General features: G+C 63.7%; 56 protein-coding genes and 1 pseudogene (2 of these 57 running past the window's edge). 30 read left to right on the top strand and 27 right to left on the bottom strand.

Features of this window, described 5'->3' with window-relative positions:
• Positions 1–1,102, bottom strand: the 5' portion of a protein-coding gene (gene tgt / locus IVB46_RS11470) for a tRNA guanosine(34) transglycosylase Tgt (RefSeq protein ID WP_038932997.1). It extends 47 nt beyond the left edge of the window; the window shows 1,102 of its 1,149 coding nt (coding positions 1–1,102); its start codon is at positions 1,100–1,102; the stop codon falls past the left edge of the window.
• Positions 1,103–1,345: 243 nt separating this feature from the next.
• On the opposite strand from tgt, the gene IVB46_RS11465 reads away from it, so the two are divergent.
• The 4 genes from IVB46_RS11465 to IVB46_RS11450 all read left to right on the top strand — a co-directional run bounded on the left by IVB46_RS11465 (position 1,346) and on the right by IVB46_RS11450 (position 5,492).
• Positions 1,346–2,500: a patatin-like phospholipase family protein gene (locus tag IVB46_RS11465; protein ID WP_247305496.1), complete on the top strand. Its 1,155-nt coding sequence runs from the start codon at positions 1,346–1,348 to the stop codon at positions 2,498–2,500.
• A gap of 135 nt (positions 2,501–2,635) precedes the next feature.
• Positions 2,636–3,382 carry a TetR/AcrR family transcriptional regulator gene (locus IVB46_RS11460; protein ID WP_247305493.1) on the top strand — a complete coding sequence of 249 codons (747 nt, stop codon included), beginning with the start codon at positions 2,636–2,638 and terminating at the stop codon, positions 3,380–3,382.
• Positions 3,383–3,633: 251 nt separating this feature from the next.
• On the top strand, positions 3,634–4,236 hold the full coding sequence (locus IVB46_RS11455; protein WP_247305475.1) for a PepSY domain-containing protein: 603 nt from the start codon (positions 3,634–3,636) through the stop codon (positions 4,234–4,236).
• 218 nt (positions 4,237–4,454) lie between these two features.
• Positions 4,455–5,492, top strand: coding sequence for an aspartate-semialdehyde dehydrogenase (locus IVB46_RS11450; RefSeq protein ID WP_247305473.1), 1,038 nt, complete (start codon positions 4,455–4,457; stop codon positions 5,490–5,492).
• A gap of 96 nt (positions 5,493–5,588) precedes the next feature.
• Here the strand turns inward: IVB46_RS11450 and queA are convergent, their stop codons facing one another.
• The 5 genes from queA to coaD all read right to left on the bottom strand — a co-directional run bounded on the left by queA (position 5,589) and on the right by coaD (position 8,779).
• Positions 5,589–6,662, bottom strand: coding sequence for a tRNA preQ1(34) S-adenosylmethionine ribosyltransferase-isomerase QueA (gene queA, locus IVB46_RS11445; protein WP_247305463.1), 1,074 nt, complete (start codon positions 6,660–6,662; stop codon positions 5,589–5,591).
• A 125-nt stretch (positions 6,663–6,787) separates the two neighbouring features.
• Complete coding sequence (locus IVB46_RS11440; protein ID WP_071913717.1) at positions 6,788–7,252, bottom strand: peptidylprolyl isomerase; 465 nt, start codon at positions 7,250–7,252, stop codon at positions 6,788–6,790.
• Complete coding sequence (locus IVB46_RS11435) at positions 7,249–7,659, bottom strand: hypothetical protein (protein WP_063983169.1); 411 nt, start codon at positions 7,657–7,659, stop codon at positions 7,249–7,251. The genes IVB46_RS11440 and IVB46_RS11435 overlap by 4 nt, the downstream gene beginning before the upstream one ends.
• Positions 7,660–7,668: 9 nt before the next feature.
• Positions 7,669–8,244, bottom strand: a complete 576-nt coding sequence (locus tag IVB46_RS11430) for a peptidylprolyl isomerase (protein WP_247305461.1) — start codon at positions 8,242–8,244, stop codon at positions 7,669–7,671.
• Between the two features lie 37 nt (positions 8,245–8,281).
• Complete coding sequence (coaD, locus tag IVB46_RS11425) at positions 8,282–8,779, bottom strand: pantetheine-phosphate adenylyltransferase (protein WP_014495113.1); 498 nt, start codon at positions 8,777–8,779, stop codon at positions 8,282–8,284.
• Positions 8,780–9,028: 249 nt separating this feature from the next.
• On the opposite strand from coaD, the gene IVB46_RS11420 reads away from it, so the two are divergent.
• The 3 genes from IVB46_RS11420 to IVB46_RS11410 all read left to right on the top strand — a co-directional run bounded on the left by IVB46_RS11420 (position 9,029) and on the right by IVB46_RS11410 (position 12,330).
• Complete coding sequence (locus tag IVB46_RS11420) at positions 9,029–9,286, top strand: hypothetical protein (RefSeq protein WP_212483639.1); 258 nt, start codon at positions 9,029–9,031, stop codon at positions 9,284–9,286.
• A 192-nt stretch (positions 9,287–9,478) separates the two neighbouring features.
• Positions 9,479–11,332 (top strand): KUP/HAK/KT family potassium transporter, encoded by a 1,854-nt coding sequence (locus IVB46_RS11415; RefSeq protein ID WP_247305449.1) that lies wholly within the window; start codon positions 9,479–9,481, stop codon positions 11,330–11,332.
• Between the two features lie 92 nt (positions 11,333–11,424).
• Positions 11,425–12,330 (top strand): hypothetical protein, encoded by a 906-nt coding sequence (locus IVB46_RS11410; RefSeq protein WP_247305447.1) that lies wholly within the window; start codon positions 11,425–11,427, stop codon positions 12,328–12,330.
• A gap of 103 nt (positions 12,331–12,433) precedes the next feature.
• Here the strand turns inward: IVB46_RS11410 and IVB46_RS11405 are convergent.
• Positions 12,434–12,938, bottom strand: a pseudogene (locus tag IVB46_RS11405) (DNA gyrase C-terminal beta-propeller domain-containing protein); the annotation flags it as partial.
• Between the two features lie 439 nt (positions 12,939–13,377).
• Here IVB46_RS11405 and IVB46_RS11400 point away from each other — a divergent pair.
• Genes IVB46_RS11400 through IVB46_RS11390 form a run of 3 tightly spaced genes read left to right on the top strand, consistent with a single transcriptional unit; the run spans position 13,378 to position 17,040 of the window.
• Positions 13,378–15,681 (top strand): TonB-dependent siderophore receptor, encoded by a 2,304-nt coding sequence (locus IVB46_RS11400; protein ID WP_247305444.1) that lies wholly within the window; start codon positions 13,378–13,380, stop codon positions 15,679–15,681.
• 4 nt (positions 15,682–15,685) lie between these two features.
• Positions 15,686–16,849, top strand: coding sequence for a PepSY-associated TM helix domain-containing protein (locus IVB46_RS11395; protein ID WP_247305440.1), 1,164 nt, complete (start codon positions 15,686–15,688; stop codon positions 16,847–16,849).
• Positions 16,846–17,040: a hypothetical protein gene (locus IVB46_RS11390; protein ID WP_063983163.1), complete on the top strand. Its 195-nt coding sequence runs from the start codon at positions 16,846–16,848 to the stop codon at positions 17,038–17,040. Before IVB46_RS11395 ends, IVB46_RS11390 begins: the two co-directional genes overlap by 4 nt.
• A gap of 88 nt (positions 17,041–17,128) precedes the next feature.
• Here the strand turns inward: IVB46_RS11390 and gyrA are convergent, their stop codons facing one another.
• The 3 genes from gyrA to IVB46_RS11375 all read right to left on the bottom strand — a co-directional run bounded on the left by gyrA (position 17,129) and on the right by IVB46_RS11375 (position 21,152).
• Complete coding sequence (gene gyrA, locus IVB46_RS11385) at positions 17,129–19,870, bottom strand: DNA gyrase subunit A (protein WP_063983162.1); 2,742 nt, start codon at positions 19,868–19,870, stop codon at positions 17,129–17,131.
• A gap of 168 nt (positions 19,871–20,038) precedes the next feature.
• A complete protein-coding gene (locus IVB46_RS11380; protein ID WP_247305437.1) occupies positions 20,039–20,437 on the bottom strand; it encodes a DUF2306 domain-containing protein in 399 nt (132 codons plus the stop codon).
• Between the two features lie 202 nt (positions 20,438–20,639).
• A complete protein-coding gene (locus IVB46_RS11375) occupies positions 20,640–21,152 on the bottom strand; it encodes a single-stranded DNA-binding protein (RefSeq protein WP_247305434.1) in 513 nt (170 codons plus the stop codon).
• 448 nt (positions 21,153–21,600) lie between these two features.
• Here IVB46_RS11375 and IVB46_RS11370 point away from each other — a divergent pair, with 448 nt between their 5' ends.
• From IVB46_RS11370 to IVB46_RS11340, 7 genes are all read left to right on the top strand, one after another.
• Positions 21,601–22,362 (top strand): outer membrane beta-barrel protein, encoded by a 762-nt coding sequence (locus IVB46_RS11370; RefSeq protein WP_247305431.1) that lies wholly within the window; start codon positions 21,601–21,603, stop codon positions 22,360–22,362.
• 233 nt (positions 22,363–22,595) lie between these two features.
• Positions 22,596–23,285: an outer membrane protein gene (locus IVB46_RS11365; protein ID WP_085404689.1), complete on the top strand. Its 690-nt coding sequence runs from the start codon at positions 22,596–22,598 to the stop codon at positions 23,283–23,285.
• A 223-nt stretch (positions 23,286–23,508) separates the two neighbouring features.
• Positions 23,509–24,255 (top strand): outer membrane beta-barrel protein, encoded by a 747-nt coding sequence (locus IVB46_RS11360; RefSeq protein ID WP_208086988.1) that lies wholly within the window; start codon positions 23,509–23,511, stop codon positions 24,253–24,255.
• A 189-nt stretch (positions 24,256–24,444) separates the two neighbouring features.
• Positions 24,445–25,209 carry an outer membrane beta-barrel protein gene (locus tag IVB46_RS11355; protein WP_247305428.1) on the top strand — a complete coding sequence of 255 codons (765 nt, stop codon included), beginning with the start codon at positions 24,445–24,447 and terminating at the stop codon, positions 25,207–25,209.
• Between the two features lie 145 nt (positions 25,210–25,354).
• Positions 25,355–26,110: an outer membrane beta-barrel protein gene (locus IVB46_RS11350; protein WP_166096658.1), complete on the top strand. Its 756-nt coding sequence runs from the start codon at positions 25,355–25,357 to the stop codon at positions 26,108–26,110.
• Positions 26,111–26,414: 304 nt separating this feature from the next.
• A complete protein-coding gene (gene uvrA, locus IVB46_RS11345) occupies positions 26,415–29,393 on the top strand; it encodes an excinuclease ABC subunit UvrA (protein WP_247305425.1) in 2,979 nt (992 codons plus the stop codon).
• Positions 29,394–29,438: 45 nt separating this feature from the next.
• The gene (locus tag IVB46_RS11340) at positions 29,439–29,771 is read left to right on the top strand and encodes a hypothetical protein (protein WP_247305423.1); all 333 of its coding nucleotides are present in this window, start codon (positions 29,439–29,441) and stop codon (positions 29,769–29,771) included.
• Between the two features lie 6 nt (positions 29,772–29,777).
• Here the strand turns inward: IVB46_RS11340 and IVB46_RS11335 are convergent, their stop codons facing one another.
• Positions 29,778–30,113, bottom strand: coding sequence for a DUF5615 family PIN-like protein (locus tag IVB46_RS11335; RefSeq protein ID WP_247305420.1), 336 nt, complete (start codon positions 30,111–30,113; stop codon positions 29,778–29,780).
• Between the two features lies 1 nt (position 30,114).
• Positions 30,115–30,342 (bottom strand): DUF433 domain-containing protein, encoded by a 228-nt coding sequence (locus tag IVB46_RS11330; RefSeq protein WP_071913684.1) that lies wholly within the window; start codon positions 30,340–30,342, stop codon positions 30,115–30,117.
• Between the two features lie 101 nt (positions 30,343–30,443).
• Between IVB46_RS11330 and IVB46_RS11325 the strand changes: the two genes are divergently transcribed.
• Both IVB46_RS11325 and IVB46_RS11320 read left to right on the top strand, forming a co-directional pair.
• On the top strand, positions 30,444–31,085 hold the full coding sequence (locus IVB46_RS11325; RefSeq protein ID WP_247305417.1) for an HAD-IA family hydrolase: 642 nt from the start codon (positions 30,444–30,446) through the stop codon (positions 31,083–31,085).
• A 35-nt stretch (positions 31,086–31,120) separates the two neighbouring features.
• Positions 31,121–32,056, top strand: coding sequence for a nucleoside hydrolase (locus IVB46_RS11320; RefSeq protein ID WP_247305414.1), 936 nt, complete (start codon positions 31,121–31,123; stop codon positions 32,054–32,056).
• An 82-nt stretch (positions 32,057–32,138) separates the two neighbouring features.
• On the opposite strand, the gene IVB46_RS11315 is transcribed toward IVB46_RS11320, so the two are convergent.
• The 3 genes from IVB46_RS11315 to IVB46_RS11305 all read right to left on the bottom strand — a co-directional run bounded on the left by IVB46_RS11315 (position 32,139) and on the right by IVB46_RS11305 (position 35,387).
• A complete protein-coding gene (locus IVB46_RS11315; protein ID WP_247305411.1) occupies positions 32,139–33,092 on the bottom strand; it encodes a cytochrome D1 domain-containing protein in 954 nt (317 codons plus the stop codon).
• Between the two features lie 2 nt (positions 33,093–33,094).
• On the bottom strand, positions 33,095–33,664 hold the full coding sequence (locus IVB46_RS11310) for an SRPBCC family protein (protein WP_063983150.1): 570 nt from the start codon (positions 33,662–33,664) through the stop codon (positions 33,095–33,097).
• Between the two features lie 955 nt (positions 33,665–34,619).
• Entirely contained in the window at positions 34,620–35,387 is a 768-nt protein-coding gene (locus IVB46_RS11305) for an AAA family ATPase (protein ID WP_247305408.1), read from the bottom strand.
• Between the two features lie 265 nt (positions 35,388–35,652).
• Between IVB46_RS11305 and IVB46_RS11300 the strand changes: the two genes are divergently transcribed.
• Positions 35,653–37,725, top strand: coding sequence for a DUF1217 domain-containing protein (locus IVB46_RS11300; protein ID WP_247305405.1), 2,073 nt, complete (start codon positions 35,653–35,655; stop codon positions 37,723–37,725).
• A 16-nt stretch (positions 37,726–37,741) separates the two neighbouring features.
• Here the strand turns inward: IVB46_RS11300 and IVB46_RS11295 are convergent, their stop codons facing one another.
• The 3 genes from IVB46_RS11295 to IVB46_RS11285 form a co-directional block, all read right to left on the bottom strand.
• Positions 37,742–38,602, bottom strand: coding sequence for a DUF296 domain-containing protein (locus tag IVB46_RS11295; protein WP_247305402.1), 861 nt, complete (start codon positions 38,600–38,602; stop codon positions 37,742–37,744).
• 9 nt (positions 38,603–38,611) lie between these two features.
• Positions 38,612–40,219 carry an acyl-CoA synthetase gene (locus tag IVB46_RS11290; RefSeq protein WP_247305399.1) on the bottom strand — a complete coding sequence of 536 codons (1,608 nt, stop codon included), beginning with the start codon at positions 40,217–40,219 and terminating at the stop codon, positions 38,612–38,614.
• A gap of 105 nt (positions 40,220–40,324) precedes the next feature.
• Positions 40,325–40,822, bottom strand: a complete 498-nt coding sequence (locus tag IVB46_RS11285; protein WP_247305395.1) for a hypothetical protein — start codon at positions 40,820–40,822, stop codon at positions 40,325–40,327.
• 94 nt (positions 40,823–40,916) lie between these two features.
• On the opposite strand from IVB46_RS11285, the gene IVB46_RS11280 reads away from it, so the two are divergent.
• The 3 genes from IVB46_RS11280 (at position 40,917) to IVB46_RS11270 (ending at position 42,174) form a co-directional block, all read left to right on the top strand.
• Positions 40,917–41,279, top strand: coding sequence for a hypothetical protein (locus IVB46_RS11280; protein WP_014495092.1), 363 nt, complete (start codon positions 40,917–40,919; stop codon positions 41,277–41,279).
• A 92-nt stretch (positions 41,280–41,371) separates the two neighbouring features.
• Positions 41,372–41,887 (top strand): DUF3828 domain-containing protein, encoded by a 516-nt coding sequence (locus IVB46_RS11275; protein WP_247305392.1) that lies wholly within the window; start codon positions 41,372–41,374, stop codon positions 41,885–41,887.
• An 11-nt stretch (positions 41,888–41,898) separates the two neighbouring features.
• Positions 41,899–42,174, top strand: coding sequence for a GNAT family N-acetyltransferase (locus tag IVB46_RS11270; protein WP_247305389.1), 276 nt, complete (start codon positions 41,899–41,901; stop codon positions 42,172–42,174).
• Positions 42,175–42,223: 49 nt separating this feature from the next.
• On the opposite strand, the gene IVB46_RS11265 is transcribed toward IVB46_RS11270, so the two are convergent.
• Complete coding sequence (locus tag IVB46_RS11265) at positions 42,224–42,622, bottom strand: SPW repeat protein (RefSeq protein ID WP_063986354.1); 399 nt, start codon at positions 42,620–42,622, stop codon at positions 42,224–42,226.
• 202 nt (positions 42,623–42,824) lie between these two features.
• Positions 42,825–43,760: a tetratricopeptide repeat protein gene (locus tag IVB46_RS11260; protein WP_247305371.1), complete on the bottom strand. Its 936-nt coding sequence runs from the start codon at positions 43,758–43,760 to the stop codon at positions 42,825–42,827.
• Positions 43,761–43,864: 104 nt separating this feature from the next.
• Here IVB46_RS11260 and IVB46_RS11255 point away from each other — a divergent pair, with 104 nt between their 5' ends.
• Entirely contained in the window at positions 43,865–44,134 is a 270-nt protein-coding gene (locus IVB46_RS11255) for a GNAT family N-acetyltransferase (RefSeq protein WP_014495087.1), read from the top strand.
• 53 nt (positions 44,135–44,187) lie between these two features.
• Here IVB46_RS11255 and IVB46_RS11250 read toward each other — a convergent pair whose 3' ends face one another.
• The gene (locus IVB46_RS11250; protein WP_028156132.1) at positions 44,188–44,586 is read right to left on the bottom strand and encodes a DUF3597 domain-containing protein; all 399 of its coding nucleotides are present in this window, start codon (positions 44,584–44,586) and stop codon (positions 44,188–44,190) included.
• Positions 44,587–44,918: 332 nt separating this feature from the next.
• On the opposite strand from IVB46_RS11250, the gene IVB46_RS11245 reads away from it, so the two are divergent.
• Together IVB46_RS11245 and IVB46_RS11240 are read left to right on the top strand one after the other, a co-directional pair.
• Complete coding sequence (locus IVB46_RS11245) at positions 44,919–45,827, top strand: DUF2189 domain-containing protein (protein ID WP_166341915.1); 909 nt, start codon at positions 44,919–44,921, stop codon at positions 45,825–45,827.
• A 135-nt stretch (positions 45,828–45,962) separates the two neighbouring features.
• Positions 45,963–46,787 carry a lytic murein transglycosylase gene (locus IVB46_RS11240; protein WP_247305368.1) on the top strand — a complete coding sequence of 275 codons (825 nt, stop codon included), beginning with the start codon at positions 45,963–45,965 and terminating at the stop codon, positions 46,785–46,787.
• A gap of 60 nt (positions 46,788–46,847) precedes the next feature.
• Here IVB46_RS11240 and IVB46_RS11235 read toward each other — a convergent pair whose 3' ends face one another.
• Positions 46,848–47,174: a hypothetical protein gene (locus tag IVB46_RS11235; protein ID WP_028152352.1), complete on the bottom strand. Its 327-nt coding sequence runs from the start codon at positions 47,172–47,174 to the stop codon at positions 46,848–46,850.
• 640 nt (positions 47,175–47,814) lie between these two features.
• On the opposite strand from IVB46_RS11235, the gene IVB46_RS11230 reads away from it, so the two are divergent.
• The 4 genes from IVB46_RS11230 to IVB46_RS11215 all read left to right on the top strand — a co-directional run bounded on the left by IVB46_RS11230 (position 47,815) and on the right by IVB46_RS11215 (position 51,278).
• Entirely contained in the window at positions 47,815–47,967 is a 153-nt protein-coding gene (locus tag IVB46_RS11230) for a DUF1127 domain-containing protein (RefSeq protein ID WP_007590701.1), read from the top strand.
• Positions 47,968–48,093: 126 nt separating this feature from the next.
• On the top strand, positions 48,094–49,521 hold the full coding sequence (gene trmFO, locus IVB46_RS11225; RefSeq protein ID WP_063983139.1) for a methylenetetrahydrofolate--tRNA-(uracil(54)-C(5))-methyltransferase (FADH(2)-oxidizing) TrmFO: 1,428 nt from the start codon (positions 48,094–48,096) through the stop codon (positions 49,519–49,521).
• A 7-nt stretch (positions 49,522–49,528) separates the two neighbouring features.
• Positions 49,529–50,623 (top strand): serine/threonine protein kinase, encoded by a 1,095-nt coding sequence (locus IVB46_RS11220; RefSeq protein ID WP_247305363.1) that lies wholly within the window; start codon positions 49,529–49,531, stop codon positions 50,621–50,623.
• Between the two features lie 91 nt (positions 50,624–50,714).
• Positions 50,715–51,278: a CAP domain-containing protein gene (locus IVB46_RS11215; RefSeq protein ID WP_247305634.1), complete on the top strand. Its 564-nt coding sequence runs from the start codon at positions 50,715–50,717 to the stop codon at positions 51,276–51,278.
• Between the two features lie 12 nt (positions 51,279–51,290).
• Here the strand turns inward: IVB46_RS11215 and IVB46_RS11210 are convergent, their stop codons facing one another.
• From IVB46_RS11210 to IVB46_RS11190, 5 genes are all read right to left on the bottom strand, one after another.
• Complete coding sequence (locus tag IVB46_RS11210; protein WP_247305361.1) at positions 51,291–51,764, bottom strand: VOC family protein; 474 nt, start codon at positions 51,762–51,764, stop codon at positions 51,291–51,293.
• A gap of 122 nt (positions 51,765–51,886) precedes the next feature.
• A complete protein-coding gene (locus tag IVB46_RS11205; protein ID WP_247305359.1) occupies positions 51,887–53,221 on the bottom strand; it encodes an MFS transporter in 1,335 nt (444 codons plus the stop codon).
• A 39-nt stretch (positions 53,222–53,260) separates the two neighbouring features.
• Positions 53,261–54,202 carry a hydroxymethylglutaryl-CoA lyase gene (locus IVB46_RS11200; RefSeq protein WP_247305357.1) on the bottom strand — a complete coding sequence of 314 codons (942 nt, stop codon included), beginning with the start codon at positions 54,200–54,202 and terminating at the stop codon, positions 53,261–53,263.
• Positions 54,199–55,392 (bottom strand): CoA transferase, encoded by a 1,194-nt coding sequence (locus tag IVB46_RS11195; RefSeq protein ID WP_247305355.1) that lies wholly within the window; start codon positions 55,390–55,392, stop codon positions 54,199–54,201. Before IVB46_RS11195 ends, IVB46_RS11200 begins: the two co-directional genes overlap by 4 nt.
• Positions 55,393–55,505: 113 nt before the next feature.
• Positions 55,506–55,573, bottom strand: partial view of a LysR family transcriptional regulator gene (locus IVB46_RS11190; protein WP_247305353.1) — the end only. The gene runs 862 nt beyond the window's last position; the window shows 68 of its 930 coding nt (coding positions 863–930); the start codon falls outside the window, past its right edge; it ends in the stop codon at positions 55,506–55,508.

Below are 55,573 nucleotides of genomic sequence, written 5' to 3'. Positions count from 1 at the left end.
GGTAGAACTCGTCGAATGTCCCGTGTGCGATCGCGTCCCTGATGCCCTGCATCAGGAACTGGTAATAGGCGATATTGATCTCGGAGAGCAGCATGGCGCCCAGCGTCTCGCCCGCCTTGACGAGATGATGCAGGTAGGCGCGCGCGTAGTTGCGCGCCGACGGCCAGGAACTCTCTTCGTCGAGCGGCCGCGGATCGTCGGCGTGGCGCGCGTTGCGCAAATTGACCTGGCCGAAGCGCGTGAAGGCAACGCCATGACGGCCATTGCGCGTCGGCATCACGCAATCGAACATGTCGATGCCGCGCTTGACCGCTTCGAGGATGTCATCGGGCGTGCCGACGCCCATCAAATAGCGCGGCCGCTCTCTCGGCAGCATCGGTGCGGTCTCGTCGATCATCGCCAGCATCACCGCCTGCGGCTCGCCGACGGCAAGTCCGCCGATCGCATAGCCGTGGAAGCCGATTGCGACGAGGCCTTCGGCGCTGGCGTGACGAAGCTGCGGTACGTCGCCGCCCTGTACGATGCCGAACAGCATGTAACCGTCGGGCGCACTTTCGAATGCGCGCTTGCTTCGCTCGGCCCAGCGCAGCGACAGCCGCATCGCCCGTTCGATGTCGTCCCGCTCGGCCGGCAGCCGCACGCATTCGTCCATCTGCATGGCAATGTCGGAGCCTAGGAAGCGCTGCACCTCGATCGAGCGCTCCGGTGACAGCTCGACCTTGGCGCCGTCGATATGCGAACGGAATGTGACGGCGTTCTCGGTGACCTTGCGCAGGTCCGACAGCGACATCACCTGGAAGCCGCCGGAATCCGTCAGCATCGGCCCGTTCCAGCCGGTGAACCGCTGCAGGCCGCCGAGCGCCGAGATCCGCTCGGCGCCGGGACGCAGCATCAGATGATAGGTGTTGCCGAGCACGATGTCGGCGCCGGCCTCGCGCACCTCGCGCCAGTGCATGCCCTTCATGGCGCCGGCGGTTCCGACCGGCATGAAGGCCGGCGTCCGCACCACGCCATGCGGCGTGGTCAGGCGCCCGGTGCGCGCGGCGCCATCGGTGGCGAGCAGTTCGAAATGATTGGGTAGACCGGTATCGGGAAGATTCATGGTCGTGCTTATTGCGTGTCGGAAGAGACTGATCAACCCGCTCGGACCACGCCGGAGCCGGCTTGTGGCTCAGAGCGGGACACATTTGACGCCGACTTGATCGCCCGGCGCGCTTGTCAAACAAAACGATACAGTGTAGTTTTTGCGCGGGGCTGGACGAGATGCCGCGGTGAATTTTGCCGGCGGCAGTATTTGCGTGATCGCCAGCCACCGACAATGCCCTCCGCTTCATGTTCGACCGAAATGTCCGGCCCCTCGCGCGGCTGGATCAGACAGACAGGCGCCCGCCTGACCGGATTCCTGGTTCTGGCGTGCAGCCTGGCACTCGGCGCCTGCACCTCCCTGCCCCGCACGCCCTATACGGCCGCCGAGGCCAGCACGTCGCGCGTGCTCGATATCGACGGCTTGCGCCGCTACGCCGACGAGCCCGTCACGAAATTCAGCTTCGAGAAGGACACCAGCACCGCCACGAAGTCCTATCTGGCGCTCTCCGGCGGCGGCGCCGATGGCGCCTACGGCGTCGGCGTGCTCAACGGCTGGACCACGGCGCGCACCCGGCCGACCTTCTCGGTCGTCTCGGGCGTGAGCACCGGCGGTCTGATCGCACCGTTTGCGTATCTCGGCTCGCAGTATGACGACACGCTCAGGGAGCTCTACACCAGCGGCATCGCGGAGAGCCTCCTAAGCGATCCCAGCATCATGCGTGTGCTGTTCGGATCCGGCCTGTTCGGCAACACGCGGCTGCGCGAGCTCGTCGCCCGCTATGTCGGGCCGGAGATCATGGCACAGGTTGCGCGTGAAAATGCCAAGGGCCGAAAGCTGCTGGTGGTGACCACCGATCTCGACACCCAGCGGACCGCCATCTGGGACATGGGCAAGATCGCAGCGGTCGGAACACCCGAGGCGCTAAAACTGTTTCGCGACGTGATGGCGGCTTCCGCCAGCATTCCCCTGGTGTTTCCGCCGATCATGATCGACGCCGAAGGCGAGGGCCGCAGATTTCAGGAGATGCATGTCGACGGCGGCGTGACGGCGCCGGTGCTGACGCTGCCGGAAGCCCTGCTCTCCCAGGACCGCCTGCCCGGCAACGCGCGGATGAACATCTACATCCTCGTCAACAAGAAGATCGAACGCAATTTCGAGCTCGTGTCCAACAGCACCATCGACGTCGCCTCGCGCAGCCTGTCGTCGATCACCCAGTCGCAGACGCGCTCGATCATCTTCTCGACCTATGATTTCGCCAAGCGCAACAATCTCGGCTTCCACCTCTCCTACATCGCACGCGATTATCCCGCGCCGCCTTCGGAAGGGTTCGACACCGCCTATATGCGGGCGCTGTATCAGTACGGATATGAGAAGGCCGCCTCCGGCCAGGCCTGGACTTCGAAGCTGCCGTGATCTCTCGTGACGGAACGAGACCGCGCCGAAACCGTTGACGATATGGCCAATTCGGCCAGATTCGCGATGACGCCCCCGCTCCTGCGCGATATAGAGCAAATGACGACGATTAGAAGCGCGCAGGAATCATTGGGCATGGGATTGACTGCGACCAGGACAAAACCGGCGGCGCCACGGCGCGAGGTACCGAAATCACGCGGCGGCCGTCCGACGAAAACCGCTGCGATCGAGCGCGATCAGCGGCTGATCGAGGTCGCCACCCGCCTGTTCCTGGATCGCGGCTTCGACGCGACCTCGCTCGACGCGGTCGCGGAAGCGGCCCGGGTCAGCAAACCCACCGTCTATTCCCGTTACGGGGACAAGCGCGGCCTGTTTGCCGCCGTGCTGAGGCGCGAAATCGCGCGCTGGCTTGCGCCACTATCGGCAGCCGCCGAGACGCAGCTCTCCAGCGCCTCGGACATTTCGGTCGAGCAGCGGCTGGTCGAGATCGGGCGCGAGATGCTGACCTTCACCTGCGGGCCCGATGCCGTCGCATTCAGCCGCATGATGACGTCGCAGGCCATCAACTTCCCCGACATCGCCAAGCTCGGCAAGGAGGAAGGCTGGCTGAAGGCCGTCGCCACCACGGCCCGCTTCTTCGACCGTCTGGTGGCGCAGGGCGCACTCGACGTCGACGACACCACGATCGCGGCAGAGGTGTTCCTCGACGTCGTCGTCGGTCACACCCACCGCCTGGCGACGTTCGGCACGGCGCTGGAATTGAAGGCCGCCGAGAAGCGCATGCGCGCGGCGATCAAGCTGTTCCTGGCCGGTGCGCTGGGACCAGCAGACCGCATCCAGAGCCCCGCAAAGGGCACACAGCGGCGGCGCCCGTCCCGCTGACAATTCCGTGAGGTCGCGACGTTTCCCCTTCGAGGTTACGCCCGCGTCGTTGACCAAAACAAAACGATACGGTATGGTTTCGTTATAAGCGATACGGACCGCTTTTTCACCAGCCCCAAAGGGGTCCGTACCGCCGAAGATCGCCGTGCCGGGTCCAGCCCGCTGCGACGCTCCGCGGCCGGCCGATGCCCAAGGTCGGCCGCGAATTCTTTACGATCATCCGGCACACTCGCTGGCCGAGGGTTTCGAGCATGACGACAGCCAAACGATTGACCGCGCGATTACTTGCGATCGCCTTGCCCGCGCTGCTCCTTGCCGCGCCGGCGCGAGCGATCGTCACCACGGGCACGCCAACCGCGCTTCACGGCGACACAGATGGTGATGCTGAAGCAGACCGCCAAGCGGTCAGCCGCGAAATCGAACGATTCCGCAGCTCGTCGATCTCGATCGGCCAGGCCATGGCGATTGCGGAAGCCCGTCATGCCGGTGCCACGACGGCGGATGTGAGTTTCGACGGAGCCTCCGGCGTGCCGGTCTACCGGGTGAAGACCCTGCACAACGACCGCATCTGGCGCCACACCATCAATGCCGCCACCGGCGAGCTCGTCGGCGGGGAAGCCGCCCTCCCCCTCGCCGAACTCGATCTCGACGACCGCAGCAACCTCGCAGCGCTCGGTGCCATCAAGCACCGCCTTGCGGATGCCGTGCACGTCGCCGAACGTGCCGCCTCGGGCAAGGCGATCAGCGGCGGACTGGTGCGCGAACGCGGCCGGCTGAATTTCGCGATCGTCGTCATCAGCGGCGACAACCTCAAGGAGGTCATCCTGGAGCCGCCGGGCGTCCGGGCGAAATAGCGGCGGCCACAATCCCGCCGAAAAGCCATTGACGGGCGCGAAACTCTCCCGCATAAGTCGCCGCCATGTTCACGACCACCAAACGCACGACTAAAACCACCACGGCCTTCGGGGCCCGGGGAGGCGTGCGCGCGTAGGTCGTCGACTTAAACGCAATCCACTCTACCGAAGCTCCGACCTCTGGTCCGGGGCTTTTTTGTTGTCTTCAGCTCAATGCAATGGAGGAGAATGTGAGTAACGATCCCGTCGTCGCGATTGTCGGCGTCACCGGTGCGGTGGGCGCCGAATTCATCGCCACCATGGACAAGCGCGGCTTTCGCGTCGGCAAGCTCAAGGCGCTCGCAAGCGCCCGCTCGGCCGGCAAGACGGTGTCGTTCCGCGGGCAGGACGTCGTCATCGAGGAATTGACCGAGCGCGCCTTCGAGGGCGTCGACATCGCGCTGTTCTCGGCCGGCGGCAGCATCTCCAAGAAGTTCGCGCCAATCGCTGTCAAGGCCGGCGCCGTCGTGGTCGACAACTCGTCGGCCTTCCGGATGGACCCCAACGTGCCGCTGGTGATCCCCGAGATCAACGCCAACCGGATCCGCGACCACAAGGGCATCATCGCCAACCCGAACTGCGCCGCCATCACCGCGCTGGTGCCGCTCTGGCCGATCCACCAGACGAACCGCATCAAGCGCGTCATCATCTCGACCTACCAGGCGGCCTCCGGCGCCGGCGCCGCCGCGATGGACGAGCTCGTCGAGTCCACTCGCGCCAATCTCAACGGGCAGGTCTATACGCCCAAGGTCATGCCGCACCCCTACGCCTTCAATCTTTTCAATCACAACACGGCCGTCGACCCTGAAACCGGCTACAACGACGAAGAGACCAAGGTCATCAAGGAAACCCGCAAGATCTTCGAGGACGAGAAGATCGCGATCGGCGTCACCTGCGTCCGCGTGCCGGTGCTGCGCGCCCATTGCGAGGCCATCACCTTCGAATGCGAGAAGCCGATCAGCGAGGACCAGGTCCGTGCCATCATGGCGCAGGCGCCCGGCGTGAAGCTCGTCGACGACCGCGTGAAGAACTACTTCCCGATGCCGATCGACGCTTCGGGCCAGGACGACGTCCTGGTCGGCCGCATCCGCAAGGATCTCAGCGATCCCTCAGGGCATTCGATCTCGATGTTCGTGGCGGCCGACCAGCTGCTCAAGGGCGCCGCGCTGAACGCGGTGCAGATCGCGGAGTTGTTGCCGCAGCGCGTGATGGCGTAGCCGGTGTCGTAGGGTGGGCAAAGCGAAGCGTGCCCACCAATCGACCTGAAATATGCGGATAGATGGTGGGCACGGCGCTACGCGCCTTTGCCCACCCTACGGCTCCGCGCAAAACAACAAGCACGCATCCCCGTACGAATAGAACCGGTACCCTTTCGCGATCGCGTGCGCATACGCCTGCTGCATCGCCTCGAGCCCGGAGAACGCCGACACCAGCATGAACAGCGTCGACTTCGGCAAATGGAAATTGGTCAGCAGGATATCGACGGCACGGAAGCGATATCCGGGGGTGATGAAGATCGACGTCTCGGCCGCGAACGGCTGGATGGTGCCGTCCTCGCCGGCCGCGCTTTCGAGCAGCCGCAGTGACGTCGTGCCGACGGCGATGATGCGGCCGCCGTTCTGCCGTGCGGTGTTGAGCCGCTCCGCCGTCTCGGCCGAGATCGTGCCCCACTCAGCATGCATCTTGTGGCCTTCGGTGTCGTCCACCTTCACCGGCAGAAACGTTCCGGCACCGACGTGCAGCGTGACGCGGTTGATGCCGACGCCGCGGTCGCGCAGCGCCTGCTCCAGCGCCGGGGTGAAATGCAGGCCCGCGGTGGGAGCCGCGACGGCGCCTTCGTTCGCAGCGAACATGGTCTGGTAGTCCGCGAGGTCCTGATCGTCGGGCGTGCGCTTCGAGGCGATATAGGGCGGCAGCGGCGGGCTGCCGAGATCTTCGATCGCCTGATCCAGCGCCGGGCCGTGAAACGAGAATGACAGTGTCACTTCACCATCGGTGCCCTTGGCCTCGACCTCGGCGTCGAGATGGCCGAGCAGGCAAACCTTGCCCTCGTTGCCGAAGCGGATGCGGTCGCCTGCCACGAGCTTTTTTGCCGGCTTCACCAGCGCCTGCCAGCGCGAGCCGTCGAGGCGCTTGATCAGCGTCGCTTCGATCTTGGGCTCGGTCTCGCGGCCGATGCGGCGGCCCTTGAGCTGCGCCGCGATCACCTTGGTGTCGTTGACGACGAGCTGGTCGCCCGCCTTCAGCCATTGCGTCAGGTCGGTGATGATCTGGTCGCGCAGCGCGCCGCCTTCCACGACCAGCATCTTCGCGGAGTCGCGCGGGCTCGCCGGGCGCAACGCGATGCGCTCGGCGGGCAGATCGAAATCGAACAGATCAGTGCGCATGTCGGGCTCAGCGCCACGCAGTCAGACCCTCATGGTGAGGAGGCGCGTAGCGCCGTCTCGAACCATGAAGGGCCTTCATCCTTCGAGACGCGCGTTCCGCGCTCCTCAGGATGAGGGTTGAGCGGTCACTCCGCGTCCGCGGCCATCCGCGCCTTGACGATCTTGTCGGGGTTCTGGACGGGCTCGCCGCGCTTGATCTTGTCGACGTTCTCCATGCCCTCGGTGACCTTGCCCCACACCGTGTACTGGTTGTCGAGGAAGCGGGCGTCGTCGAAGACGATGAAGAACTGGCTGTCGCCGGAATCGGGGCTGGCGGCGCGGGCCATCGAGGTGGTGCCGCGCACATGCGGTTCCTTGTTGAATTCCGCCTTCAGCTTCTTGCCGGAGCCGCCGGTGCCGGTGCCCTGCGGGCAGCCGGTCTGCGCCATGAAGCCCTCGATCACGCGGTGGAACACGATGCCGTCGTAAAAGCCCTCGCGGACCAGTTCCTTGATGCGCGCAACGTGGCCGGGCGCGAGATCGGGCCGCATCTCGATGGTGACGGGGCCCTGCGTGGTCTCGAGGATCAGGGTGTTTTCGGTGACGCTCATGCTCGTCTCTCTTGCGTTGGGGGTGAAGTCTTCCGGTTACGGAACTGGATCGCAAATGGACGTCCCGCGGCGGCGCCGGCCATTGCATCGGTAAATGGCATCGGCGTGCAGCGTTGCAGCGCCTCCATCACCGCGACCCGGTATTGCAGCCGGTCATTGTCGGAGGCCTCCGCGGATTCATAGGTAATCCTCGGATGGCCCAGAATGTTTCCGGCCCGGTTAAAGCTCACGACGACGGTGATGTCGATAGGGCGAGCCTTGCTGGGCGGCGGCGGCTTCCAGCAGGTCCGCAAGTGCTGGAAGATGTCCTGGATGGTGTTGACCTCGGCGTCCCCGGCGGCCGCGCCGGAAACGCCTGAAAGCAGCAGCGCGGCAGCCAGAAGAAGCCTATTGCCATAGCGCGCCATGGCCCCATCCTATTTGATGTCGGAAGCGACCTGGACCTTCACCATCTTGTCGGGATCGGTGACGGCACCGCCGGCCGAACCGGGCGGTGCCTTCTTCAGCTTGTCGACGACGTCCATGCCCTGCACGACCTCGCCGATCACGGTGTACTGGTTATCGAGGCTGCCGCCGTCCGCGAACATGATGAAGAACTGCGAGTTGGCGCTGTCGACGCTGTCGCCGCGCCGCGCCATCCCGACGATGCCGCGGGCGAAATGAACCTTGGAGAATTCCTGCTTCAGGTTCGGATATTTCGAGCCACCGGTGCCGTTGAATTTCTCGCCGTCGCCGGTCTGGGCCATGAAGCCGTCCATGACGCGATGGAAGGGCACGTTGTTGTAATAGCCCTCGCGCGCGAGCTGCTTGATGCGCTCGGCATGCTGGGGCGCAATGTCGGTCCGCAGCTTGATGACGATGCGGCCCTTGGTGGTGTCGATGACGATGGCGTTGGCCTTGTCGAGGTTCGCCGGCAGCTGCTGCGCCACCGCCGGGAGCGCACTGAAGAGCGCGGCAAAGATCGTGGCAAGAATTGCGAGACGACGGATCATGAGAACTCCGGATCAGGTAGGATGACGAATTGCGCCGTTATCCGGCGAATTTGGCCTTGAGCAGGTTGGCGACGAGCGGCGGCACGAAGGTCGAGATATCTCCGCCCATGGCCGCGATTTGACGCACCAACGTGCCGGTAATTGGGCGGACGGCCGGAGAGGCCGGCAGGAACACGGTTTGGACGTCGGGCGCCATGGCGCCGTTCATCCCGGCGAGCTGCATCTCGTAGTCGAGGTCGGTGCCATCGCGCAGACCCCGAATCATGACAGTTGCGCCGTGCCTGCGTGCCGCGGTGACCGCAAGATCGTCGTAGGTCACCGCATCGAGCGTGCAGCCGACCTGGGCCGCAACCGGCCCGCAGACGTCATGGAGCATCTTGAGCCGCTCCTCGGTTGAGAACAGCGGCTTCTTGCCGGGATGGACCCCGATCGCGACCACGAGCCGATCGCACAGGGGGACACTGTTCCGGACCACGTCCAGATGGCCGTTGGTGATGGGGTCAAAGGAACCCGGATAGAAGGCGATACGCGGCATGTCCCCGTCCTACCGCGCCCGGCCCGGCCCGGCAAGCCAGACGGGTTCCCTGCCGGTTTTTCGGCGGCGCCGAGTCGGAATCCCCCGAATTGTTTCGTCCTCGGGACGGCCATGAAACAAAACGAAGTGCGAACGAAACCATTTCGGGCGTCCGCGAAGACGTCCGGAAACTGGCCATGGTTACTAATCCACCCAACGAATGACGGGCCGCACAACTGGGCGTAGCGGCCGCATCACAGGGGACCGTCAATGATCAAGACCATCTCGGCCGTCGCTATTGCCGCGTTTGTTGCCGCCGCTCTCACCGTCCTTCCCGGTTTCGCTCCGTCCGTTGAAGCAAGCGTCCCGCAGCCGCTCGCCAAGAGCGACCGCCTCGATATCCGCACCGTCGGTAGGGACTGCTCGCAGCAGGCCTGGCCGAACTTCGAGGCGTCCTGCCTGCGTCAGGCCGGCACCAAGGCCAATATCCGCGAGGCGCGTCTCGTGACCGCCGACCGGACCCCGTAGTCGAACCTGTCAGCTTCGCGTCATATAAACCCCGAGATAAATCCCATGGATATTTGCGACGTCTCGTCGCAGACTGTCTGATACTCGCGCCCGTCGGAATGGCCCGGCGGGCGCGATCCCATCGGGGGGTCGACCTTGTCCAGTACGCCCGCAGTCGTTTCCGGCCATCACCCTGACCCTCTGCCGATTGCCATGACCATGGGCGCCCTCGGGGTTGTCTATGGCGATATCGGCACCAGCCCCCTCTACGCCCTGAAGGAAGCCGCCAAGGCAGCTGCCCATGGCGCAACGGTGACTCCCGAAGCTGTCCTGGGCGTTGCCTCGCTGATCCTCTGGGCCCTGCTGCTGATCATCTCGCTGAAATATGCGCTTCTGATCCTGCGCGCGGACAATCGCGGCGAAGGCGGCATCGTCGCGCTGCTGGCGCTGCTCCACGCCCGCCACGCCCAGTCCGGCACCTGGCGCGCGCATCTCCTGGTGGTCGGCCTCGTCGGCGCCGCCCTACTCTATGGCGACGGCGCGATCACCCCGGCGATCTCGGTGCTCTCAGCCATCGAGGGTCTCAAGGTCGACGCACCCTCGCTCGCGCCTGTGGTGGTGCCCATCACCGTCGCCATCCTGATCGGGCTGTTCATGATCCAGAAGCAGGGCACGGGCTTCATCGGCCGCATCTTCGGGCCGGTGATGCTGGCCTGGTTCTTCGTGCTGGCCGCGCTCGGCGTCCACGGCATCGTCAAGGCCCCGGCGGTGCTCGCGGCACTGAGCCCGCTCTATGCCTTCAACTTCCTGATCCACCAGGACTTCCACATCTCCTTCGCTATCCTCGGCGCCGCCTTCCTGGCGGTGACCGGCGGCGAAGCCATGTACGCCGACATGGGGCATTTCGGCCGCTTCCCGATCCGGCTCGCCTGGTTCGCGATCTGCCTGCCCGCGTTGGTGCTGAACTATTTTGGGCAGGCCGCGCTGCTGATCACCGATCCCGCGATGATCGAGAACCCCTTCTTTCAGCTCTGCCCGGACGCCCTGCACTATCCGCTGGTCGCCTTCTCGGCGCTCGCGACCGTGATCGCCTCGCAGGCGATCATCTCCGGCGTGTTCTCGCTGACCCAGCAATCGATCCAGCTCGGCTTCCTGCCGCGCATGCAGATCCGCCACACCACGAGCCATGCGATGGGCCAGATCTACGTGCCGCTGGTGAACTGGCTGCTCGCTGCCGCAACGCTCGGCGCGGTCCTGAGCTTCGGCACCTCGGAAGCGCTCGCCGGCGCCTACGGCATCGCGGTGTCGCTGCTGATGGCGATCACCACGCTGCTCGCGGCCCTGGTCGCGATCCAGTGGGGCTATTCGCCGTGGATCGTGGTCGCCGTCAACGGCTTCTTCTTCGTGATCGACGTGATCTTCTTCTCCGCCAATTCGATCAAGCTGTTCGAGGGCGGCTGGTTTCCGCTGCTGCTCGCGGCCCTCGTCGCCTTCATGATGCTGACCTGGCGCAGCGGCGTGAAGCTGGTCGAGGCGGCGCGCGCGAAGCTGCGCCAACCCGAGGAGGACCTGATCGAGACCGCGGTCAACAAGTGCCGCGCCAGACTGCCCGGGACCGCCGTCTTCCTGGCCTCCGCACCGCGCGGCGTGCCGCTGGCGCTGACCCAATTCGTCAAGCACAACCACGTGCTGCATGAGCGCATCGTCCTCGTCACCGTGCTGATCGAGGAATCCCCGCACATCACCGATGAAGACCGCGCCGAGGTGATCGAGATCATCCCCGGTATCACCCGCGTGGTCCTGCACTACGGCTTCATGCAGAATCCGACGATCTATGCCGGCCTGACGCTCGCCTGCCGCCAGGGCAAGCTGCCCGGCATCGACCTCTCCGACATCACCTACTATGTCGGCCGCGAGACCATCATCCCGAGCGAGGACATCCCGGGCATGTGGGTCTGGCGCGAAGGCCTGTTCGCCTTCCTCCAGCGCAACGCCGAACGCTCCGCCGCGTTCTTCGGCGTGCCGACCAGGCAGGTGGTGGAGTTCGGGACCGAGCTGGAGATTTAGGGCCGGGACCTCTATCTCAACGTAAGATTTCGCATTCCCAATGCACGCTTTGGTTGCTACCATCCCTCGGTTATCTTTTTCGGGGGAGCCAGATGTTTGCTCGCATTCTATTGACGGTCATCGCGCTCATATTCGCAGCGACAACGGTCGAAGCAGGTACGCTTTCAGACCTATTGCTTACCGATGCTGTAAAGAGCTTGGACCCCGCCCAACGCGCCGCTAAAGGGGGCATTGGCGTTTCGTTGTGGGTGATCTTGTTCTACATCTTCTATCTGGGCACCATCTGGTCGTTCAACGTGGCGATGTTGCTAACCGAAGGCCAGCTCGCTCCAGACCGACGCAAATTCGCAAAATACTTCTGCCGAGCGAACATCTTTCTCGCCGCCGGCGATACGGCAATGTTTATCGCCTTTTTGACAGCCTATCTATTTCCAGATGCATTCAGCTCACCTGAAGCGTCACAGAAACTGATGCAGTTACTTCTGCTTGGCGTGTTCACAACTTCGCTGACGATGTCAGTCTATTACGCCTATCTCGGCTTTTACTACCGAGAACGATTTGGCGGCGGAGCTTGGGACGTGCTCCTCCTTCTCATCATCGTCTTCTTTGTGATCCGTCTTGTACTGCACTATAATCCAGAGAATGTCTGGTTCAGCATGATGCTCCCGCAAGGACAGCCCAACTACAGTTCGTGGCTACGCAACACTCCGCTCTTTCTCTATGGAATTGGAGCGGTCCTTGTTGTTGGCTATCTGTCTTGGAAGAGCTTGCAGCAGTCTCAAGACGGCATTCAACGGTTGATCGACTGGTGTGTCATCGGCGCGATGTGCGCGCTCTTGTTCTCGTTTGCAATGTACGCGCTTGATGTATTCTACGCACACAAAATTCCGCATGCCTACATCTGGATTATCTATACCCTGAAGACGCTGGCCTACATGGCGGCATTCTTCCTGATGTGGCTTGGAGAATTCCACTATGGCAGGAGGCTACCCGCATAAATCGAACGGACAAGGTTCTCGGCGAAGCGCAATCCGGAATTCTAGGCGCTTGACAGAGCGCATCGCCGGCTTTCGCTTCGCTCCATTCGAGCGACGGACAGACCTACGCCCCGCTCTCCCCGTTCCCGCTCTCGGCCTCTTCCGTGATGTGCTCGACCGAGACGACGTGCTCGTCCTCGGCGGTGTCGAACACGATCACGCCCTGGGTCGAGCGGCCGGCGACGCGGATGCCTTCGACCGGGCAGCGGATGAGCTGGCCCTTGTCGGTGACCGGCATGATCTGGTCGGCGTCTTCCACGGGGAAGGAGGCCACCAGATTGCCGTTGCGGTTGTTGACGCTCATGGCGACGATGCCTTTGCCGCCGCGGCCGGTGGTGCGGTACTCGTAGGACGAGGTCCGCTTGCCGTAGCCGTTGACGGAGACAGTGAGCACGACCTGCTCGGCCGCCGACATCTCGACATAGCTCCTGCGGGAGCTGGAAGCTGCCGGAGGTCTCCTCGGCCTCGGCATCCACTGCGGGCTCCTCGGTCGCGGCCTCGCCGGCGACGGCGCGGCGCATCTTCAGATAGGCCGAGCGTTCGTCCGAAGAGGTCTCGACATGGCGAAGGCCGACTTTTCACCAGCCCGTTTCGGTTGGAGCTGGTCGCCGACAGGTAGAGCCCGGCACGCCCGCTTATCCGAGAATGTGCGACATTCGAGCGCACTCGAATCTTGTCTGGCTCCGTCATGCGACATACGGAGCAACGAATTCCAATGTTTTGTCGATCGGTTAGCCCAGCTATTCGATACGTTCTAAGAACGCTTCCAATTACGACATTTCGAGAGATTCAAAGCTTGATCAACTCGACGCTCGCAATGTCGCGATCTAACACGCGCGAGGGTGCGAAGTCGCGTGAGGTCAGAAGGATCATCCCGCCGGCGCGGCGATCGCCGGATGGGGCGCTGACATGGAATGCGATGGACACGGCCTGCGTGGTCGTGCGGACTATTTTTTAAGGAACACTTTCAAGAGCACAGCCAGCGCACTCGCGCTTGGCTGCTTGCTGATGGCCGTCACGCCGGTGAACGCGCAGACCGCCGGCCAGTCCGGTGCATCCGCGTTGCCGCCGGTGACGGTCGACGCACCCGTTCAGCGCGCGCAACGTCCGGTCCAGGGCCGGCGCAACGCATCGGCGCGGCGCAGTGCGAGCCAGCGGTCCGCTCAACAGGCCAACCGTTCGACAGTACAGCCGGAGCCCCAAGCGCTGGTGGGAACAGCAGCGCGCGTCAACGCCGGCACCAACGGGTTCGTCGCAACGCGCGCCTCTGGTGCGACCAAGACGGATTCACCGATCATGTCGACGCCGGCGTCCATTGCCGTCATCACCCGGGAAGAAATGGACGTGCGGCGCGCCCAGAGCGTCCGCGACCTCTTGCGCTACGCGCCAGGAATCTATTTCAGCAACGATACCGATTTCCGCTTTCAGAACGTCAGCGCGCGCGGCTTCAGCCTCGAAACATATCTGGACGGGCTGCGGCTCCAGGGCGGACCGTTCGGTGCGCCGCGGGTCGATCCCTATTTGCTCGAGCGCGCCGAGGTGATCACCGGGCCGGCATCAATTCTCTACGGCGCCGCCTCGCCCGGCGGCATCCTCAACCTCGTCAGCAAGCGCCCGACTGAAAATCCGTTCGGAGAAGTCTCCCTGCAAACCGGCTCGTTCAATCGGATCCAGGGCGCCTTCGATGTCGGCGGCCCCGTCGACAAGGACAAGACGCTGCTCTACCGCGTCACCGGTATCGGCCTCAACGCCGACACCCAGGTCGACAATATCGGCGAGCAAAGATTTTCGATCGCGCCGGCCTGGACGTGGCGTCCGAGTATCGACACCACCATCACCTTCCTGACGAGCTACCGGCAGGACCCGAAGGGTGGTGCCTTCGCGCTCTTGCCGATCCAGGGCACGCTGGTGCCGGGGACGTTCGGGCAGATCCCGCGCAATTTCTTTGCCGGCGATCTCAACTACGAGACTCTCAAATACAAGCAGGCAACCGCCGGCTACGAGTTCGAGCATCGTTTCGACGACGTCTTCACGGTGCGCCAGAACGTACGCTACCTGCACAATGAGCTCAGCTATGTCGAGGTGCAGCCCGGCGGGTTCACGACGACGGGCGCGGGCGGCACGCTCCGGCTGGTCGACGGCCGCACGATCAACCGGAGCTACTTCTCGACCAACGAGAACCTCGACACATTCGCTGCCGACAACCAGCTCCAGGCCAAGTTCAACATGGGACCGTTGCAGCATACGGTCCTCGCAGGGGTCGACTACCAGCGGTTCGACTTCAACAATCTCGCCCGCTTCGCGGCCACCAACACGCTCGACATCCTGGCGCCGAATTACACGCAGAACATCGCCGTCCCCACGGCGCTCTTCCAGAACCTCGACCAGCACCTGTCGCAGCGCGGCCTCTACGTCCAGGACGAGGCCAGGCTCGGCCGGCTCACCGTGCTCGGCGGAGTCCGCTACGACTGGGCCGAGGGTAATACCCTGGCGCAGAACACCGGCGTTCGCGTCCTGAACGACGACCAGAAGCCAACCGGCCGCATTGGCGCGATCTACAATTTCGACAACGGCATTGCGCCCTATGTCAGCTACTCGACCTCGTTCCAGCCGACCTCGGTCGGCACGCTGCTGAACGGCCAGCCGTTCAAGCCGACCACCGGCGAGCAGTATGAAGGCGGCGTGAAGTATCAGCCGGTCGGGACCAATCTGATGTTCACTGCCGCGGTCTACGATCTCAAGCAGCAGAACGTGGCAACGGTCATCAGCGGCCCCGGCATTCCCGCCAACACCACGGCGCAGGTTGGCGAGGTCAGCTCGCGCGGGTTCGAAGGATCCGTCGTCGGCAGCCCCCTGCCCGGCCTGAGCCTGCGCGGGCAGTACTCCTATCTCGACAACCGGATCAGCTCGCCCCAGGACGTGAATTTCGGCAAGCGGCTCGCCAACGTCCCGATGCACACCGCCTCGCTCTGGGCCAACTATCTGGTGCAGGGCGGTCCCGCCACCGGCTTCGGCTTCGGCGGCGGCGTCCGCTACGTCCACGACATGTACACGACCAACGCCAACAATCTGACGGTTCCGACCATCGTGCCGGGCGTCTTCCTGCCCGCCGCCACGGTGCCGGCCAGCACGGTGTTCGATGCGGTGCTGTCCTATGATTTCGGGATGCGGTATCAGCAGTGGAAGGGCCTCAGTGCGGCGGTGAACGTCAACAACGTGTTCGACAAGACCTATGTCTCGTTATGCACGGCCGGCGGCTGCCGCTGGGCGCTGGGGCGCACGGTGCTGGCGACGCTGACCTACCGGTGGTGAGAGGATGACAGCACAGTCAGTCAAATGGTGGTCGCTGGTCCACAAATGGACCAGCCTAGTCTGCACGCTATTCCTCCTGATGCTTTGCATCACCGGGCTCCCACTGATCTTTCATGACGAGATCGACGAGCTCTTCAAGTCGGAAGCCTCGGCCCGGGAGCTCCCGGCGGATACTCCGCAGGCTCCGCTAAGCCGGCTGGTCGACGCCGCCAAGGCGCGCTATCCGCAGCGCTACCTCCAGGTGCTCGGCTGGGACGACGATCGCGCCAACGTCGTCAACGTATTCCTCTCGGCTACGCCCGAAGCTCCCCCCGGCCAACGTTTCCTGAAGCTGTCATTCGATTCCAGGACCGCGGAACTGATCGGCGAAGACACGCAGCAGGGCGGCCTGATGAGCGCCATCCGCATATTCCACCGCGACATGTTCTTGGGGTTGCCGGGTGAACTGTTTCTCGGCGTCATGGGCCTGCTGTTTGTCATCGCGATCGTTTCCGGCATCATGCTCTACGCGCCCTTCATGCGCCGGCTCAACTTCGGCACGGTGCGTCGTATCGGCGCGTCGCGGGTCAAATGGCTCGACCTGCACAATCTGATCGGCGGAGTGACTCTCATATGGCTGCTTGCCGTCGGCGTCACCGGTGTCATCAACACGATATCGTTGCCGCTGTTCTCCGCCTGGCGCGCGGAGGTGATGCCGGAGCTGATCGCGCCGCACTTGGGTAAGCCGCCGCTTGCGAAATGGGCCGACGTCGACGACGTCATGGCCGCAGCACGTCGCGCGCTCGACGGCAATACGCCGGCCAGCATCATCTTTCCGACGGTCGCACGGTTCGGGACACCACGGCACTTCATCGTCTGGACCAAGGGCACGACGCCGATCACCTCGCGCCTGTTCACGCCCGCGATGCTCGACGCCGAAACCGGGCAGCTCGTCACCGCGCGTGGCTTGCCGTGGTATCTCAGGGCGTTGCAGGTATCGCGCCCGCTTCATTTCGGGGACTACGGCAGCCTACCGCTGAAGATCATCTGGGCGCTGTTCGATCTTGCCGCCATCGTCGTGCTTGCCAGCGGCGTCTATCTCTGGCTCGGCAAGCGCAAATCGCCTCGCGCCACCACGCGCGCGCAGGACGGGCCGCCTGTCGTAGCGACATCCGGGATCCGTCCATGAAGCGCGAGCGCCACACCATGGACGAGATCTTTCGCTGGCCGCTCCTGCTCGCGGGGCTCATCCTTGTCGGGCTGGCGTCGGCGCTGTTCGGCGACGATGGCTGGGACGCGCTGTCCTGGGCAGCACTGGCAATTCCGCTGGCCGTGCTCGGCTGGAAGGCATCGCGCCGGCCGCATCTTCCAGGATCATAGGCCGGACACCGGCGCGTTGTGCCGTGCCGGACCTATCCGGTTGATTGCAACCGTCAACGGGGACGACACCTGACGGGATCGGCTCGATCTACGAACCGTTCCCGTTCTCGCCGTTCCCACTATCGGCCTCTTCCGTGATGTGCTCGACCGAGACGACGTGCTCGTCCTCGGCGGTGTCGAACACGATCACGCCTTGCGTCGAGCGGCCGGCGATGCGGATGCCTTCGACCGGGCAGCGGATCAGCTGGCCCTTGTCGGTGACCAGCATGATCTGGTCGGCGTCTTCCACCGGGAATGAGGCCACCAGATTGCCGTTGCGGTTGTTGACGCTCATGGCGACGATGCCTTTGCCGCCGCGGCCAGTGGTGCGGTACTCGTAGGACGAGGTCCGCTTGCCGTAGCCGTTGACGGAGACGGTGAGCACGACCTGCTCGGCCGCCGACATCTCGACATAGCGCTCCTGCGGGAGCTGGAAGCTGCCGGAGGTCGTCTCTTCGGCCTCGGCATCCGCCGGAGCCTCGTCGACCACGGCTTCGCCGGCCACCGCACGACGCATCTTCAAATAGGCCGAACGTTCGTCCGAGGTGGTCTCCATGTGGCGCAGGATCGCCAGCGAGATCACCTTGTCGCCCTCGGCAAGCGCAATGCCGCGCACGCCCATCGAAGTGCGGCCGGTAAACACGCGCACGTCGGGGACGGGGAAGCGGATGCACTGGCCGCCGGCGCCGGTCAGCAGCACGTCGTCGCGCTCCGTGCAGATCTGCACGTCCACGATCGCTTCATTCTCATCGAGCTTCATGGCGATGATGCCGGAGCGGCGGACGTCGACGAAGTCGGACAGCTTGTTGCGCCGGACGTTGCCGCCGGTGGTGGCGAACATCACGTCGAGGTTGCCCCAGGTCGATTCATCCTCCGGCAGCGGCATGATGGTGGTGATGCGCTCGCCCTGCTCCAGCGGCAGGATGTTGATCAGCGCCTTGCCGCGCGCGTTCGGCGCGGCCATCGGCAGGCGCCAGACCTTCTCCTTGTAGACCTGGCCGCGCGACGAGAAGAACAGCACCGGTGTGTGCGTCGACGCCACGAACAGGCGGCTGACGAAATCCTCGTCGCGGGTCTGCATGCCGGCGCGGCCCTTGCCGCCGCGGCGCTGCGCCCGGTAGGCCGACAGCGGCACGCGCTTGACGTAGCCGGCGTGGGAGACGGTGACGACCATATCCTCGCGCTGGATCAGGTCCTCGTCCTCGACCTCGCCCTCCTGCTCGATGATCACGGTGCGGCGCGGGGTCGCGAACTCGGCCTTCACCTCGGCGAGCTCGGTCTTGATGATGCCCAGCACGCGGGCGCGCGAGCGCAGGATGTCGAGATAGTCGGCGATCTCGCCGGCGAGCTTGTCGAGCTCGTCGCGGATTTCGTCGCGGCCGAGTGCGGTGAGGCGCTGAAGGCGCAGGTCGAGAATGGCCCTCGCCTGTTCCATCGACAGCCGGATCGTGCCGTCCTCGCTGATGCGGTGGCGCGGATCGTCGATCAGCGTCAGCATGTCCTCGACGTCCCGTGCCGGCCAGTCGCGCGACATCAGGGTGTCGCGGGCAGTGGTCGGGTCGGGCGAGGTCCGGATGACGCGGATCATCTCGTCGATATTGGCGACCGCGATCGCCAGACCAACCAGGATGTGGGCGCGATCGCGCGCCTTGGCGAGCAGGAACTTGGTGCGACGCGTGACGACCCGCTCGCGGAAGTCGACGAAGATCGCCAGCAGGTCCTTCAGATGCATGATCCGCGGACGGCCGCTGTCGAGCGCCACCATGTTGACGCCGAAGCTCGTCTGCAGCGGCGTGAATCGGTACAGCTGATTCAGCACCACATCCGGCACGGCGTCGCGCTTCAATTCGATGACGACGCGGTAGCCGTCGCGGTCGGATTCATCGCGCAGGTCGCCGATGCCTTCGATCTTCTTTTCCTTGACCAGCTCGGCGATGCGCTCGACCATCGTCGCCTTGTTCACCTGGTAGGGAATCTCGGTGATGATGATCGCCTCGCGCTCCTTGCGGATGGTCTCGATGGCGACCTTGCCGCGCATGACGATCGAGCCGCGGCCGAGGTGATAGGCGGCGCGGATGCCCGCGCGTCCGAGAATGACACCGCCGGTCGGGAAATCCGGTCCCGGAACGATGTTGATGAGTTCCTCGATGGTGAGCGCAGGATTGTCGATCAACGCGACGCAGGCGTCGATGACCTCGCCGAGATTGTGCGGCGGGATGTTGGTGGCCATGCCGACCGCGATGCCGCCCGCCCCGTTGACCAGGAGGTTCGGGAACTTGGCCGGCAGGACCGACGGCTCGGTTTCGTTGTTGTCGTAGTTCGGCTGGAAGTCGACGGTGTCCTTGTCGATGTCGGCCAGCAGAGCCAACGCCACCTTCGTCAGTCGCGCTTCGGTGTACCGATAGGCGGCCGGGGGATCGCCGTCGACCGAGCCGAAATTGCCCTGGCCGTCGATGAGCGGCACGCGCATCGAGAAGTCCTGCGCCATCCGGACCATGGCGTCGTAGATCGACTGGTCGCCATGCGGATGATATTTACCGATCACGTCACCGACCACGCGCGCCGACTTGACGTACTTCTTGTCGGGCGTGTGCCCCTGCTCGTTCATCGAGTAGAGGATGCGACGATGAACCGGCTTCAACCCGTCGCGCGCATCAGGCAGCGCACGCGCCACGATCACGCTCATTGCGTAATCGAGGTAGGACTTCTTCATCTCCTCGTAGATGGAAACGGGACGAATGTCCGAGGGTTGCGCCGGCTGGTCGCCGGGCTTGTTGTCGTCGTCAGCCAAGGGGAAATCCGGTGAGATTTTATCTGGGAATCATATAGCGCATCGCCCCCCTGATAACCACCCTTGCGAGGTCTGGGGAAGCGGTTTTTCCGACTGTTTTTCCAGAGACTTACGAGCTCAGCACCACTGCCTCGAGGGAAGCCGGAATGAGCCGCATGGAACCACGTCCTAGGCTCCGAAAATCACCCGGTGCATGATCCGTCCAGGCACAAGCGTGAACAGCCCGGCAATCACGAGCGCGCCGACGAACGTCATGATCATGATGCGCCGGTGATCAGTGACGCGATGGGTATGCGCCCGCCACACCGCGAGCGGCAACATCACCAGCGTGAAGATCGACAGGAGATGGATCGGGCTGAACGGCCCGACCAGACGGATCTGGTGGATCCAGAACGACGAGGCCGCCACCACCGCCATCAGCGCCACCCAGATCCAGCCGATCGTCCGGTGCGGTAGCGTGCCCTTGGGGGCGGCAAACTGAACGAGGCCGAGCACGAAGGCGGCCATTGCGGCAAAGGCATGCAGCGGGATCGCCGGAGCAGCCTCAAGCAGTGGCGCAACGCTCATGCAGGGCTTCCTCTAATCGACGGCCGACCCATGTGAATAGGATTAACATCAAGTTAATACCATTCACATCATGCCTCGTCAAAGGCTTGAGGCAGCACATGAGGCAAGCCCGGAAAAACCGAGCTTTGCCCGCCAATTGGTAAGAAATCCTGTCGTTTCAGGCGAGCAAGGTGACATCAGGGGCGAAGCGCCCCCGCCCGCCTCAGAACGGGATATCGTCGTCCATGTCGCTGTTGCGGCCACCACCACCGCCACCACCGCCGCCGCCGGCGGCAACGGCACGGCGCGGCGCGCTGCTGACGGGACCGGAGGAGCCGAAATCGCCGCCCGGCTCGTCGCCGAAGCTGCCGCCTCCACCGCCGCCGCGGCCGTCGAGCATCGTCAGGGTCGAGTTGAAGCCCTGGAGCACGACCTCGGTGGAGTACTTCTCGGCGCCGCTCTGGTCGGTCCATTTGCGGGTCTGGAGCGCGCCCTCGATGTAAACCTTCGCGCCCTTCTTCAGGTACTGCTCGGCGACCTTGCAGAGCCCTTCATTGAAGATCACGACGCGATGCCACTCGGTCTTTTCCTTGCGCTCGCCGCTATTCTTGTCGCGCCAGGTCTCCGAGGTGGCGATGCTCAAATTCGCGATCGGCCGCCCGTCCTGGGTGCGGCGGATTTCGGGATCCTTGCCGAGATTTCCAACCAGAATGACCTTGTTGACGCTTCCCGCCATCGCCGCTCTCCACTCCGAATGCCACTGAATTTTAGAAGGCCCGGGACGCGCCCGCGTCCTCTGCAACCTGTTGACGCGACCTATACGCTTGCGCGGACGGATCGGCCCGTCACCCCTCCACTTATCCCCACATATAGCACCCCTGGCCGGCTCGTTCCAGATTTGTTCTTATGACACCCCTCACCTTGTTGCGTTGGCAAGACGGCACCGCGCTGCACAAAGACGGCCTGCGCCAAATGGAATTTCCCCGAATTCCTGAGGACGGCGAAACAGCTTAACATTCATCAAGTTAGAAGCAGTTCAGATGCCGCCCGACTGTTGCATTCCGGAGACGGACTCCGCCTCCCGCCTAAGCTACGCTTGCTGCGGAATTAGATTCTTATAGGCGTCGCGCCTGATCAGCCGCTTCGGGGACTTCGAAAAGCGGTCAGAAACTGGGGGGACTGCAATGAATAAGATTTTGATTGGTACTATTGGTGCAATCGCGTTGGGGCTGTCGGCTCCCGCAAGCGCGGCAGATCTCGCTGCGCGTCCCTACACCAAGGCTCCAGCACCGATGATCGCGACCATCTACGACTGGAGCGGCTTCTACATCGGTATCAACGGCGGCGGCGGCACCAGCCACAAGTGCTGGGACGTCGATATCGGCGGTGGCGTTCTCGTAGGCGAAGGCTGCCACAACGCGACCGGCGGCACGGTCGGCGGCCAGGTCGGCTACCGCTGGCAGTCAGCCAACTGGGTGTTCGGCTTCGAAGGCCAGGGCAACTGGGCCGATTTCTCGGGTGACAACATCAGTGCTATCAGCGGCCTGCGCGATCGTTCGAAGATCAACGCCTTCGGCCTGATTACCGGTCAGGTCGGTTACGCCTGGAACAACGTCCTGGTCTACGTGAAGGGCGGCGGCGCCGTCGTCAGCGATCGCTACCGCAGCTTCGACGTCGCCAGCGGCCTCGAGTTCGACCGGGCCAACGAGACCCGTTGGGGCGGCACCGTGGGTGCGGGCGTCGAGTTCGGATTCGCCCCGAACTGGACCGTGGGTTTCGAATACGACCACATCTTCCTCGGCAACCGCACCATCGGCTTCACCGGATCCGGCAATTTCGCCCCGCTCGGCGTCGCCACACGCTCCGATCGCATCAGCCAGGACGTCGATATCGGCCTCGTCCGCGTGAACTATCGCTGGGGCGGCCCGCTGATCGCAAGATACTGACATCCCTCTGGGATCGCTTGGAGATCAAAGGCCGGCCTCGCGCCGGCCTTTTTGCGTGGGCAACGGGAATTATAGGTCAGTCACCGTTACGTTTTGCGATTATTGTGGCTTTTGGGAGACACAACTTGCGGCTTTGCTGATGTAAGCACGACATCAGTTGGACCACGGCGTCCGATGTCCTTCCGAACGCACGGAAGGCAAAAACAGAAACCGGGACTGGGATTAGTTTGAAAATGAAGAAGGTTTTGTTGGCTTCGGCCTGTTTGTTCGCTCTCGCTGCTCCGGCTTCGGCCGCTGATCTCGCGGCGCGCCCCTACACCAAGGCTCCGGTGGCGGTGGCCTCGGTCTACAACTGGACCGGCTTCTACCTCGGTATCGTCGGCGGCGGCGCCTGGGAAAACGGTTCCGGCGACCCGAAGATGAAGGGTGGCTTCGTCGGCGGCACCGCCGGCTACAACTGGCAGACCGGTAACGTCGTGTTCGGCGTCGAGGCTGATGGTTCCTGGGCTGATGTCAGTGCTTCGGCGACCGGCGCCACTGTTGTTCCCGGATTCGGCGTTGTGACCGCAACGGCGAGCTCGAAAACCGATGCCATGGGCACCGTGCGCGGCCGTATCGGCTACGCCGTCAATCAGGTCCTGTTCTACGGCACCGGCGGCTACGCCTGGATCGACAACAAGATCACCCTCTCCGCTCTCGGCCTGACCGCGTCGGACAGCAAGTGGCACTCCGGCTGGACCGTCGGCGCGGGCGTCGAGGCGTTCTTCGCTCCGCAGTGGTCGGTCAAGGGCGAGTACCTCTATCGCAGCCTCGGCGGCGAGACCTACTTCTCGGGCGCCCTGCCCACCGGCACGCTCAACTTCCACACCGTGCAGGTCGGCGTGAACTATCACTTCGGGGGCCCGGTGGTCGCGAAGTACTGAGCTTCGCTTCCAACGCACCGCGTTACGAAAGGCCGGCCTTGCGCCGGCCTTTTTGTTTTCGCGCGTCCAGATCCAGGCCAACCGATTCCCAACGTTTTCGGGGAAAGCTGTGGTATCCCGGTGACACAACCTTCGGCTTCAATGGTGTAGAGCAATGACATCGGTTGGGTCATTGGGTCGGCCGTTTTTGGTCGACAAAGAGAAACGAAACTGGGGAATTGAAATGAAGAAGGTTTTGCTGGCCTCGGCCAGTCTGTTCGCACTCAGCGCGTTGGCTCCCGCCTCGGCGGCCGATTTGGCGGCCCGCCCCTACACCAAGGCGCCCATTGCTGTGGCCTCGATCTACAACTGGAGCGGGTTCTACCTCGGCATCAACGGCGGCGGCGCTTCGAGCCGCAACTGCTGGGATGTCAACAATATCTTCGGCGTTGCGGGTCCGGACACGGCTGAAGGCTGTCACAATGCGACAGGCGGCGTCGTCGGTGGCCAGGTCGGTTATCGCTGGCAGTCGGCCAGCTGGGTGTTCGGCCTTGAAGCCCAGGGCGACTGGGCCAATCTGAAGGGCTCGAATACGAGCGTGGCGCTTGCTCCGCTGGTCAACGAGACCAAGATCGACGCGATCGGCCTGTTCACCGGCCAGGTCGGCTATGCCTGGAACAATGTGCTCTGGTACGTGAAGGGTGGCGCGGCGGTCACGCATGCCAAGTACAACGGCACGGTCGTCGGCGTGGTCCTCGACAGCGCAAGCGAGACGCGCTGGGGCGGCGCGGTCGGCACCGGCCTCGAATTCGGCTTCGCGCCGAACTGGTCCGTTGCGATCGAATACGACCATCTGTTCATGGGCAAGCGCAACAACTCGTTCACGATTCTCGGCATCAACGACCGCATCGACCGTATCAAGCAGGACGTCGATATGGGCACGGTCCGCGTGAACTACACCTTCGGCGGCCCGGTTGTGGCGAAGTACTGACCTTCGCCATCAACGCCATCGCGTTACGAAAGGCCGGCTTTGCGCCGGCCTTTTTGTTTTCGCGCGCACGGCGCGAGCGCTTGCGGACAAGTTCCATTTTTCGGCGCGCTGTGACCCTCCGGTGACAGACTGTCGCACCTCGAAGGTTGTATCGAAGATCGCAACAACTTTGGCCTTGGGGGGTCCGTCTTGAACAAGTTTATGCTTGCCGCCGCCGGCATAGTCGCGATGACCACGTCCGTTTCGGCGGCCGACCTGGCGGCGAGCCCCTACACCAAAGCTCCTGCCCCGATGATCGCCGCGGTCTACGATTGGAGCGGCTTCTACATCGGCGCCAACGGTGGTGGCGGCTGGAGCCATAATTGCTGGGACATCGTCACCAACATCCTCGGTGCGCCGGTCACTCCCCCCGCATCGGAGGGCTGCCACACCGCGACCGGCGGCGTGGCCGGCGGCCAGGCCGGCTTTCGCTGGCAGAGCGCGTCGTGGGTGTTCGGCGTGGAAGGCCAGGGCGACTGGGCTCACCTTAGCGGCTCCAATGGACCGAGCCTGGCTGCCGGCGGCGTCGGCTCAGACCGCTCGAAGATCAACGCCTTCGGCCTCGTGACCGGCCAGGTCGGCTACGCCTGGAGCAATGTGCTGTTCTACGCGAAGGGTGGTGCGATGGTTGTGAGCGACAAATACGAGGGCTTCACCACCGCCACCGGCTTCGTGTTCGACAGGGCGAATGAAACGCGCTGGGGCGGAGCGATTGGTGCTGGCCTCGATTTCGGCGTAACGCCCAACATCGTGGTCGGCGTCGATTATGTGCACGGCTTCATGGGATCGCGCGACAACCGCTTTACGTTCAACAACGGCACGTTCTCGCGCGCCGATCGGATCCGCCAGGACGTTGACATTGCAACGGCCCGCGTCAGTTACAGGTTCGGCGGCCCCCTCATCGCCAAATACTGATCTTCGCCTCCGACGCCATCGCGTTACGAAAGGCCGGCCTTGCGCCGGCCTTTTTGTTTTCGCGCGAGGGTGCACCCAACCGTCTTGGAGTCGTGAGGCGCGCGCAAGGCGTCCGCTAATGGCTTTGGCGAGTTGGGGACGTGACATGAAGACGTGGATGCTGGCTGCGGTCAGCCTGTTCGCACTCGGTGCGGTCGCGCCGGCTACCGCCGCCGATCTCCCGATCTACAAGGCGCCGGCGGCCGCCGTTCCCGTCTATGACTGGAGCGGCATCTATGCCGGCATCAACGGCGGCGGCGGCTTGGCCCATGCCTGCTGGGGCGTGACCCGCGCGCTCGGCATCGCTGTCGATCCGGCCGTTGGCGAAGGCTGTCACAATGCGGGCGGTGGCACGGTCGGCGGACAGCTCGGTTATCGCTGGCAGAAGTCGCGTTGGGTGTTCGGCATCGAGGGCCAGGGCAACTGGGCCGACTTCAAGGGCAGCAATGTCAGCGTGGCGCTGCCGCTGTTCACCAACCAGACCAAGATCGACAGCTTCGGCCTGTTCACTGGCCAGATGGGCTACGCCGTCAACAACCTGCTCTTCTATGGCAAGGCCGGCGCCGCGGTGGCGCACGACAAGTACGACACCTTCGTCCCCGGCGTCCCGGCCGCGGTGTTCAACAGCGTCAACCAGACCCGCTGGGGCTACACCATCGGCATCGGCGTGGAATGGGGCTTTGCCGAGAACTGGTCGGTCGGCGGCGAGTACAACCATGTCTTCCTCGGCCATCACAGCGCCGACTTCGCAACGCTCGTCGGCGGCTTCGCCCCGCGCACCGACCGGATCGGCCAGGATATCGACATGGGCCTGATCCGCATCAATTACCGCTGGGGCGGCCCGGTCGTCGCCAAATACTGAGACCAAGCTTCCCTCAGGAACCTCCAAGTCCTGATCATGTGCGGATTGCCCCAAATCCGCATTCAAACGCGAACGAAGGGCTGGCCTCGCGCCCGCCCTTCGCATGTTCCGGGCGCCCCGCTCCTGCCAGATGCCGCCAGCGCGCCAACAATCCGTTGACGATTCGCACACGCCACTGGAAATCCGTCCCCGTTCTTCCTACGTTCGCTGCCATACCCATCGGCGCCGATCCCGGTTCCGGGCGACGCGCGCCTTTTTTGTTGGCGCGATCGCGCACCTTTGGGATTCCTTGAGGGCAACTCGGATGGATGAAGTGATCAAGGCGAAGCGCCAACAGCAGAACGCGGGATCCAGCCTGCGCGCAATTACGATCCGTGGCGCGCGCGAGCACAACCTCAAGAATGTCGACGTCGAGATCCCCCGCGACAAGCTGGTGGTGTTCACCGGGCTGTCCGGCTCCGGCAAATCCTCGCTCGCCTTCGACACCATCTATGCCGAGGGCCAGCGCCGCTACGTCGAATCGCTGTCGGCCTATGCGCGTCAGTTCCTGGAGATGATGCAGAAGCCTGATGTCGACCAGATTGACGGCCTGTCGCCGGCGATCTCGATCGAGCAGAAGACGACCTCGAAGAACCCGCGCTCGACCGTCGGCACCGTCACCGAGATCTACGACTACATGCGCCTGCTCTGGGCGCGCGTCGGCGTGCCCTATTCGCCCGCCACGGGCCTGCCGATCGAGAGCCAGACCGTCTCGCAGATGGTCGACCGCGTGCTGGCGCTGCCCGAAGGCACCCGCCTCTATCTGCTCGCCCCCGTCGTGCGCGGCCGCAAGGGCGAGTACCGCAAGGAGCTCGCCGAATGGCTCAAGAAGGGCTTTCAGCGCGTCAAGATCGACGGCACCTTCCATGAGCTCGCGGAGGCGCCGACGCTCGACAAGAAATTTCCGCACGACATCGACGTCGTGGTCGACCGCATCGTGGTGCGCGCCGACATCGGCCAGCGCCTCGCCGAAAGCTTTGAGACCGCGCTGAAGCTCGCGGAGGGCCTCGCCGTCGTCGAGTTCGCCGATGCGCCTGCAGCGGCTGCGCCCGTCGAGGAGAAGAAGAAGACCGCAAAAATCCACGACAAGAGCGGGCCCGAGCGCATCCTGTTCTCGGAAAAATTCGCTTGCCCCGTCTCCGGCTTCACGATTCCGGAGATCGAGCCGCGCCTGTTCTCGTTCAACAATCCCTACGGCGCCTGCCCGGCCTGCGGCGGCCTCGGCGTCGAGCAGCATGTCGACGAAGACCTCGTCATCCCCGACAAGGAGCTCGCCATCGGCAAGGGCGCGATTGCGCCCTGGGCCAAGTCATCGTCGCCCTACTACGTGCAGACGCTGATTGCGCTCGGCAAGCACTACAAGTTCACGCTGACCACCAAATGGAAGGATCTGCCGAAGAAGACGCAGAACGCGATCCTCCTTGGCTCCGGCGAGGACGAGATCAAGTTCTCCTACGAGGACGGCGTCCGCTCCTACGACACCAAGAAGCCGTTCGAGGGCGTCATCACCAACATCAACCGCCGCTATCGTGAGACCGAGAGCGAGTGGGCGCGCGAGGAGCTCGCAAAATATTTCCACGACGTCCCCTGCGAAGGCTGCAAGGGTTTCCGGCTGAAGCCCGAGGCGCTCTGCGTCAAGATCGGCGGCAAGCATATCGGCGAGATCTCGGAGCTGTCGGTCAGGAAGGCCGGCGAATGGTTCGAGACCGTGCCCGAGGCGCTGAACACGCAGCAGAACGAGATCGCCGGCCGCATCCTCAAGGAGATTCGCGAGCGCCTCACCTTCCTGCTCGACGTCGGCCTCAATTACCTCACCCTGTCCCGCTCGTCCGGTACGCTGTCCGGCGGCGAGAGCCAGCGCATCCGCCTCGCCTCGCAGATCGGCTCGGGCCTGACGGGCGTGCTCTACGTGCTGGACGAGCCCTCGATCGGCCTGCACCAGCGCGACAACGCCCGCCTGCTCGACACGCTGAAGCGCCTGCGCGACCTCGGCAACACCGTGATCGTGGTCGAGCATGACGAGGACGCGATCCTGCTCGCCGACTACGTCCTCGACATCGGCCCCGGCGCCGGCATGCATGGCGGCAACATCGTCGCCGAAGGCACGCCCGCCGAGATCATGCGCAACCCGAAATCTCTCACCGGCAAATATCTGACCGGCGAGCTCGAGGTCGAGGTGCCGGAGCGGCGCCCGCCGAACCATCGCCGCACCATCAAGGTGGTCAACGCGCGCGGTAACAACCTCAAGAACGTCACGGCCGAAATTCCGCTGGGCCTGTTCACGGCCGTCACCGGCGTCTCCGGCGGCGGCAAGTCGACGCTGCTGATCGACACGCTCTACAAGGCCATCGCCCGCAAGCTGAACAACGCCAGCGAAGGCGCCGCCCCCCACGATCGCATCGAGGGCCTCGAGCACATCGACAAGATCATCGACATCGACCAGTCGCCGATCGGCCGCACCCCGCGCTCGAATCCCGCGACCTACACCGGTGCCTTCACGCCGATCCGCGAATGGTTCGCCGGCCTGCCCGAAGCGAAGGCGCGCGGCTACGAGCCTGGCCGCTTCTCCTTCAACGTCAAGGGCGGCCGCTGCGAGGCCTGCCAGGGCGACGGCGTCATCAAGATCGAGATGCACTTCCTGCCCGACGTCTACGTCACCTGCGACGTCTGCAAGGGCAAGCGTTACAACCGCGAGACGCTGGAGGTCCTGTTCAAGGGCAAGAGCATCGCCGACGTGCTCGACATGACCGTCGAGGAAGCCGCCGACTTCTTCAAGGCGGTGCCGCGCGTGCGCGAAACCTTCCAGACCCTGCACCGCGTCGGCCTCGACTACATCCATGTCGGCCAGCAGGCCACCACCCTCTCCGGCGGTGAGGCCCAGCGCGTCAAACTGGCAAAAGAGCTGTCCAAGCGCGCCACCGGCCGCACGCTCTACATCCTGGACGAGCCGACCACCGGCCTGCACTTCCATGACGTCAAGAAGCTGCTGGAGGTGCTGCACGAGCTGGTCGCCCAGGGCAACACGGTCGTCGTCATCGAGCACAATCTCGAAGTCATCAAGACCGCCGACTGGGTCATCGACCTCGGCCCCGAAGGCGGCGACGGCGGCGGCGAGATCGTCGCCTGGGGCCCGCCGGAGGATATCGCGAAGGCGCCAAGGAGCTATACGGGCAAGTTTCTGGAGCCGGTGCTGAAGAAGGCGCGGAAGCCGAAGCGGCGGAGCACGAGCGAGGCGGCGGAGTAGAATTCATTCCGCCTCGTCCGCGGGATCATCGGGGAAAGTCTGCAAGTGTCCGCGATGCCCAGCCGCACCTACACGCTCTTCCGCAAGGCAATCCTCGCCGAGCAGCAGGTAACCTGCATCTACGAGGGGCGCTATCGCGAGCTCTGCCCCCACATCATCGGCACCAACAAGATGGGTGAGGAAGCCGTGCTCGCCTGGCAATTTGGCGGCGAGAGCAGCGGACCGCTGCCGCAATGGCGATGCCTGAAGCTCGCCAATATCACCAACGCCCGCACGCGCGATGGCCACTGGCACGAGGGCGGCTCTCACCGGACTACTCAGACCTGCGTCAGCAACATCGATCTCGACATCAATGTTCACGTGCGCAAATTGCGGTGAATCCTGCTAGCTGCCAACAAATTCTATAACCGCCTCGCCTCGCGCGACGGCTTCGACAATTTGCGGCATGGCGCCCAAGAACTGGCGGATCAGCGCGCGATTGTCGATATTGCCAACACGCACCCACAGCACGATCGGTCCCAGTTTCTTGGCGGCGCGGAGAAGCGAGAAGTCACGGTCCTTGGTTACGAGAACGGCCGATCGAGAAACGGCCTCGCTCCAAATCGCCCCGTCGGTCGCGTTTGCCATGCCGAACTCGACCACATGAACCGCATCGTATCCAGCACGACGTAAGGCTTCCGCAAGTGCAGGCGGAAGCTGAGCGTCGATCAGGTAAAGCAAGCTACTTGACCGCTATGATCGGATGATCGACCTGACGGGCAGCATAGGCGAGCACCGCGTCGATGTCGGCCTCTTCCAAATATGGATAATCTTCGAGGATGCTTTCCCGCGACTGTCCGGCGGATAGCAGTCCCAAGACGTCGGCGACCGTGATCCGCAGATCGCGAATGCACGGGCGTCCATGCATACGCTGCGGATCGACGGTAATTCTTGCCAGTAGCTCCGACATCTGTCACCTCTGGACGCCAATATAGCATCTCCGATAGCATCTGTCAGCGCATCGCCAGCGGACGGGATGCGCAAGGTCCGCCCGGCACTTCCCCTCCTCCAATGCCCTACTCCCTCGCTATCTTCGATCTCGACGGCACGCTGGCCGACAGCTTTCCGTGGTTCCTGCGCACCATCAACGATGTCGCCGATCGCTTCAACTTTCGTCGCGTCGCGGATGACGAAATCGAAGCGCTGCGGCATGCCTCATCGCGCGAGATCCTCGCCCGGCTCGAGGTGCCCTTGTGGAAGCTGCCGGCGATCGCGCGGCATGCACGGCGGCTGAAGGCGGAGGCGGCGGCGGAGATTCCGCTGTTTGCGGGCGTCGAGACGATGCTGCAGACGCTGGCCAATAACGGCGTGCAGCTCGCGCTGGTGACCTCGGACAGCGAAGCCAATGCGCGCGAGAAGCTTGGCGAGTCCGCCGCCCTGTTCGCGCATTTCGATTGCGCGGCATCGCTGTTCGGCAAGCCGGTGAAATTCCGCCGCGTCATCCGCCGCGCGGGCGTGGAGCCAGGCCGCGTGATCGCGATCGGCGACGAGGTCCGCGATATCGAGGCGGCGCGGGCGGTGGGGATTGCCTGCGGCGCGGTGAGTTGGGGCTACGCTGCGCCGGCGGCGCTGCGGGCGCTTGCGCCCGATCACATGTTCGCGCAGATGGATGAGATCGCAGACGTGGTCTGCCGGATTTCGCTCAAGGCCTGATCAGCAATCGGCACGCCCGGCCCAAGGAGACGGTGATGACACTCTCGGACGCAGCCCGCCTCAAACTGCTGGAGCCGCCGGTCGGCAAGGTGCGCGTGGTGCTCGACACCGACACCTACAACGAGATCGACGATCAGTTCGCGCTGGTACAGATGCTGCTGTCGAAGGACCGGTTCGACGTCGAGGCGATCTACGCCGCGCCGTTCTTCAACACACGCGCCGACAGTCCCGGCCACGGCATGGAGCTGAGCTACCAGGAAATCCTGCGCCTGCTCGAGCGCCTGAACGTCTCGCCTGACGGTCTGGTTCATCGCGGCGTCACCGAATATGTCGGCCCTGCCAAGCAAGCTCGACAGGCCCCCGCCGTCAACGACCTCGTGGCCCGGGCGCGCGCAGGCTCCCCTGACAATCCGCTCTACGTCATTGCCATCGGCGCCATCAGCAATGTCGCCTCGGCGCTGCTCAAGGCCCCCGACATCATCGACCGCGTGGTGGTGGTCTGGCTTGGCGGTCATTCGCTTGAATGGCCGCACACGATCGAGTTCAATCTCAAGCAGGACGTCGGCGGCGCGCAGGTGCTGTTCGACAGCGGCGTGCCGCTCGTGCTCGTGCCATGCAAGGGCGTCACCTCGCACCTTCACAGCGCGGTGCCGGAGATCGAGCGCTACGTCGAACCGCATGGCAGCATCGGCGCGTTCCTCGCCATGCGCTTCAAGGAATACTCGTCTGACCATCTGGGTTGGGCCAAGGAGATCTGGGACATGGCGCCGGTCGGCTGGCTACTGAATCCCGCGTGGGCACCGAGCGTGATCATCCCGGCTCCGGTTCTCACGGATCAGATCACGTGGAGCATCGACCGCCGGCGGCATCCGATCCGCTACGTGACCTATGTGGATCGCAACCCGATCCTGAAGGACTTTTTCCTGAAGTTGAAGGCGTTTGCCGGATCTAAGAGTGGTTTAGCACCGTAGCCCGGATGGAGCGAAGCGCAATCCGGGAAAGTGTCCCCGCATTCCGCTTCGCTCCATGCAGGCTACAGATGCTCCGCGCCCCCTACTCCGTCCGCCTGAGAAACGCCCCGAACGCGCGCGGGCCGTCGCCGGTCTTGACCTCGCCGATCACCTTCAGCTCGGCGGCATCGATGATGCTCAATGTGTTGCTCTCCCAGCAGGCGACGATGACGCGCTTGCCGTCGGCGGTCGCATTGATGCCTTCGGGATAGTCGCCGACATTGATCCGCTTGACCGGCTTCAGCGTCGCCAGGTCGAACACGCTGACGGTGCCGCCATACTGGTCGGTGACGAAGCCGCGGCCCTGCGTCAGCGCCACCGCATAAGGACGCATCCCGACCGGCACGCGGCCGATCTCTTGGCTCGCGGCGATGTCGATCACCGAGACGTCGTTGGAGCCGACATTGGCGGTGTAGGCGCGTTTTCCCTCGGCATCGATGGTGACGCCGAACGGACGGGTGCCGACCTTGATGGTCGCTTTGCGCTCACGCGTTGCGGTATCCACCACCGAGACGCTATCGTCGTCACGGTCCGCCGAGAGCAGCAGCCTGCCGTCAGGCGTCACCGCGAGCCCCGACGGTGAGGCGCCGACCGCAATGCTGGCGGTGACGCTGCGCGTGGCCGTATCGATCACCCGCACCGCGGCGGCATACCAGTCGGCGACGTAGAGCGTCTTGCCATCGGGCGTCACGGCAATGCCGAGCGGCCCGCCGCCGACCTCGATCCGCCCCGAGACCTGCCGCGTTGCCGCGTCGACCACGGTCACCGCCTTGGCGTCGGGGCTCGTGACATAGGCAAAGCGCCCGTCCGCGCTGACGGCCACGCCGGCCGGCTTGCCGCCGATCGGAATGGTCGCAACGCTGCGCGACGTTTCGAGGTCCACGACCATCAGATCGTCACTGAGCTGGTTGGTGACGAACGCCTCTTCGGCGGACGCGCTGCCAATACTGGCCGCGCAAAGGCTGGCGGCGAGCGCCGCCAGGACCCGCGCCCGCACGGTCAGCTTCCGCTCTCGATCTTCTTCTTCAGCGCTTCGAGCCCGGCCTGATAGAGCCCCTTCACCGCCTTCACCGCGGCCTCGTCGCTCAGCTCGGGCGGCGGATCGTTGTTGGGGAAGCCGCGGTAGAACGCGCCCGCCCATTCCAGCGTCGCGCCCTTGCCGTCGGCGCTCGGCGTCACCGTCAGCGTCGAGGAATAATTGGTGACCGGCAGCACCTTCACGTCCACCTTGGTGATCCGGTAGGAATAGGTCATCGCGGCAGCGTCGAACTTGTAGAGTTCCTCATCGACGGTGGCGCCTCCCGTCAGGGTCAGCCGCCGCGTCGCTTCGATCTCATTGCCCTTCTCGCCCTCGGTCTTGGTGACAGGCGGCAGCCAGCTCATGTCCTGGAAATTGCCGATCGCGGCCCACACCTTGGCCGGCGGCGCGTTGATCTCGATGGATTCGCGCACCTTCTGCCGGGTCGGCCCATGCGCCCAGGCCGGGCCAAACGCCGCCGTCAAAGCCACCGCGCCCGCGGCAGTCAGCACCGCGCCCATGACCATGCGCCGTCCAATCGTCACCCTCATCTCGTTTCCTCATGCGTCTCGTGGATCGTGCGCGACTTGAGGCGCGCTGCGATCATGGTAGCGCATTTTGCGGCCGTGGGGAGACCTGTTCATGGCGGCGTTGCGGCGCGCGCTCGCGCGTCCCACAACCCCTTGCGCCGCCCGGCGGGCAAAACACCCAATGGGCGGGTCAACCACACCATGCAGAAATAATTCTCTTTATCCGTATTTCGGATTATCAAATAGAGAGCCATCCCACCCCGGGCCGAGGGGCGTTATCGCGATCGTCACGACACGCGGGATGGGACGTGGTGGACGCAGGCGGCGTCGGCGCGAAGGTGGTTTGCAGGGCGGGCAACCGTGAGCGAACGCCGCGCGCACACGACCGGTGCAGCCTGTGTACGGTAAAACCGTGCCGTCCTGGCGCCCGGAGCCTGTGCGCCAAGTCTTGCGGTGATGTGGCGGCCCGACCGGGCCCGCACATCAGTCATCCGCAAGGCGACGGGGGCAATAGTGCATCGCTCCCCGGGGAGATCACGACATAAGCCGTCAAACCACTGCGCAGGGAAGGCCGGATGTTTGGCTTCACCTGTATGCCGCTGTGCAAATTTCCTAGCGCAATTTCCGCACAGTGGACCGCGGGTGCCAGCCGGCACCCGGCCTTCCCTGCGCCCTCGGCACTTTTGGGGGCGATGAATATAGCAGAGCTCGGGCAGATCTTGCCGCGAGGATGCGAATCCGTGCGTGCGATTTGAATTCGAATGCAAAGCTAGAATCTGCTCGCGTGCCCTGGACGCAGCGCAGCGCTTCCCTGGCGATGCGCAGCATCGTCCAGTGCGGCTGTGCGCTGCAGAGCCGGGGCCCATGCATCAGCGAGCGTGTGACTGCGTAAGTCCCTGCGCTGCGCCGCACCGCTACGCGCTGCAGCGCGTCCGGGACACGAGAAGAGCGAGTGCCGTGGGAGCGCGCCCCTCGCCTACTCCGCCAGTGTCGCCTCCACGAACCCGCGCGGATCGTCGCAGAATTCGCGCATCACCCGGTAATGATCGGTTTGCTCCACCGTCGTCGGCTCCAGGCCGTATTTGCCCAACCGCAACAGTCTCGCGTTTGGATAGGCCATCAGCAGAGGCGCATGGGTTGCCATGATGACCTGGCAGATGCGGGACTCGTCCATGCGTCGCAAGAGCTTCAGGAATTCGATCTGACGCGCCGGCGACAGCGCCGATTCCGGTTCGTCGAAGATGAAGATGCCCTGGCGCTGGCAGCGCTCTTCGAAGAAGCGCAGAAAACCTTCGCCATGGGAATGCGACAGGAAGTCGGGGCCGGCCTGGCCGGCATCACGTGCGGCCTTGTCGAGATATCGCGCCACCGAGAAAAAACTCTCGGCGCGAAAAAACCAGCCGTTGGTGATCTTCGGCAGCCAGCTTGCACGCAAGGCCCTGGAAAGCCGGCCGCCCATCTTCTCCCGCGCTTCGGAATGGTCGACGGGCATGTAGCCCTTGCCTCCACCCGCATCGTCGTAGCCGGCAAGCGCTGCGATACCCTCGAGGATCGTCGACTTCCCGGTGCCATTCTCTCCGACGATGATCGTGATGGCGGCGTCGAAGTTGAGCTCGAAATCATCCGGAAAGATGGGCAGGCAAAACGGATAGGCCGCGCGATCGCGAACCTGCGACGGATCGAGCCAGACCCGCTTCAGATACGGCGCCGGCAGGTTGATGGTGCGATTGCTTCGTCGGCTCATGCTCTGCTTCCAACCCACTCCGGTCGATATTTCGACTGGAACATATCAGGAACACAATCCTCACGAAAGCAGCACCTGAGAAACATACAGCAACAAAACCCGGCATGCGTCACTTGGACGCAAATTAACACCTAAGATTGCAGCAAAGAATCGCCTTAAGAAAACGTTGCTGCGAGACAGCTTGCTGGCATGAGGCCAGCCCCCACCCCGCGACCCGGCAATGATTGACGGAAGTCCAGGACCGTAGAGCCGCGAGGAATGCGCGATGGTATCAACGTATTTCAGCTACAACTACATTGCGCACCATCTCAAGCAGTCCCTGACGCGGGTTGAACAGCAACCCGATGTCGCGCGAGAATCCGCCTATTACAAAGCCAACATCGGCAAGGTGCGGACCGTCGATGATCTTATGAAAGATTATCGCCTGTATCATTATGCGATGAAGGCATATGGCCTGGAAGACATGGCCTACGCCAAGGCTTTCATGAAGAAGGTGCTGGAGAGCGACCTCTCCGACCCAAAGAGCTTCGTCAACAAGTTGGTAGACAAGCGCTACCGGGAGTTTGCTGCGGCATTCTCCTTCAATGGCAGTGCCACGCCAGTTGCGCAATCGGGAGACCAGACCGACGAGATGATCGGTCTGTACACGACGACCAAGAAGAGCCAGGTCGATGCGCTTGCCGCAGACTCGAATTACTACAGCGCTGAAATCGGCAAGATCAGCAGTGCAGACCAACTCCTGAACAACGACCGTCTTCGCAACTATGTCTACTCGGCATACGGGATCGATCAAAGCAAGTGGCCGGGTGACACGATAAGTCAGGTCTTGCGCAGCGATCCGTCCGATCCAAATAGCTACGTCAACACCACCTTCGCTTCTCAGTTGACCGGCCTCAACGCCCAGCTTGCTCAAGCCAAATCGGACGCCAGCGCCGCTGATCTAAAGATAACCGGTTACAAGGCCCAACTATCGCAACCGGGCGCCGACGTGACCCAGTTGAACATCCAGATCCTGGTCGAAAAAAGTCACCTGGAGTCATATACGAAAAGCATTTCCAGCCTCAGTGACCAGATAGCGACGATTGGCGGGTTTGTAGACCTGGCCGGCGCGTTCGAGTTCTCGCCCGACGGGTCGCTTCCGTCAGGCGTGTCCGCCCAGACTGCCGCAAATGTCGCGATCACGAAAAAGCGGTTCGACGACAGCAAGGCCGCCGTCTATTCGGCGGCAAGCCCGATATACGAAGCTTTGGCGATCAAGCAATTCAGAACGGACCTCAGCAAGATCAATTCAGTCCAGGCGTTCGTATCGACACCTGGCGTGTATGATTTTGCGCTGGGCGCCGTCGGCCTCGATCCCGGAATGGTCTCGAAGGCGACGATCAAGGCAGTCCTCGAAAGCGACGTCAACGACCCCAAGAGCTACGTCTATACCCTCAAGGACAATCGGTACGTAGAGCTCGCACGCGCCTTCAACTTCGACGCAAAAGGCAATCTGACGACCCCCTTGGTGGCTCAAGACTCGGCTCAGGTCCTCCAGATCGCGAGGGAATACGTCATTGCCGCGCTGAAACAGGCAAGCCCTCAGCAGGAGAAGGCAATTCGGGCACTAGCCACGAAAGATGCGACGGCTTATCAAGAGGCAATCGCAGGCATCGACAGCGTTTCCGAGCTTCTCGCAAACAGGCCGATGGTCGATTTCATTCTCTTGGCCAAGGGTTTGGACCCTAAGAAGGTCAGCACCGAATTTCTCAAGAAGATCTTCAGCTCCGACCTGAACAACCCAAAGAGCTTCGCGAACACGCAGAGCGATCCTCGCTTTGCCGAAATCGTTGCGTCGTTCAACTTCGACAGCAAGGGTAACGTCGCGCGCCTCCCGATGATGGGTCCTCAGAAGAGAGATCAATTCCGGGAAACACAGGCGAACTATCTCCAGCAAAGCCTGGAGCAGCAGCAGGGGGATACGAATCCCGGCGTACGCCTTGCGCTCTATTTCCAGCGAAAGGCGGGAGAAATCACGTCCGCATACGACATCCTTGCCGACAAGGCTCTTTCAGAGGTGTTCAGAACCACCTTCGATTTGCCTGACTCGATGGCCTCGATGCAGATCGATCAGCAAGCCAAGGTCGTGGACAAATTCATGAAGATCAAGGATCTTTCCGATCCGGCGAAGGTTGAAAAACTGTTGAGCCGGTTCTCCGCCATGTATGACGTCAGAAACGGCGAGAGCATCGGCCAGGGTCAATCTCCCTTGCTCAACCTCTTTCAAGGATCGAGCTCAGGCATATCAGGGATAAGTGAATCCACGTTCTTGGCCATCGCCAAGCTGCGTGCTCACTGATGATCGCTCGCCGGTACTAGCCCAACACCTCGAGCACCAGCTCCGTGGTCATCAGCACGGGATTATCCCCACGGATCAGACGGCCCTCCGCAATGCCGCCAGTGTAGTCGATCAGGGCAATGTCGAGCGCCGCCTCCGGTGCGCCCGAACTGCCCTGTACGATCGTCCCCGCTGTCACGGCGAGCTCGGTCGCGAACGGCTCGGTCACCCCGCCATGGGTGAAGCGCGCGCCGATGGTCGAACCGACGCCGCCGTGAATCTTCGCGCGTGCGATGCCATGCGCGCGGCAGAACGCTTCGAGGCAGCCGGCAAAATCCTGGTTGGGCCGCAGCCGCAGCGCGAAGGCGCGGCTTGTCGTACGCGCGCCGGTGCTCATACCGGGCACCGGTCCGAACAGCTTGAAATTGGTCTCGGGATCGGGCTCCGCGGTGAAAATCGCGCCGTCGATGCCGAACGCCTCGACCTCGAACGGCTCGGCGACAACAGTCTCGTCCGGCAGCATGTGCCCGCCGCTTGCCTTGCCGTCCGCCTCCGTCCAGAGCCCGTGGCAATGAAAGAACGGGGCGCCATCGCGCATACCGAGCGTCATGCTGCCGAGTCTCGTCCGCGTCACGCCGCTGGGGCGAAAAGTGTCACTGTAGAACGCTGCGTTCTCACCTGTCTTCGACAGCGCCGGCATCACATATGCGAATGGTCCGAGCGCAGCGCTGCCAAAATTCAGCACGCCACTGGCAAACCCCTCCGCCGCAAAACCACGCCACGCGGCTTCGAGCAGCGGCAGACCCGCTTCGAGCCTAAACGAGAACGCGCGCCCCCTCGCCTCGACCCATTGGATGCGTTCGGCGACAGGCGCGCCCGGCTGCTTGATACTTCGCATCGCGTATGCTCAGCCCGCCTGCTTGTTGTCGAGATCGAGCAGCCCGCGCGCCTCGAGCTCATCGCGCACCATGCGCTTCGGGATCTTGCCATAGCCGGACTTCGGCAAGGCTTCCCAGAAGAAGAACCGCTTCGGCATCTTGTAGCGCGGCACCTTCGGCAGGAGGAACGCCGCCATCTCGGCTTCGCTCACCGGTGTCTCGCCTTCGCGCGCGACGCAGACGGCAACGCCGACCTCGCCCCAGGTCGCATCGGGCACGCCGAGCACGGCGACCTCGCCGACCGCAGGATGCGTCAAGATCTTCTCCTCGATCTCGCGCGGATAGATGTTGGAGCCACCGGAGATGTACATGTCGGAGGCCCGTCCCGTGATGTAGACGAACCCCTCCTCGTCCATGTGGCCGAGGTCGCCGGTGCGGAACCAGCCGTCGCGGAACGCCTTGGCATTGGCCTCGGGGTTGTCGTAGTAGCCGGCGAGCACGGCAGGCCCGATCACGCAGATCTCGCCACTCTGGTTGGCGGCCAGCTCGCGGCCCTCGTCGTCCTGGATCGAGACCTGCATGGCCGTGCGCTCGAAGCCGCAGGTGCCGATCTTCGCATAAGGTCCGTCCTCGGGATCATGCAGCGCCGCCGGCAGCACGGTGATGTTGCCGGTGACCTCGCCGAGGCCAAAATACTGCACGATGACCTTGCCGAGCTTCTTCAGCGCGGCCTTCTGGTCCTCGCGGTACATCGGCGCACCGGCATAGATCACGTGACGCAGCGAGGAATGATCGTATTTGTCGGCGGCCGGATGCTCGACCATCATCTTCAGGATCGTCGGCACCGTGAAGAGATTGCTGACCCGATGCGCCTCGATCAGGCGGAACGCCTCGTCGATGTCGAATTTCTCCGTCGGCAGCAGCACGGTGCACACGCCGCGGGCGGTCTGCACCAGCTGATGGACGCCGGCGCCATGCGACAGCGGCGCCACCACCAGCGACGCATCCGCTTCCGTGACGCCGGGGGTGAGATCGGCGAGATGGTTGGTGACGACAAAACCCATCTGGCCGTGGGTCAGCACCGCGGCCTTGGAGCGGCCGGTGGTGCCGGAGGTGAAGAAGAACCAGCAGGGATCGTCGTGCTCGACGGCGACGTTCGCAACGCTTGCACCGGCCTGCGAGGCGATGGCTTCCGCCACCGAGCGCTCGCCGAACGAGCCCTTGCCGTCGACGCTCCAGGTGAACTCCAGCGCACCGCCCTTCACGGCTGCAGCGTGCTCGGGAAAATCGACGTGGCACAGGAACGCCTTCGCGCCGGAGGCCTGCGCGAGATAGGTGACCTCATCCGGCATCAGGCGGAAATTGGTGGGCACCCAGACCGCACCGAGCCGGAACGCGGCGAACATCGAGAAGAACATCTCGTCGCCATTCTTGGAATGGACGAGGATGCGGTCGCCCTTGGCGATGCCGCGCGCGGCGAGTGCGGCGGCCAGCGCCGAGACCTGCGCATCGATCTCGCGCCAGGTCCAGGATTTGTCACCCCAGACGAAACCAGGACGCGACCCATGCCGCCGCGCATTCTGGGTCAGCATGTGAGCGAGATTCATGACGCGGCGGGACATGCGCAGGGGCTGCATCGGGCTTCCTCTTCGACGGCGGACGGCGCACGAGCCGCCCGCTCCTTGCAGCCCATTTATCGCCATCGAATGCGGTGTAGCAAGGCCGCCGGTCGCGCATCTGCCCTACGGCTGCCTGAACGCAAACGGCGTCGCCGTGATGGCCTTCTCCTCCCAGCAGGCCTGCGCACCGAAACCGCCGCAATAGCTGCCGTGCAGATCGAAGCGAATGGTGCGCGCCGCGCCACGCTTCATCGGCGGCGGCAAGATCTTGTAGCTGCGGACATAGCCGTCGAACACGGGGCGCACGCTGCCATCGGGCAGAGTCACCAGGACGTTCATGACGCAGCCGCCGGTTCCGCAATAGGTGGTCTCGCGCTCCCCGCATTTGGTGTCGCGGAAATCGACGATGTAGTCCTCACGGCGGTCCCCGGTCAGGTCGATCTTGCGCACGGTGTCCGGCGCGAAGGTCACCAGGCCACCATCCTGGCTGTCGCATTCCTCATTGGCGTAGCGCAGCGCCTGCTGCACGCCGGGCGGATAATCGGAGGGATTGAACGGTTTTGCATCATCGGCGCGCGCAGCGGTGGTGAGCAGTGTGAGCAGGAGGATCAGATATCGCATTCGCGTTTGTCGCCGGCGCGGCCGCGACCGTTCAGGGAATTTTAAGCATGATCGGCGCAACCTCAGCCAGTTCTCGCGTACAGAGTGCCGCATCATGGTCAAAGCGCCCGCCTTCCTCCTGTTGTCGCTGGCGCTCGCCGGTTGTGCCGTGGCGCCTCAGGCGCACCTCTCCGCCGACCCCGCCTTCAAGCCTGCGCGCTATGCCTGGGACGGCGCCGGCGAGGATCCCAACCAGCCACGTTCCGGGGCTCCGCGTGCCACCCGCGCCGACGCCGGCTCCGAGCGCAACAGGTCGCAAGCCGGACTTCAGCCCTATTCGAAGGAATGGTGGCAGGCCCAGGACGGCATCGAGGCCGAGCAGGACGCCAAGGTCACTCGCTCCCTCGTCATCTGCCAGGGTTGCCTCCGCCCGCAGCCGCAATCTGAAGATTCCAGGCTCGCCAAAGCGACCGATTGAACCGAGCGGCCGCGCCATCGGTCTACAGAGATACGCGCTGACGCCGGCCCCTCCGGCCATGCGGTCGCACGTCATTATCTCAGGGACATTTCATGCTCACCCGTCGGACCTTCGTCGCCGCCTCTCTGCTTGCCACCGCCTCCCCGGCATTCGCCGTGATGCCTGTCTCCAGCGACCCCGTCGCGATCCTGACCGCGATCTACACGCGCGCAGCCAAGGGCAAAGGCGATGGCGGCGGCGCCTTCGTCATCGAGAACAAGGCGGCCAAAACAAGATATCTCTCGAGGGCGCTGGTCGCGCTGTGGGCCAAGGCGGATGCGCATACGCCGAAGGGCGACGTTGGTCCGGTCGATTTCGATCCTGTCACCAACTCGCAAGAACCGGACGTGAAATCCTTCAAGGTTGATGCGGAGAAGGTGGAGGCCGACAAGGCGACGATCGCGGTGACCATCACCGGCCACCGCAACGACCGCAAACCCGCCGACCAGATCGTGCGCTATGACTTCGTGCGCGAGGCGAACAGCTGGCGGATTGACGACATCAAGGGCTCGTCCGACGGCGAGGCCTGGTCGATCCGCAAGATGCTGACGGACTCGTTGAAGACCTGACGGGAGACACCATGAGCGACGTCATCGATAACAAGGCCGATCATCGCTTCGAGCTGGAGGTGGAGGGCCATCTCGCGACTGAACACTACAAGCTCGACGGCAACGTCATCACCTTCGAGCATACCGACGTGCCGAAAGAGCTCGGTGGCAAGGGCGTCGGCTCGAAGCTGGTGCAAGGCGCGCTCGACCAGGTCCGCGCGGCCGGCTTGAAACTGATCCCGCAATGTCCGTTCGTGAAGGCGTGGATCGAGAAACATCCGGAGTATGCGGATTTGATGAAGAGTTAAGCGAGCGCAGGCCCACCGAGCGCGCGGCAGGCCTGCTCAAATCTACCGCCTATTGCCCATGCTTCAGCATATCCTGGTCACTCAGATCCCAGTCCTGCCACAGCTGGAGCACGCCGAGGATCACCGCTACCGCTCCCAGACTCGTATGGTAGATCCGGAGAAAACCTTCGCCGGAATAACCGAACACATAGGGCGAGACGATAAGCCACAGCCCGACCAGGATCGTCGCCACCTCCTGCCAGCGCTGCAACGCGACATATTCGAGCTGGCTGAGGCCAAATACGACGAGGCCGATTGCGACCGTGTTCAGGATCATCGTCTGGCGTTCGACGATCGGCGAGTGATCCTGGATGGGGAACCACGGCGATGCGACAATCAGCGCGCCGAGCAGCATCCCGCACCAATCTTCCCATGTTCGATGAGTCTTGATGAAACTAAAGTCCGACATCGTACCCTCCTCCAAAAGAGGCATACGTCAGCGGCTGGCGATCATGACACTCCGAATGTCTAGCGACCGTGCCGGCCGCATTCGGGCGTATGTCCTGTAACGAGACGTGGGGAACCGGGTGCACGATTGCAAGACGGACTGATGTTTTTTGCCAGCGAGGCGGCATCAGCGAATTATGGCTCACGCGTTGATCGAACGCTCGCTACAGAGCCCCAAGCTTCTGCAGTGCATCATGGGCGGACGGCAGGCCTGGACGCAATTCCAGCGCCTTCCGGAAATCGGCAATCGCGCCCTGCCTGTCGCCGAGGCGCAGCCTGGCCTGGCCGCGGTTGTTCCAGGAGAACACGTCGGAGGGATCGTATTGCAGCGCCTTGTCGTAGTCGGCGAGGCCGCCCTTGTTGTCGCCCCGATAGAGCCGGATCATGCCGCGATTGCGCCAGCCGCGTGCGTCGGTCGGTGCGACGCGGATCGCCTCGCCGTAGTCGGCGGCGGCCCGATCGAGCTGCTCGCTGTCGCGGTAGACGTTGCCGCGGTCGATATAGGCAATCAGATCCGGCGCCAGCTTGATCCGCATGCTGTAGTCGGCGAGCGCATGCGCCGTGTCGTGCTTGCGGGCGTAGACGAAGCCGCGGTTGGCGTAGGCGGTGACATAGTTGGGATCGCGCTTGATCGCCGCGTCGAAATCGGCAATGGCGCCGTCGAGGTCGCCCTTGTTGAAACGGGCCTCCCCGCGGTTGCTGTAGGCCAGCGCCAGCGACGGATCGAGCTTGATGGCCTGGTCGTATTCGGCGATGGCACGATCATAGTCGCGCTTCAAGCTGTAGACGCGGCCGCGATTGTTGTAGGCGCAGGCATAGCCGGGATCAAGCCGGACCGCCTCGTCGAGATCGGACAACGCGGCGTCGAGCTCGCGTTTCTCGGTGAGCCCATGGCCGCGATTGCAATAGGCGCCGGCGAGCCTCTGCCCGCCCTCGCTCCTGGTATCGATCACGGTCGAGCAGGCTTTGATCCGCTCGTCCGGCGTGCTGGTCAGCCCGACGCAGGCCTCCCAGGCCGGGGCGCCTTCGGCCGCAGCCGACACCGGCGCGGTCGAGACGAGCGCCACAAGCAGCGCCAAGAGGCTGAGTGGGACACGCATTTTCCGGATATCTCCCCTGCGGCAACCTCCCTTGGTCGCACCTTGGCAAGGGCCGGTTCAGGCGCCTAGATCAGAGAACACGCAGCGCTTCGAAGGGATCTGGCATGGCGGTACGGGACAACAAGGACAGGAGTCGCTTCGAGCTCGATGCGGGCAACGAAATCGCCTTCGCCAATTACCGGCTGACGCCGTCGGCCGTGATCATCACCCATACCGAGACGCCGCGCGCGCTACGCGGCCGCGGCATTGCATCCGAGCTGGTCAAGGGCGCACTGGACTTGATCCGCCGTGACGGCAAGAAGGTGATCGCCGGCTGCGGCTTCGTCGTCGACTATCTCGACAGGCATCCGGAGGAAGCAGACCTCGTCGCCTGAACGCAAAAGGGCCCGCGAGATCGCGGGCCCCTGGCTTACGACCGAACAATCGGTCAGTGCTTGATCTCCGGCGGCAGCTTGCCGCCATTGGCGGCGAGCTTGGACATCACCTGCTTGTGCAGCCAGACGTTCATGCTCGCCGAGTCGTTCATGTCGCCGCTGTAGCCGAGCTCCTTGGCGAGGTCCTTACGCGCGGCGAGGCTGGAGTCGATGTCGAGCGCCTTCATGAGGTCGACGATCGAGGTGCGCCATTCCAGCTTCTCCTTCTGGGCAGCGACCAGCTTGTCGACGATGGCCGCAACGTCCACGGTTGCCATCGGCGCGGCAGCAGGCGCCGATCCGCCCGGCGCGGCGCTGGCGGGCGCGCTACCCGAGGGTGCGCCACCTGCGGGCGCGGCGGAAGCCGGATGGCTGCCGAAGATCGCGCCCATGATTTTCCCGAAAATGCTCATGTCTTCTCCCCGAAAAGGATCCGTTGGAAGGGCCTCGAGTGGCACTTATAAACGAAGTTACTGCGTTGCGCCCGCGAAGTTGTGCGAACCGACAACCAGCATCAGCTTATCTGCGGCGAAATGACGACCGAATGACATCGTCGAGGTTGCGGTGCGGCATCGAATCTCAACCAAGCGTGTGGGACAGGACTCGGAAATGGGCGTACGCTCCACTTTCAGTTCGCGATGACGTCCGGAATTCGCGTCTGGCCGGAATCGCGAAACTCAGAAAAGCGGCCGCTTGCGCCGTTGCCGGCGCCGAATTCGGCTGCATGGCAAGGGAGCTAGCGACCATGGCCACACTCTACCCGGGCAATGTCCCCACTGTGGCCCAGCCCGCGGATGCGGCTGGACCGGTGATCCGAACCATCCAACTGTCCGATCTGCACGACGCGCTCAGGCGCGGCTGGGAAGATTTCAAGGCGGTGCCGAGCCACGCCATCATCCTCTGCGTGATCTATCCGGTGCTGGGCCTCGTGCTCGCCCGCGCGGTGATGGGCTATTCGGTGCTGCCGCTGTTGTTCCCACTGGCCGCAGGCTTCGCGCTGATCGGCCCGTTCGCCGCGCTCGGTCTCTATGAGCTCTCCAGCCGGCGCGAACGTTATGAGGAGGCCAGCGCCTGGAATGCCATGGAGGTGCTGCGCTCGCCTTCGTTCGGCGCCATGCTCGGTCTCGGCACGCTGCTACTCGCTCTGTTCGTGACCTGGGTTGCGACCGCTCAGGCGATCTATGTCGCGGCGTTCGGCTATGAGGGCGCGACCGGTATCTCTGATTTCATGACGCGCGTTCTGACGACCCAGCAAGGCTGGTGGCTGATCGTGGTCGGCTGCGGCACCGGCTTCCTGTTTGCGCTTGCCGCGCTCTGCATCAGCGCCGTGTCGTTCCCCTTGATGCTCGACCGCCATGCCGGCGCGTTCGAGGCCATGGTGACGTCCCTGCGCGTCGTCGCCAAGAACCCGGTGCCGATGGCGGCCTGGGGCCTGATCGTGGCGGTGCTGCTGGCGCTAGGTACGATTCCGGCGTTCCTTGGCCTTGCCGTGGTGATCCCCCTGCTCGGCCACGCCACTTGGCACCTCTACCGCAAGGTGATCGTCTCGGAGCCCGGTGCACGTCCGGTGCCGCCCCCGCCGCATCGCCCGCGCAAGCCGGCCGCCGACTTCCCCGCCAACCTCTTCCCCTGGCGCAATCGGACGGACGCCTGACGATATCGTGACATGCGATCCTGCCCGGGCTCGGCTCGGGCAGGATTGCGTGCTGTCATACGCCTTGCTTTGGCCGCGGTTACAATCGAAATTGCGCCCGCCGGTCAGATCACTTCACGGAATCCATTTCATCTGATGACCCCGACGATTTCTCGTCTCGCTCTCGCAGCCCTCGCCCTCTCCGCGTCAATCCTAACCGCCCAGCCAGCCCTCGCCGCTGTTGCCTGCGGCTCGGGCAATTTCGACGCCTGGCTCACGGACTTCAAAGCCGACGCCACGGCCAAGGGCGTCTCGCAGCAGGCCGTTGCCGTCGGGCTTGCCGGCGTGACGCTCGATCAGAGCGTGCTCAACCGGGACCGCTCGCAAAAAGTCTTCACCCAGACCTTCGAGGAGTTCTCCGGCCGCATGGTGCCGCCGCGCATGCAGCGCGGCTCCAACATGATGAAGCAATACGGCTCGGTGCTGTCCCGCATCGAACAGACCTATGGTGTGCCCGGCGAGGTACTGGTCGCGATCTGGGGTCTCGAGACCGATTTCGGCGTCAACACCGGCAAGTTCGCCACCATCCGCTCGCTGGCAACGCTGGCCTATGATTGCCGTCGCTCCGACCAGTTTCGTGCCGAGCTGCTGGATGCGCTGCGCATCGTCCAGCGCGGCGACCTCGCCCCCGCCGACATGAAGGGCGCATGGGCCGGCGAGCTCGGTCAGACCCAGTTCATGCCGTCGTCCTGGATGAAATACGCCGTCGATTTCGACGGCAATGGCAAGCGCGACCTCTTGCACAACGCGCCCGACGTGCTCGCCTCCACCGCCAATTATCTCGCGGGCTACGGCTGGCAGCGCGGCAAGGACTGGCAGCCGGGCAGTCCGAATTTTGCGGTATTGCAGCAATGGAATAAGAGCGAAGTCTACTCCAAGACCGTCGCCTATTTCGCGACCCAGCTCGCACGCGCCCCTTAAATAGCGCCCGACAGGACGCGTAGGGCCGATCGCCCGGCGATCGGCCCTCTCTTGGTGCGTTTACTTCCCCATGGTGGCGTTCATCGCCTTGTTCAGGTGCGCGCCGCACACACCCATTTTGCCGTTGAGAAGCGCGTCCTGCGCAGCCGCGATCTCCTTCTGCGCCACGAACTTGCTGTCGCCGTCGGCCATGTTCTCGATCGCGGTCTCCGTCTTCTCCAGGTTGGCTGAGCTGCAACCGCCCATGGCGTGCTTGGCAGCCTGGGCCGGCGCGACGGCGAACGCGACGGCGGCAATTGCGATAACCCCGAGTAACTTCGTCATGATGTTACTTTCCTTCTCTTGTTCTTGTGACAGAACCAGCGACATTGCCAGAATCTGCGACATGACTTTCCTCCGGGCGCGGCAACTTGCCGCAATAAATTTCTCGCGAGAATTGCGTGATGTTGCGCGCGGCGCAGAGGCACCATGCGAAATTTCTGATTTTCATTACACCCTTGTAATGAACGCCACACGTTCGGCGTGTGTGCACCGCACCAAGGAGGCGGCTGCGGTCTGAAACGAGGCAGGGTGAGTTTCGACAGGCTCCATGGCCGGTCGCCTGGTGATCCGCCAGCCCTGAGCGAGTCGGATCGGCGGGATCCGGTCGCGTGGCATCTCTCATATGAATGAATTTATATTCATCTCTATAGTTCCGCTATCATGCGATTCGCGCATGCGAGACTTGGGTGCAGACGCTGACTGATCGCCTTGAGAACAGTTGGAACCCTACCTATTTCCATTTCACCGGTAACGAGAATGGTTGCAGTAAACCCGTGAATTCACGGTGATTTATGGCAAAGCATTCTCTATTTCGCCTACCCTTTGGGCGAGAGTGCTCCCGGGTTAATCGTCCGTTACCACCGCTATGCACCTCGCGCTTAGCTGCATCGCAACATCGGAACTTTCGCACTGCACCACCCTCACCTATATTCATTTCAACGATGAGGCCCGGGCAAGGGCTGAATCGAACTACAGGAGACTACCAATGCTGCTCTCGCTCATCCGCATGATCCAGGCTTTCCGGGACTATCAGCGCAATGTTGCCGAGCTGTCCCAGCTCAGCGATCGCGAACTGGCCGACATCGGCCTCGATCGCTCGGACATCCCGCGCGTTGCCGCCGGTCAGTATCAGGGCTGATTTCGTTCAGCCCTTCACCGGACGAACCGATAGCGCCCGCCTCGTGCGGGCGTTGTCGTTTCTGATGGCAGAAAACTCCATCTCGGCGATTCCACTGACCGCCGAAAAGCGCTACCTGTCCGCCCCATGACAGGACCCCAATCCAACATTGTGCACGTGATCGGCGCCGGCCTTGCCGGTTCCGAAGCCGCCTGGCAGGTCGCCAAATCCGGCGTGCCCGTGGTGCTGCACGAGATGCGGCCGGACCGCATGACCGAAGCGCACCGCACCGATGGGCTCGCCGAGCTCGTCTGCTCCAATTCGTTCCGCTCGGACGACGCCGCCAACAACGCCGTCGGCCTGCTGCACGCCGAAATGCGCCGGCTCGGCTCGCTGATCATGCGCGCGGCCGACGCCAACCAGGTGCCCGCCGGCGGTGCGCTCGCGGTCGACCGCGACGGCTTCTCGGCGGCCGTCACCAAGGCGCTCAACGACCACCCCCTGATCGAGATCGCCCGTGGCGAGGTTTCCGGCCTGCCGCCGGCCGATTGGAGCAACGTGATCGTGGCGACCGGCCCCCTCACCTCCGCCCCGCTGGCCGACGCCATCCGCGAATTGACCGACGAGAACGCTCTCGCTTTCTTCGACGCGATCGCGCCGATCGTGCATCGCGAGTCCATCGACATGTCCGTGGCCTGGTTCCAGTCGCGCTATGACAAGGTCGGCCCCGGCGGCACCGGCGCCGACTACATCAACTGCCCCATGACCAAGGAGCAGTATGACGGCTTCGTCGCCGCGCTGATCGCGGGCGAGAAGACCGAGTTCAAGGAATGGGAGACCAACACGCCCTATTTCGACGGCTGCCTGCCGATCGAGGTGATGGCGGAGCGCGGCCCCGAGACGTTGCGCCACGGCCCGATGAAGCCGGTCGGCCTCACCAATCCGCACGATCCCACCACGAAGGCCTACGCGATCGTGCAGCTGCGCCAGGACAACAAGCTCGGCACGCTCTACAACATCGTCGGATTCCAGACGAAGCTGAAATACGGCGAGCAGCAACGCATCTTCCGCAGCATTCCGGGGCTGGAGAAGGCCGAATTCGCCCGCCTCGGCGGCCTGCATCGCAACACCTTCCTCAATTCGCCAAAGCTGCTCGACGGCCAATTGCGCCTGCGCGCGCAGCCCCGGCTGCGCTTTGCCGGTCAGATGACCGGCTGCGAGGGCTATGTGGAATCCGCCAGCGTCGGCCTGATCGCCGGTCTCTATGCGGCGGCGGATGCGCGCGGCGAGACACTGGCGAGCCCGCCTGCTACGACGGCACTGGGATCGCTGCTCGGTCACATCACCGGCGGCCATATCGAGACCATCGAGCCCGGTACGCGCTCGTTCCAGCCGATGAACATCAATTTCGGCCTGTTCCCGCCGCTCGCGAGCGCTCCGACGAAGAAACCCGACGGCACCCGCCTGCGCGGCAACGAGAAGACGGTGGCCAAGAAGCAGGCGATGAGCGCACTGGCGCTCGCCGATCTCGATCGCTGGATCGCCGATCACCTGCGCATCGCCGCAGCCGCGTGAGTTTTCGATGAACCTCCCCAAAGACGACGCCGCGGTGCTCTTGGCGCGCTGGACCGAGGGCGTGCTGCTCAAGCGCGACGTGTTCTCGACCGTCGAGCGCGGCCGCTTCCGTGGCGACAACGGCGAGGTCGACGCCGTGCTGCGCCGGCTCGACGAAGTGCCGTGGTGGTCATTTCCCTTGGCGCGCCACCTGTTCGCGCGTGAGAAGCACGCGCTGGCGCTGGCCAAAGGTCTCAATGTCGGCCCTGATTTGCTGTGGGCCGGCCGCCGGGCGCTCGTGCGCGGCTTTGTCGACGGCGTCGCGCTCCATCTCGCCAAGCCACATGGCGACCTCGCCTATTTCCGCTCGGCCAAGGCGGCGCTACGCCGGCTGCGCCGCGCCGGCATCTGCCACAACGATCTCGCCAAGGAGCAGAACTGGCTGGTCGGCCGCGACGGCCGCGCCTATGTCACCGACTTCCAGCTCGCGGCCTGCTTCAACCGACGTGGCCGGCTCTACCGCATCCTCGCCTACGAGGACCTGCGGCATCTGCTCAAGCACAAGCGTTCCTATGCACCCGAGGCGCTGACGCCGCGCGAGCGAAAGATCCTGGCGAAGAAGTCATTCGCCGCCAGCCTGTGGCTCGCGACCGGCAAGAAGGTCTATCGCGCGATCACGCGCGGCCTGTTCAACTTCACCGACCGCGAGGGCGGCGGCCGCCGGCTGGTCAACGACGCGCCGGTGCTGGCCGAGCTGATCCGCAAGAACCCGGCCGTGCGCGACACCGCCATCGTCGCCTTCGCCGACCGCCGCTCCGGCGTCGGACTCTATGCCTTCGTCGAGGCCGATCAGGCCACGCTTGAAGGCGAGCTTCGGAGCGAGCTTTCGGCCGCCAAGGGCCCCAAGCCGCCGGAGCACATCCAGGTCGTACACGCGCTGCCCCGTGATACCAGCGGCAAGCCGCGAACCGAGATCCTGCAACTGGTCGCCATGAACCAGCTCGACCTGATCGAGCCGATGATGAAGAACGACCAGGACCGCGCCTTCCTCAAGGACATCCTGGAACAGCGGAAGAACCTGCGGGACCGTTTCAACTTCGAGGCAGACCTGCCGGCGAGCTGACGGGCTGCTCACGCCTTGAAGCGTCCACATTGGCGATAGAGAACCGATCGGATCATTCGGGCGGCGGGTCATGGGCATTCGGGGGATGATGATGCATCGTGTGGTTGGCGGCGTGATCGCTGGCCTTCTGCTGCTCGCAGCTGCGCCCGCGATGGCCGAATCCCCTGCCGAGCTGATCTCCGGCTTTCGCCTCAAGAACGGCGAAGTCCGCGTCGTCCGCGATTCAACCCTCGACCGCATCGCCATGGACCAGGCCCGCGCGATGGCGGCGAAGGACGACCTCAGCCACGACGCGCTCGGCCCGTTCAACCGGCGCGTCGCACCGGCGGGCGCGGGCCGCGCGGCCGAGAACATCGCCTATGGCTACGACAATTTCGAGAAGACGCTGGGACAGTGGATCGACTCGTCCGGGCATCGCAAGAACCTGCTGCTGCACAACGCCTCGCGCGTCGGCATCGCCAGCGCCAAGAATGCCAGCGGCAAGCGAACCTATTGGGCCATGGTGATCGCGGGCGACTACGAGCCGAAGGGCAAGGGCAAAGGTAAAGGCAAGAAGGACGAGGAGCCGCTGGTTGCCGTGAAGCGCGAGGCCGCGCCCGCCAGCAAGCCCAAAACCAGCAGCTGCCACGTCAAGCTGCTCGGCCTCTGTATCTGAGGCGAGATAATTTCAGCCGCGGCGCGCGGCCTCGATCACGGCGACATCGATCTTCGTCATCCCCATCATCGCATCGAAGGCGCGCTTGGCCTCGGCGCCGCCGGCCGCCAATGCCTCAGTCAACACCCGTGGCGTGATCTGCCAGGAGAGGCCCCATCTGTCCTTGCACCAGCCGCAGGCGCTCTCCTGCCCGCCATTGCCGATGATGGCGTTCCAGTAGCGGTCGGTCTCCTCCTGATCGTCGGTCGCGATCTGGAACGAGAAAGCCTCGTTGTGCTTGAAAATCGGACCGCCGTTGAGGCCGAGACAGGCAACGCCGGCAACCGTAAACTCGACGGTCAGCACATCGCCCGCCCTGCCGGAGGGGTAATCGCTGGGCGCGTGATGGACGGCGCTTACGGCGCTGTCGGGGAACGTCTCGGCATAGAAGCGGGCGGCCGCCTCAGCGTCTTTGTCGTACCAGAGGCAAATCGTGTTCTTCGCCATTGCGCGTCCCCTTCGGTTCCAGGCCATCACACCGCCATCCATTGAGAATGGACGGCGGTGTGATGTCGTTCGCCTAGATACCCTCTTGAATGCGCCTCACCAAGGCGCGCCAATGCCGCGGCCTATGCGACCCGGGGTTCCGCCACGTCCCTGGCTTTCAGGTCTCGCGGAAGCACCGTCAGCAGCAGCAACGCACAGAGCACGCACAAGCCGCCGATGACATAGAGCGCGGGTGTCGTGCTGCCGGTCACATCCTTGACCGAGCCAACCATGACCGGGCTGACGATGCCACCGACCTGCCCCAGCGTGTTGATGAGCGCGATCCCGCTTGCCGCCCCCGCACCGGTGAGAATTTTCGGTGGCAGCGTCCAGAATGCCGGAATGGCCGCAACCACGCCGGCACCAAGGATGGCAAGCGCGCCAACCAGGGTGACGACATTCCTGTCGAATGCACCGGACGCGAAGAAGCCCACGGCCGCGGTCAGAATCAAGGCTGCGACAAATTTCGGGCGCTCGCCTGATGCATCCGACAATCGGCCTACGACGATCATGCAGATGGCGCCGCAGATATAGGGTACGGCGGTCAGGAAGCCGATCGCGGCTGCACTGCCTCCGCCGGCCGCCTTGATCAGGTCAGGCGCCCAAAAATTGAGGCCGTAGGAGGCGATCTGGATCAGGAAGTAGATGAATCCGAGCAGCAGCACGCCGGGCATGAGCAGCGAGCGCCATGCCGAATGCTCGCCGATCTCGCTCTTCTGGCGGTCCAGCTGAACCGAGATCAACCGGCGCTCGTCGTCGCTCAACCATTCGGCCTGCTCGATCCCGTCGTCGAAGCGCAGCAGCACGATGAAACCAAGCGCAACGCAGGGAATGCCGCCAGCCAGAAACAGCCATTGCCAACCGGCCAGACCGTGCAGCCCGTTCAGGTAATTGAGGATGAGACCCGAGATCGGCGCGCCGATGATCCCCGAGAATGCAGTGGCGAGAAAAAACACGGACGTCATGCGGCCGCGATGCGATTTTGGAAACCAGAGTGTCAGGTAATAGAGAATGCCGGGCGCAAATCCCGCCTCCATGGCGCCGATCACGAAGCGCAGCGCATAGAACTGCCACTCGCTATGAACGAAGACCATCGCCGCCGTCGCCAGCCCCCAGGAAATCATGATGCGGGCGATCCAGCGCCGCGCGCCGAAGCGATAGAGCAGCATGTTGCTCGGCACTTCCAGCAGGACGTAACCAACGACGAACAGGCTGGCGCCAAATCCGTAGGCTGTGTTGCTGAGGCCGAGATCGGCCTGGAGCGCAGCCTTGGCAAAACTGATGTTGACGCGGTCGAAGAACGCAAAGAAGTAGCAGACGATGATCAGCGGCATCAGCCGCCACGCAATCTTCTTGATGACCTGATGCTCTGTGAGTCCAGTATCGAGGTCGGCAGTCACCGCCGTGGCAATCGTCATGGTTTCCTCCAATGTGTTTTGAATTTTGATAGCGGTCGATCAGCCCGAGCGTCGCAGCCGCTCGGGTATGGGATGCAGATCGAGGGGACGGCCGGCCTTGGCGACCTGTCCCGGCACCTCATGTCCGACCAGTCCAGGCAACCGGAACGAGAGATCGATCAAGCGCTGCAGGTCGAGACCGGTTCGCAAGCCCGTCTCGTGGCAGAGATTGACGAGGTCTTCGGTACAGACATTGCCGGTGGCGCCCGGCGCAAATGGACATCCGCCGAGGCCGCCCAGCGCGGCGTCAAAGCGGCGCGCGCCGGTGTCATAGGCCGCGAGGACGTTAACCAGCCCAAGACCGCGCGTGTTGTGGAAGTGAAGCGTGAGCATGTCCGCAGGGACCAGCATCAAGACCTCGGCAACCAGCTGCGAGACCTGATTGGGATTGGCCATGCCCGTGGTATCGGCGAGCGTGACGCCATCGACCCCGAGATCGAGATAGCGCTTGACGATATCGAACACCTTCTCGAGAGGCTGCAGGCCTTCGAACGGACAGCCGAACGCCGTCGCAACCGTCGCGTTGACTAATGCGCCGCCTGCATGGGCCGGCTTCACGATCTCGCTGAGCGACGCCAGCGACACCGCATGCGTCATGTTCATGTTGGCGCGGTTGTGCGTCTCGCTCGCCGACATCACGAAATTGAGCTCGTCGACGCGTGCAGCCAGCGCCAGCTCGGCGCCCTTCCGGTTCGGGATCAGTGCCGTATAGATCGTGCCGGGCCGCTGCTCGATGCCGGTGAAGACGTCAGTGGCGTCGCGCAGCGACGGCACGGCCGCCGCTGACACGAACGACGAGACCTCAATGCGGCCGAAGCCGATCGCAGAGAGCGAATTGATCAGCCGGATTTTTTCGCTGGTTTCGACCCATTTCGGTTCGATCTGAAGGCCGTCGCGCGGAGCGACCTCCTGGATCAGGATGTCCGGTGGCGTTGCCGTCATTGCACCGCTCCGCTCCGGCGCAGCTGCGCGATATCGCCTGCCTGCAAGCCGAGGCCCGCGAGCACCTCGTCGGTATGCTGTCCCAGCGTCGGGCCAGGCCATTTGACTGCGCCCGGGGTGTCGGAGAGCTTTGGCGCGATGCCCGGCATCTTTACGGTGACGTCGCCCGGCAGCTCGGTCGGCAGGATCATGTCGCGCGCGGCGTAATGGGGATCGTCGACAATATCGGCGACGGAATAGATCCGGCCTGCAGGAACATCCGCCGCATCGAGGCGTGCGAGGATCTCGTCCATCGTTCGCTGCGAGGTCCATGCAGTGATGGCAGCATCGAGCAAGGCGTTGCTGCGGACACGTCCGTCATTGCTGGCAAGGGCCGGATCGTCGGCAAGGTCCGGCCGCCCGATGACCAGCATCAAGCGCTTGAAGATCGCGTCGCTGTTGCCAGCGATCACGACATGGCGCCCGTCGGAGCTTGGATATGTATTGGATGGACTGATGCCCGGCAGGGCGCCGCCGGTGCGGGTCCTGACATGACCCAAGAGGTCATATTCGGGGACGAGACTCTCCATCAGGTTGAACACGCTCTCGTAGAGCGAGACGTCGACCACCTGCCCTCGCCCCTGCCCTGTCTTGACTCGGAGCAGCGACATCAGCGCGCCGATCACGCCATGAAGCGACGCAAGGCTGTCGCCGATACTGATGCCGACCCGGGCCGGCGGGCTGTCGGGATCGCCGGTGGTGAAGCGCAGCCCACCCATAGCTTCGCCGATCGCGCCGAACCCGGAGCGATCGCGGTAAGGGCCGGTCTGCCCGTAGCCGGAGATGCGGACCAGTGTCAGGTCCGGATTGAGCTTTGAGAGCACATCCCAGCCGAGGCCGAGTTTCTCGAGGCTCCCTGGCTTAAAATTCTCGATCACGACGTCGGCTTGCGCGGCCAGCCGCAGCGCCACGTCCCGCCCGTCAGGCGATTTCAGATCGATCGCGATCGACTTCTTGTTGCGGGATTGCAGGTACCACCAGAGTGAGGTGCCCTGATGCAGCTTGCGCCATCTGCGCAACGGATCCCCGCTGCCCGGCTGTTCGATCTTGATGACTTCGGCGCCGAACTCGGCAAAGAGCCGCGCGGCAAATGGTGCCGCGATCAAAGTTCCGAGCTCGACGACTCGTATTCCGGATAATGGTCCGTCCACGTCTGGCGCTCCTCGATCGTCTTTGATCGTGGTGTCGCCGAGCGCAGGGCCTTAAGTCCAATATCCTTTGATGAACACGCGTTCGCGGATGACGAACGACACGAAGGCCGCCATCAGTGAGGTTTGGTTCCGGGCAATCGCAGATGATCGAGCATCAACTGGCTTGTCGCCGACAATCCCG

The sequence above is a fragment of the Bradyrhizobium sp. 61 genome, assembly GCF_023073075.1.
GTDB lineage: Bacteria > Pseudomonadota > Alphaproteobacteria > Rhizobiales > Xanthobacteraceae > Bradyrhizobium > Bradyrhizobium barranii.
Note: the sequence above shows the minus strand (reverse complement) of the source record. Positions and strands in the feature narration are given on the sequence as shown.

Coding starts and splice junctions, on each gene's coding strand:
- IVB46_RS11465 (WP_247305496.1), top strand. CDS start 1,346: ATGTCCGGCCCCTCGCGCGGCTGGATCAGACAGACAGGCGCCCGCCTG.
- IVB46_RS11460 (WP_247305493.1), top strand. CDS start 2,636: ATGGGATTGACTGCGACCAGGACAAAACCGGCGGCGCCACGGCGCGAG.
- IVB46_RS11455 (WP_247305475.1), top strand. CDS start 3,634: ATGACGACAGCCAAACGATTGACCGCGCGATTACTTGCGATCGCCTTG.
- IVB46_RS11450 (WP_247305473.1), top strand. CDS start 4,455: ATGGAGGAGAATGTGAGTAACGATCCCGTCGTCGCGATTGTCGGCGTC.
- queA (WP_247305463.1), bottom strand. CDS start 6,662: ATGCGCACTGATCTGTTCGATTTCGATCTGCCCGCCGAGCGCATCGCG.
- IVB46_RS11440 (WP_071913717.1), bottom strand. CDS start 7,252: ATGAGCGTCACCGAAAACACCCTGATCCTCGAGACCACGCAGGGCCCC.
- IVB46_RS11435 (WP_063983169.1), bottom strand. CDS start 7,659: ATGGCGCGCTATGGCAATAGGCTTCTTCTGGCTGCCGCGCTGCTGCTT.
- IVB46_RS11430 (WP_247305461.1), bottom strand. CDS start 8,244: ATGATCCGTCGTCTCGCAATTCTTGCCACGATCTTTGCCGCGCTCTTC.
- coaD (WP_014495113.1), bottom strand. CDS start 8,779: ATGCCGCGTATCGCCTTCTATCCGGGTTCCTTTGACCCCATCACCAAC.
- IVB46_RS11420 (WP_212483639.1), top strand. CDS start 9,029: ATGATCAAGACCATCTCGGCCGTCGCTATTGCCGCGTTTGTTGCCGCC.
- IVB46_RS11415 (WP_247305449.1), top strand. CDS start 9,479: ATGACCATGGGCGCCCTCGGGGTTGTCTATGGCGATATCGGCACCAGC.
- IVB46_RS11410 (WP_247305447.1), top strand. CDS start 11,425: ATGTTTGCTCGCATTCTATTGACGGTCATCGCGCTCATATTCGCAGCG.
- IVB46_RS11400 (WP_247305444.1), top strand. CDS start 13,378: ATGGCCGTCACGCCGGTGAACGCGCAGACCGCCGGCCAGTCCGGTGCA.
- IVB46_RS11395 (WP_247305440.1), top strand. CDS start 15,686: ATGACAGCACAGTCAGTCAAATGGTGGTCGCTGGTCCACAAATGGACC.
- IVB46_RS11390 (WP_063983163.1), top strand. CDS start 16,846: ATGAAGCGCGAGCGCCACACCATGGACGAGATCTTTCGCTGGCCGCTC.
- IVB46_RS11380 (WP_247305437.1), bottom strand. CDS start 20,437: ATGAGCGTTGCGCCACTGCTTGAGGCTGCTCCGGCGATCCCGCTGCAT.
- IVB46_RS11375 (WP_247305434.1), bottom strand. CDS start 21,152: ATGGCGGGAAGCGTCAACAAGGTCATTCTGGTTGGAAATCTCGGCAAG.
- IVB46_RS11370 (WP_247305431.1), top strand. CDS start 21,601: ATGAATAAGATTTTGATTGGTACTATTGGTGCAATCGCGTTGGGGCTG.
- IVB46_RS11365 (WP_085404689.1), top strand. CDS start 22,596: ATGAAGAAGGTTTTGTTGGCTTCGGCCTGTTTGTTCGCTCTCGCTGCT.
- IVB46_RS11360 (WP_208086988.1), top strand. CDS start 23,509: ATGAAGAAGGTTTTGCTGGCCTCGGCCAGTCTGTTCGCACTCAGCGCG.
- IVB46_RS11350 (WP_166096658.1), top strand. CDS start 25,355: ATGAAGACGTGGATGCTGGCTGCGGTCAGCCTGTTCGCACTCGGTGCG.
- uvrA (WP_247305425.1), top strand. CDS start 26,415: ATGGATGAAGTGATCAAGGCGAAGCGCCAACAGCAGAACGCGGGATCC.
- IVB46_RS11330 (WP_071913684.1), bottom strand. CDS start 30,342: ATGTCGGAGCTACTGGCAAGAATTACCGTCGATCCGCAGCGTATGCAT.
- IVB46_RS11325 (WP_247305417.1), top strand. CDS start 30,444: ATGCCCTACTCCCTCGCTATCTTCGATCTCGACGGCACGCTGGCCGAC.
- IVB46_RS11320 (WP_247305414.1), top strand. CDS start 31,121: ATGACACTCTCGGACGCAGCCCGCCTCAAACTGCTGGAGCCGCCGGTC.
- IVB46_RS11310 (WP_063983150.1), bottom strand. CDS start 33,664: ATGAGGGTGACGATTGGACGGCGCATGGTCATGGGCGCGGTGCTGACT.
- IVB46_RS11305 (WP_247305408.1), bottom strand. CDS start 35,387: ATGAGCCGACGAAGCAATCGCACCATCAACCTGCCGGCGCCGTATCTG.
- IVB46_RS11300 (WP_247305405.1), top strand. CDS start 35,653: ATGGTATCAACGTATTTCAGCTACAACTACATTGCGCACCATCTCAAG.
- IVB46_RS11295 (WP_247305402.1), bottom strand. CDS start 38,602: ATGCGAAGTATCAAGCAGCCGGGCGCGCCTGTCGCCGAACGCATCCAA.
- IVB46_RS11290 (WP_247305399.1), bottom strand. CDS start 40,219: ATGCAGCCCCTGCGCATGTCCCGCCGCGTCATGAATCTCGCTCACATG.
- IVB46_RS11285 (WP_247305395.1), bottom strand. CDS start 40,822: ATGCGATATCTGATCCTCCTGCTCACACTGCTCACCACCGCTGCGCGC.
- IVB46_RS11280 (WP_014495092.1), top strand. CDS start 40,917: ATGGTCAAAGCGCCCGCCTTCCTCCTGTTGTCGCTGGCGCTCGCCGGT.
- IVB46_RS11275 (WP_247305392.1), top strand. CDS start 41,372: ATGCTCACCCGTCGGACCTTCGTCGCCGCCTCTCTGCTTGCCACCGCC.
- IVB46_RS11270 (WP_247305389.1), top strand. CDS start 41,899: ATGAGCGACGTCATCGATAACAAGGCCGATCATCGCTTCGAGCTGGAG.
- IVB46_RS11265 (WP_063986354.1), bottom strand. CDS start 42,622: ATGTCGGACTTTAGTTTCATCAAGACTCATCGAACATGGGAAGATTGG.
- IVB46_RS11260 (WP_247305371.1), bottom strand. CDS start 43,760: ATGCGTGTCCCACTCAGCCTCTTGGCGCTGCTTGTGGCGCTCGTCTCG.
- IVB46_RS11255 (WP_014495087.1), top strand. CDS start 43,865: ATGGCGGTACGGGACAACAAGGACAGGAGTCGCTTCGAGCTCGATGCG.
- IVB46_RS11250 (WP_028156132.1), bottom strand. CDS start 44,586: ATGAGCATTTTCGGGAAAATCATGGGCGCGATCTTCGGCAGCCATCCG.
- IVB46_RS11245 (WP_166341915.1), top strand. CDS start 44,919: ATGGCCACACTCTACCCGGGCAATGTCCCCACTGTGGCCCAGCCCGCG.
- IVB46_RS11240 (WP_247305368.1), top strand. CDS start 45,963: ATGACCCCGACGATTTCTCGTCTCGCTCTCGCAGCCCTCGCCCTCTCC.
- IVB46_RS11235 (WP_028152352.1), bottom strand. CDS start 47,174: ATGTCGCAGATTCTGGCAATGTCGCTGGTTCTGTCACAAGAACAAGAG.
- IVB46_RS11230 (WP_007590701.1), top strand. CDS start 47,815: ATGCTGCTCTCGCTCATCCGCATGATCCAGGCTTTCCGGGACTATCAG.
- trmFO (WP_063983139.1), top strand. CDS start 48,094: ATGACAGGACCCCAATCCAACATTGTGCACGTGATCGGCGCCGGCCTT.
- IVB46_RS11220 (WP_247305363.1), top strand. CDS start 49,529: ATGAACCTCCCCAAAGACGACGCCGCGGTGCTCTTGGCGCGCTGGACC.
- IVB46_RS11215 (WP_247305634.1), top strand. CDS start 50,715: ATGCATCGTGTGGTTGGCGGCGTGATCGCTGGCCTTCTGCTGCTCGCA.
- IVB46_RS11210 (WP_247305361.1), bottom strand. CDS start 51,764: ATGGCGAAGAACACGATTTGCCTCTGGTACGACAAAGACGCTGAGGCG.
- IVB46_RS11205 (WP_247305359.1), bottom strand. CDS start 53,221: ATGACGATTGCCACGGCGGTGACTGCCGACCTCGATACTGGACTCACA.
- IVB46_RS11200 (WP_247305357.1), bottom strand. CDS start 54,202: ATGACGGCAACGCCACCGGACATCCTGATCCAGGAGGTCGCTCCGCGC.